This is a genomic window from Mesorhizobium sp. GW821-FHT07A06, from assembly GCF_059419085.1.
Genome location: NZ_JBWKRC010000003.1, coordinates 55068 through 109947 on the forward strand (window position 1 = coordinate 55068; position 54880 = coordinate 109947).

At 64.9% G+C, this 54880-nt stretch carries 59 protein-coding genes and 1 tRNA gene (2 of these 60 only partly in view); 26 read left to right on the top strand and 34 right to left on the bottom strand.

Annotated elements, in window-relative coordinates; all coding sequences use genetic code 11:
* A protein-coding gene (locus AC07SZ_RS10690) for a lytic murein transglycosylase (protein ID WP_056576392.1) crosses the window boundary here: on the bottom strand, positions 1 to 358 show its start. 440 nt of this gene lie to the left of the window's left edge; only the first 358 of its 798 coding nucleotides appear in the window; its start codon is at positions 356 to 358; its stop codon lies off the left edge, out of view.
* Between the two features lie 188 nt (positions 359 to 546).
* Between AC07SZ_RS10690 and AC07SZ_RS10695 the strand changes: the two genes are divergently transcribed.
* The 7 genes from AC07SZ_RS10695 (at position 547) to rpsP (ending at position 6441) form a co-directional block, all read left to right on the top strand.
* Positions 547 to 711 (top strand): hypothetical protein, encoded by a 165-nt coding sequence (locus tag AC07SZ_RS10695; protein WP_155772496.1) that lies wholly within the window; start codon positions 547 to 549, stop codon positions 709 to 711.
* 91 nt (positions 712 to 802) lie between these two features.
* On the top strand, positions 803 to 1900 hold the full coding sequence (locus AC07SZ_RS10700) for a zinc-binding metallopeptidase family protein (RefSeq protein WP_494914210.1): 1098 nt from the start codon (positions 803 to 805) through the stop codon (positions 1898 to 1900).
* A 63-nt stretch (positions 1901 to 1963) separates the two neighbouring features.
* On the top strand, positions 1964 to 2569 hold the full coding sequence (locus tag AC07SZ_RS10705) for a DUF1236 domain-containing protein (RefSeq protein ID WP_494914211.1): 606 nt from the start codon (positions 1964 to 1966) through the stop codon (positions 2567 to 2569).
* Positions 2570 to 2754: 185 nt separating this feature from the next.
* Positions 2755 to 3708, top strand: coding sequence for a CPBP family intramembrane glutamic endopeptidase (locus tag AC07SZ_RS10710; RefSeq protein ID WP_494914212.1), 954 nt, complete (start codon positions 2755 to 2757; stop codon positions 3706 to 3708).
* 283 nt (positions 3709 to 3991) lie between these two features.
* Complete coding sequence (gene ffh, locus AC07SZ_RS10715; protein ID WP_494914213.1) at positions 3992 to 5596, top strand: signal recognition particle protein; 1605 nt, start codon at positions 3992 to 3994, stop codon at positions 5594 to 5596.
* A 7-nt stretch (positions 5597 to 5603) separates the two neighbouring features.
* Positions 5604 to 5930, top strand: a complete 327-nt coding sequence (locus tag AC07SZ_RS10720; RefSeq protein WP_019862096.1) for a chorismate mutase — start codon at positions 5604 to 5606, stop codon at positions 5928 to 5930.
* A gap of 109 nt (positions 5931 to 6039) precedes the next feature.
* Entirely contained in the window at positions 6040 to 6441 is a 402-nt protein-coding gene (rpsP, locus tag AC07SZ_RS10725) for a 30S ribosomal protein S16 (protein WP_010912392.1), read from the top strand.
* A 74-nt stretch (positions 6442 to 6515) separates the two neighbouring features.
* On the opposite strand, the gene AC07SZ_RS10730 is transcribed toward rpsP, so the two are convergent.
* The 4 genes from AC07SZ_RS10730 to AC07SZ_RS10745 all read right to left on the bottom strand — a co-directional run bounded on the left by AC07SZ_RS10730 (position 6516) and on the right by AC07SZ_RS10745 (position 8687).
* Positions 6516 to 6779, bottom strand: a complete 264-nt coding sequence (locus AC07SZ_RS10730; protein WP_183464358.1) for a YMGG-like glycine zipper-containing protein — start codon at positions 6777 to 6779, stop codon at positions 6516 to 6518.
* Between the two features lie 130 nt (positions 6780 to 6909).
* Positions 6910 to 7161, bottom strand: a complete 252-nt coding sequence (locus AC07SZ_RS10735) for an SRPBCC family protein (protein WP_494914214.1) — start codon at positions 7159 to 7161, stop codon at positions 6910 to 6912.
* Positions 7162 to 7238: 77 nt separating this feature from the next.
* On the bottom strand, positions 7239 to 7649 hold the full coding sequence (locus AC07SZ_RS10740; protein ID WP_494914215.1) for a DoxX family protein: 411 nt from the start codon (positions 7647 to 7649) through the stop codon (positions 7239 to 7241).
* Between the two features lie 132 nt (positions 7650 to 7781).
* Positions 7782 to 8687: a bestrophin family protein gene (locus AC07SZ_RS10745; protein WP_056574448.1), complete on the bottom strand. Its 906-nt coding sequence runs from the start codon at positions 8685 to 8687 to the stop codon at positions 7782 to 7784.
* A 189-nt stretch (positions 8688 to 8876) separates the two neighbouring features.
* Between AC07SZ_RS10745 and AC07SZ_RS10750 the strand changes: the two genes are divergently transcribed.
* Positions 8877 to 9290 (top strand): ACT domain-containing protein, encoded by a 414-nt coding sequence (locus AC07SZ_RS10750; protein ID WP_494914217.1) that lies wholly within the window; start codon positions 8877 to 8879, stop codon positions 9288 to 9290.
* Between the two features lie 4 nt (positions 9291 to 9294).
* Here the strand turns inward: AC07SZ_RS10750 and AC07SZ_RS10755 are convergent, their stop codons facing one another.
* Together AC07SZ_RS10755 and AC07SZ_RS10760 are read right to left on the bottom strand one after the other, a co-directional pair.
* Positions 9295 to 9747, bottom strand: a complete 453-nt coding sequence (locus AC07SZ_RS10755; protein WP_494914218.1) for a GNAT family N-acetyltransferase — start codon at positions 9745 to 9747, stop codon at positions 9295 to 9297.
* Positions 9748 to 9922: 175 nt separating this feature from the next.
* On the bottom strand, positions 9923 to 10957 hold the full coding sequence (locus tag AC07SZ_RS10760; RefSeq protein ID WP_056574440.1) for an aspartate-semialdehyde dehydrogenase: 1035 nt from the start codon (positions 10955 to 10957) through the stop codon (positions 9923 to 9925).
* Positions 10958 to 11414: 457 nt separating this feature from the next.
* On the opposite strand from AC07SZ_RS10760, the gene AC07SZ_RS10765 reads away from it, so the two are divergent.
* Positions 11415 to 13280 (top strand): DEAD/DEAH box helicase, encoded by a 1866-nt coding sequence (locus AC07SZ_RS10765; RefSeq protein WP_494914219.1) that lies wholly within the window; start codon positions 11415 to 11417, stop codon positions 13278 to 13280.
* Positions 13281 to 13483: 203 nt separating this feature from the next.
* Entirely contained in the window at positions 13484 to 14194 is a 711-nt protein-coding gene (locus tag AC07SZ_RS10770; protein WP_494914220.1) for a DUF805 domain-containing protein, read from the top strand.
* 130 nt (positions 14195 to 14324) lie between these two features.
* Here the strand turns inward: AC07SZ_RS10770 and AC07SZ_RS10775 are convergent, their stop codons facing one another.
* From AC07SZ_RS10775 to AC07SZ_RS10790, 4 genes are all read right to left on the bottom strand, one after another.
* Positions 14325 to 14813 carry a GNAT family N-acetyltransferase gene (locus tag AC07SZ_RS10775; RefSeq protein WP_494914222.1) on the bottom strand — a complete coding sequence of 163 codons (489 nt, stop codon included), beginning with the start codon at positions 14811 to 14813 and terminating at the stop codon, positions 14325 to 14327.
* A 4-nt stretch (positions 14814 to 14817) separates the two neighbouring features.
* Positions 14818 to 15921, bottom strand: a complete 1104-nt coding sequence (gene leuB, locus AC07SZ_RS10780; protein ID WP_172347848.1) for a 3-isopropylmalate dehydrogenase — start codon at positions 15919 to 15921, stop codon at positions 14818 to 14820.
* Positions 15922 to 16011: 90 nt separating this feature from the next.
* Entirely contained in the window at positions 16012 to 16362 is a 351-nt protein-coding gene (locus AC07SZ_RS10785) for a VOC family protein (RefSeq protein ID WP_494914223.1), read from the bottom strand.
* A gap of 8 nt (positions 16363 to 16370) precedes the next feature.
* Positions 16371 to 16763: a RidA family protein gene (locus AC07SZ_RS10790; protein WP_494914224.1), complete on the bottom strand. Its 393-nt coding sequence runs from the start codon at positions 16761 to 16763 to the stop codon at positions 16371 to 16373.
* 380 nt (positions 16764 to 17143) lie between these two features.
* Here AC07SZ_RS10790 and AC07SZ_RS10795 point away from each other — a divergent pair, with 380 nt between their 5' ends.
* Complete coding sequence (locus AC07SZ_RS10795; protein ID WP_494914226.1) at positions 17144 to 18214, top strand: tetratricopeptide repeat protein; 1071 nt, start codon at positions 17144 to 17146, stop codon at positions 18212 to 18214.
* Positions 18215 to 18307: 93 nt separating this feature from the next.
* On the opposite strand, the gene AC07SZ_RS10800 is transcribed toward AC07SZ_RS10795, so the two are convergent.
* The 3 genes from AC07SZ_RS10800 to leuD all read right to left on the bottom strand — a co-directional run bounded on the left by AC07SZ_RS10800 (position 18308) and on the right by leuD (position 20455).
* Entirely contained in the window at positions 18308 to 18799 is a 492-nt protein-coding gene (locus tag AC07SZ_RS10800) for an ester cyclase (protein WP_494914228.1), read from the bottom strand.
* A 48-nt stretch (positions 18800 to 18847) separates the two neighbouring features.
* Complete coding sequence (locus AC07SZ_RS10805; protein ID WP_494914229.1) at positions 18848 to 19786, bottom strand: Ivy family c-type lysozyme inhibitor; 939 nt, start codon at positions 19784 to 19786, stop codon at positions 18848 to 18850.
* A gap of 63 nt (positions 19787 to 19849) precedes the next feature.
* Positions 19850 to 20455 carry a 3-isopropylmalate dehydratase small subunit gene (leuD, locus tag AC07SZ_RS10810; RefSeq protein WP_056574414.1) on the bottom strand — a complete coding sequence of 202 codons (606 nt, stop codon included), beginning with the start codon at positions 20453 to 20455 and terminating at the stop codon, positions 19850 to 19852.
* Positions 20456 to 20692: 237 nt separating this feature from the next.
* On the opposite strand from leuD, the gene AC07SZ_RS10815 reads away from it, so the two are divergent.
* The 4 genes from AC07SZ_RS10815 to AC07SZ_RS10830 all read left to right on the top strand — a co-directional run bounded on the left by AC07SZ_RS10815 (position 20693) and on the right by AC07SZ_RS10830 (position 22799).
* A complete protein-coding gene (locus AC07SZ_RS10815; RefSeq protein WP_056576380.1) occupies positions 20693 to 21004 on the top strand; it encodes an ArsR/SmtB family transcription factor in 312 nt (103 codons plus the stop codon).
* Positions 21004 to 21450: an SRPBCC family protein gene (locus AC07SZ_RS10820; protein WP_056574411.1), complete on the top strand. Its 447-nt coding sequence runs from the start codon at positions 21004 to 21006 to the stop codon at positions 21448 to 21450. Before AC07SZ_RS10815 ends, AC07SZ_RS10820 begins: the two co-directional genes overlap by 1 nt.
* A gap of 38 nt (positions 21451 to 21488) precedes the next feature.
* Positions 21489 to 21977 (top strand): SRPBCC family protein, encoded by a 489-nt coding sequence (locus AC07SZ_RS10825; RefSeq protein WP_056574408.1) that lies wholly within the window; start codon positions 21489 to 21491, stop codon positions 21975 to 21977.
* A gap of 75 nt (positions 21978 to 22052) precedes the next feature.
* On the top strand, positions 22053 to 22799 hold the full coding sequence (locus AC07SZ_RS10830; RefSeq protein ID WP_494914230.1) for a DUF72 domain-containing protein: 747 nt from the start codon (positions 22053 to 22055) through the stop codon (positions 22797 to 22799).
* Positions 22800 to 23046: 247 nt separating this feature from the next.
* Here the strand turns inward: AC07SZ_RS10830 and AC07SZ_RS10835 are convergent, their stop codons facing one another.
* From AC07SZ_RS10835 to AC07SZ_RS10855, 5 genes are read right to left on the bottom strand one after another with little or no spacing between them, the layout of a single operon-like run.
* Positions 23047 to 24213, bottom strand: a complete 1167-nt coding sequence (locus AC07SZ_RS10835; RefSeq protein WP_494914232.1) for an NAD(P)/FAD-dependent oxidoreductase — start codon at positions 24211 to 24213, stop codon at positions 23047 to 23049.
* Between the two features lie 28 nt (positions 24214 to 24241).
* Entirely contained in the window at positions 24242 to 25843 is a 1602-nt protein-coding gene (locus tag AC07SZ_RS10840) for an ATP-binding protein (protein ID WP_494914233.1), read from the bottom strand.
* The gene (locus AC07SZ_RS10845; RefSeq protein ID WP_494914234.1) at positions 25834 to 26526 is read right to left on the bottom strand and encodes a response regulator transcription factor; all 693 of its coding nucleotides are present in this window, start codon (positions 26524 to 26526) and stop codon (positions 25834 to 25836) included. Before AC07SZ_RS10845 ends, AC07SZ_RS10840 begins: the two co-directional genes overlap by 10 nt.
* Before the next feature lie 3 nt (positions 26527 to 26529).
* Positions 26530 to 28077, bottom strand: coding sequence for a DUF4153 domain-containing protein (locus AC07SZ_RS10850; RefSeq protein WP_494914235.1), 1548 nt, complete (start codon positions 28075 to 28077; stop codon positions 26530 to 26532).
* On the bottom strand, positions 28074 to 28268 hold the full coding sequence (locus AC07SZ_RS10855; RefSeq protein WP_494914236.1) for a hypothetical protein: 195 nt from the start codon (positions 28266 to 28268) through the stop codon (positions 28074 to 28076). The genes AC07SZ_RS10850 and AC07SZ_RS10855 overlap by 4 nt, the downstream gene beginning before the upstream one ends.
* Positions 28269 to 28673: 405 nt before the next feature.
* Between AC07SZ_RS10855 and AC07SZ_RS10860 the strand changes: the two genes are divergently transcribed.
* Together AC07SZ_RS10860 and AC07SZ_RS10865 are read left to right on the top strand one after the other, a co-directional pair.
* Positions 28674 to 29555 carry an HpcH/HpaI aldolase/citrate lyase family protein gene (locus tag AC07SZ_RS10860; protein ID WP_494914237.1) on the top strand — a complete coding sequence of 294 codons (882 nt, stop codon included), beginning with the start codon at positions 28674 to 28676 and terminating at the stop codon, positions 29553 to 29555.
* A gap of 36 nt (positions 29556 to 29591) precedes the next feature.
* A complete protein-coding gene (locus tag AC07SZ_RS10865; protein WP_027047555.1) occupies positions 29592 to 29798 on the top strand; it encodes a DUF1737 domain-containing protein in 207 nt (68 codons plus the stop codon).
* A gap of 18 nt (positions 29799 to 29816) precedes the next feature.
* Here the strand turns inward: AC07SZ_RS10865 and AC07SZ_RS10870 are convergent, their stop codons facing one another.
* Positions 29817 to 30239 carry a metallopeptidase family protein gene (locus tag AC07SZ_RS10870; protein WP_056574387.1) on the bottom strand — a complete coding sequence of 141 codons (423 nt, stop codon included), beginning with the start codon at positions 30237 to 30239 and terminating at the stop codon, positions 29817 to 29819.
* Between the two features lie 172 nt (positions 30240 to 30411).
* Between AC07SZ_RS10870 and AC07SZ_RS10875 the strand changes: the two genes are divergently transcribed.
* The 3 genes from AC07SZ_RS10875 to AC07SZ_RS10885 are packed head-to-tail and all read left to right on the top strand — an operon-like array spanning position 30412 to position 36198.
* A complete protein-coding gene (locus AC07SZ_RS10875; protein ID WP_494914239.1) occupies positions 30412 to 31449 on the top strand; it encodes an ImuA family protein in 1038 nt (345 codons plus the stop codon).
* On the top strand, positions 31391 to 32866 hold the full coding sequence (locus AC07SZ_RS10880) for a DUF6504 family protein (protein WP_056574381.1): 1476 nt from the start codon (positions 31391 to 31393) through the stop codon (positions 32864 to 32866). The genes AC07SZ_RS10875 and AC07SZ_RS10880 overlap by 59 nt, the downstream gene beginning before the upstream one ends.
* Positions 32863 to 36198 carry an error-prone DNA polymerase gene (locus AC07SZ_RS10885; RefSeq protein ID WP_494914240.1) on the top strand — a complete coding sequence of 1112 codons (3336 nt, stop codon included), beginning with the start codon at positions 32863 to 32865 and terminating at the stop codon, positions 36196 to 36198. The genes AC07SZ_RS10880 and AC07SZ_RS10885 overlap by 4 nt, the downstream gene beginning before the upstream one ends.
* Positions 36199 to 36485: 287 nt before the next feature.
* Here AC07SZ_RS10885 and AC07SZ_RS10890 read toward each other — a convergent pair whose 3' ends face one another.
* The 4 genes from AC07SZ_RS10890 to AC07SZ_RS10905 all read right to left on the bottom strand — a co-directional run bounded on the left by AC07SZ_RS10890 (position 36486) and on the right by AC07SZ_RS10905 (position 39221).
* Entirely contained in the window at positions 36486 to 36731 is a 246-nt protein-coding gene (locus tag AC07SZ_RS10890) for a Trm112 family protein (protein WP_056574374.1), read from the bottom strand.
* Positions 36732 to 36824: 93 nt separating this feature from the next.
* On the bottom strand, positions 36825 to 37496 hold the full coding sequence (locus AC07SZ_RS10895) for an LON peptidase substrate-binding domain-containing protein (RefSeq protein WP_056576377.1): 672 nt from the start codon (positions 37494 to 37496) through the stop codon (positions 36825 to 36827).
* Between the two features lie 123 nt (positions 37497 to 37619).
* A complete protein-coding gene (trxA, locus tag AC07SZ_RS10900) occupies positions 37620 to 38639 on the bottom strand; it encodes a thioredoxin (RefSeq protein WP_494914242.1) in 1020 nt (339 codons plus the stop codon).
* A gap of 84 nt (positions 38640 to 38723) precedes the next feature.
* The gene (locus tag AC07SZ_RS10905) at positions 38724 to 39221 is read right to left on the bottom strand and encodes a prolyl-tRNA synthetase associated domain-containing protein (protein ID WP_494914243.1); all 498 of its coding nucleotides are present in this window, start codon (positions 39219 to 39221) and stop codon (positions 38724 to 38726) included.
* A 210-nt stretch (positions 39222 to 39431) separates the two neighbouring features.
* Here AC07SZ_RS10905 and AC07SZ_RS10910 point away from each other — a divergent pair.
* Positions 39432 to 39506 (top strand) — tRNA-Gly (locus AC07SZ_RS10910).
* Positions 39507 to 39599: 93 nt separating this feature from the next.
* Here AC07SZ_RS10910 and AC07SZ_RS10915 read toward each other — a convergent pair.
* The gene (locus AC07SZ_RS10915) at positions 39600 to 39893 is read right to left on the bottom strand and encodes a hypothetical protein (protein WP_056574365.1); all 294 of its coding nucleotides are present in this window, start codon (positions 39891 to 39893) and stop codon (positions 39600 to 39602) included.
* A gap of 278 nt (positions 39894 to 40171) precedes the next feature.
* On the bottom strand, positions 40172 to 40978 hold the full coding sequence (locus AC07SZ_RS10920; RefSeq protein ID WP_056576374.1) for a SapC family protein: 807 nt from the start codon (positions 40976 to 40978) through the stop codon (positions 40172 to 40174).
* 312 nt (positions 40979 to 41290) lie between these two features.
* Between AC07SZ_RS10920 and AC07SZ_RS10925 the strand changes: the two genes are divergently transcribed.
* Positions 41291 to 42532: a M24 family metallopeptidase gene (locus AC07SZ_RS10925; RefSeq protein ID WP_494914245.1), complete on the top strand. Its 1242-nt coding sequence runs from the start codon at positions 41291 to 41293 to the stop codon at positions 42530 to 42532.
* 190 nt (positions 42533 to 42722) lie between these two features.
* Here AC07SZ_RS10925 and AC07SZ_RS10930 read toward each other — a convergent pair whose 3' ends face one another.
* The 5 genes from AC07SZ_RS10930 to AC07SZ_RS10950 form a co-directional block, all read right to left on the bottom strand.
* Entirely contained in the window at positions 42723 to 44159 is a 1437-nt protein-coding gene (locus AC07SZ_RS10930) for an amidase (protein WP_494914246.1), read from the bottom strand.
* 184 nt (positions 44160 to 44343) lie between these two features.
* A complete protein-coding gene (locus AC07SZ_RS10935; protein ID WP_494914248.1) occupies positions 44344 to 45432 on the bottom strand; it encodes a Gfo/Idh/MocA family protein in 1089 nt (362 codons plus the stop codon).
* A gap of 75 nt (positions 45433 to 45507) precedes the next feature.
* On the bottom strand, positions 45508 to 46671 hold the full coding sequence (locus AC07SZ_RS10940) for an ABC transporter substrate-binding protein (RefSeq protein WP_056574356.1): 1164 nt from the start codon (positions 46669 to 46671) through the stop codon (positions 45508 to 45510).
* A 67-nt stretch (positions 46672 to 46738) separates the two neighbouring features.
* Positions 46739 to 47581 (bottom strand): ABC transporter permease, encoded by an 843-nt coding sequence (locus AC07SZ_RS10945; RefSeq protein WP_056574354.1) that lies wholly within the window; start codon positions 47579 to 47581, stop codon positions 46739 to 46741.
* Positions 47578 to 48411 carry an ABC transporter ATP-binding protein gene (locus AC07SZ_RS10950; protein WP_494914249.1) on the bottom strand — a complete coding sequence of 278 codons (834 nt, stop codon included), beginning with the start codon at positions 48409 to 48411 and terminating at the stop codon, positions 47578 to 47580. The genes AC07SZ_RS10945 and AC07SZ_RS10950 overlap by 4 nt, the downstream gene beginning before the upstream one ends.
* Before the next feature lie 310 nt (positions 48412 to 48721).
* On the opposite strand from AC07SZ_RS10950, the gene AC07SZ_RS10955 reads away from it, so the two are divergent.
* The 3 genes from AC07SZ_RS10955 to AC07SZ_RS10965 all read left to right on the top strand — a co-directional run bounded on the left by AC07SZ_RS10955 (position 48722) and on the right by AC07SZ_RS10965 (position 52173).
* Positions 48722 to 49666 (top strand): MurR/RpiR family transcriptional regulator, encoded by a 945-nt coding sequence (locus tag AC07SZ_RS10955; RefSeq protein ID WP_494914250.1) that lies wholly within the window; start codon positions 48722 to 48724, stop codon positions 49664 to 49666.
* Positions 49667 to 49690: 24 nt separating this feature from the next.
* On the top strand, positions 49691 to 51481 hold the full coding sequence (locus AC07SZ_RS10960) for an NAD(P)-binding domain-containing protein (protein WP_494914251.1): 1791 nt from the start codon (positions 49691 to 49693) through the stop codon (positions 51479 to 51481).
* Positions 51482 to 51564: 83 nt separating this feature from the next.
* On the top strand, positions 51565 to 52173 hold the full coding sequence (locus tag AC07SZ_RS10965; RefSeq protein ID WP_155772493.1) for a CatB-related O-acetyltransferase: 609 nt from the start codon (positions 51565 to 51567) through the stop codon (positions 52171 to 52173).
* Positions 52174 to 52188: 15 nt separating this feature from the next.
* Here the strand turns inward: AC07SZ_RS10965 and AC07SZ_RS10970 are convergent, their stop codons facing one another.
* Both AC07SZ_RS10970 and AC07SZ_RS10975 read right to left on the bottom strand, forming a co-directional pair.
* On the bottom strand, positions 52189 to 53424 hold the full coding sequence (locus AC07SZ_RS10970; RefSeq protein ID WP_056574340.1) for an amidohydrolase/deacetylase family metallohydrolase: 1236 nt from the start codon (positions 53422 to 53424) through the stop codon (positions 52189 to 52191).
* A gap of 31 nt (positions 53425 to 53455) precedes the next feature.
* Positions 53456 to 53821 carry a RidA family protein gene (locus AC07SZ_RS10975; RefSeq protein ID WP_056574337.1) on the bottom strand — a complete coding sequence of 122 codons (366 nt, stop codon included), beginning with the start codon at positions 53819 to 53821 and terminating at the stop codon, positions 53456 to 53458.
* A gap of 220 nt (positions 53822 to 54041) precedes the next feature.
* On the opposite strand from AC07SZ_RS10975, the gene AC07SZ_RS10980 reads away from it, so the two are divergent.
* Entirely contained in the window at positions 54042 to 54527 is a 486-nt protein-coding gene (locus AC07SZ_RS10980) for a hypothetical protein (protein WP_056574333.1), read from the top strand.
* Positions 54528 to 54550: 23 nt separating this feature from the next.
* Here the strand turns inward: AC07SZ_RS10980 and AC07SZ_RS10985 are convergent, their stop codons facing one another.
* Positions 54551 to 54880, bottom strand: the end of a protein-coding gene (locus tag AC07SZ_RS10985) for a peptidase C39 family protein (protein WP_494914253.1). It continues 726 nt past the right edge of the window; the window shows 330 of its 1056 coding nt (coding positions 727–1056); the start codon falls outside the window, past its right edge; it ends in the stop codon at positions 54551 to 54553.

Here is a 54880-nt window from a genome sequence, read left to right on the forward strand (position 1 = left end):
CATAATTCCGTTCGATCTGGTTGAACAGCGCCGCGTTCGACTTCTTCAGCGACCGGCCCTTGGAAATGATGGCCGCCCCGCCACGGCGCTTCATGAAGTCGTCCACCGAGCCGCTGAAAGCCTTGTGGATGGCGCGGTCTGCGGCGATCGTCCTTGTTGCGTAGGTCGCGCCGGCCAGGGCGGCCAGGCCCTTGGAGCCCACACCTTCGGCCTTGGCATCCGCGGCGAAATCCTGCTTCCAGGCATCGAAGCCGGCGCCGGTCTTGCCGCAACTCCCCGCCGCCTGCGCGCCCGTCGCCAGCCCCAGCACCGCCACCAGTGCGGCCGCTAAAATCCTACCCTTGGCAAGTATTGCCATGTCATTCTCCTGGTTGCCTGATTCACGTCCCGGCGGGAATTTGCCAGCGAAACGCGCCTTTGTCACCGTCCTGTGGCGCGATGCTGGCGAATGCCGGGGAATTTGCTTACGATCAAGTGATTATTGTGGCGGGGTCGAAATAGCATGGAAGACGTTGATGTCGTGATCATCGGCGCCGGCTCGGCGGATTGTCCGCGACCAGGACCGTGCGGGCGGCGAGCCTCTCCTTCAAGCCGCTCGAGGCATGGACCGCATGGCATGTCGCCGGACCGCTGATACAGACCTGCGGCGGCGCGCGGCGGTCGGGCGAGGCGGTGGCCAGGCAGGTCGTCGCCCAGCTTGCGGCGAAATAGTCTCGATGGAATGCGGAACGCCGGCAGGCGGTTCGCGTTTGGGCACGGGCCGCCATGCACACCGTGCCTACTCTGATGAATCGAGACAGACATGAAACTCTTCGACTGCCCGCATTGCGGCCACCGTCTCTATTTCGAGAATGCGCAGTGCCTGAACTGCGGAAGCCTCGTGCTCTACGATCCCGAGGACGCCCGCTTTGCCCTGTCGGGCACGGACGGCACCTTTCAGTGCACCAATGCCGATGAATGCGCCTGCAACTGGATGGCCGAGCCTGGGCGGTTTTTTTGCCGTGCCTGCCGGCTGAACCAGTTGATCCCCGATCTCTCCGTCGACGGCAACCGCCGCCGCTGGATCCGGGTCGAGGCGGCGAAGAAGCGCGCCATCTATTCGCTGCTCGCCTTCGGCCTGCCGGTGGCGCCCAAGCAGGCACCCACGGACGAGGCTGGCCTCGCCTTCGACTTCCTCGCCGATCCGATCGGCGGTGGACCCGGCGGCGAACGCATCCTCACCGGCCATGACAATGGCCTGATCACGCTCAATGTCGCCGAGGCCGACTCCGCCGAGCGCGAGAAGCGTCGCGTCGAGATGGGTGAGAATTACCGCACGCTGCTCGGCCATTTCCGCCACGAACTCGGCCACTACTACTGGGATCGCCTGATCCGCGACGATGCACGGAGGCTGGATGCTTTCCGCGCCTTGTTCGGTGACGAGCGCGCCGATTACGAACAGGCGTTGAAGGCTTACTACGCCAATGGTGCCGCGCCCGACTGGCAGCAAGACCACATCTCGGCCTACGCCACCTCGCATCCCTGGGAGGACTGGGCCGAAACCTGGGCTCACCACCTGCACATCACCGACACGCTGGAGATGGTCCATGCGCTGAACTTCCCGCTCGGCCGGCTTGAGACGGTGGAGGCCAACGATTTGCCGCGGGGCGACACGGGCGGCGAACTGCAGGCGGCCCCGTCGGAACCCGCCAACACGCCCGAGCCCTTCGAGAAAATCCTTGCCCGCTGGCTGGTGCTGTCGGAGGCCTCCAATTCGATCAACCGCTGCATGGGTCTGCCCGATCTCTATCCCTTCGTCATTTCGGACACGACGGCGCGAAAACTGGCCTTCGTTCACGACCTTCTGACCGGCCTGCCGAAAGACGCGGGAACAAATCGTGAGGTAACGCCAGCGTTTTAGCCGGAACGCATGCGCGACTGCCCCGTTTTCACCGCCGAGGGACCATGAAAACGGAGAGAAACCATGAAATCCGTATTGTTTCCCGCAATCGCCGGGATGATGACCGTGATGTCGGGTGCCGCCTTTGCCGACACCGCCGTCTCGGCCGTCACCGATCTCAACGTGCGCGCCGGCCCCGGCCCGCAATATCCTGTCATCGGCGTGCTCGCCGCCGGCCAGTCGGCGACGCTCAACGGCTGCATCGAAAACAGCAAATGGTGCACCATCGCCGAAGCCGGCGGCCAGGGCTGGGTCTATTCCGACTATGTGACGGCCGATTTCAGCGGCACCCGGGTGGTGCTGACGCAGCGTCCGCATGGATCCAGCGTTGCTGTCGTCTCGCCGCCGAAAGACATCGGCGACTATTCGACCGACTATACCGGGGCCATCGTCGCCGGCGAGCCGGTCGAGGGCGCCTTTCCCACGCCTCCGGCCGAAGTACGCACCTATGTCGATACGCATCGCCTCGACCCCGTCTATCTCGACGGCGAGGTGGTGACCGGCGCCACCTTGCCCGACACGGTCGAGTTGCGCGAAATTCCCGACTACAACTACCGCTATGTCTATGTGAACGGCCAGCCGGCGCTGATCGATCCGCAGACGCGGCGCATCATGTACGTGGTGCGTTGACGCAAACCAGCGGTCGCCCAAGCGGCCGCTGGCGACACCTGGGACCGTCGATCCCGCGGCACCCGAGCAACGCCTGGGTGCCGCGATGTGTCTACTTGCGCATTGATCCCTGACGAATTGCGATTCCGATTTCCGAACCCATCGGCTAGATCAGGAGATGATGGATTCGGGCGAGGGGACCGAGCGTGACGATCGACGACACTGCCTTCGAACGCTACCGGCACTCGCCGAACGCAAGGACGACCTTGTTGCGTCTCTTCCTCGGAACGCTGGTCGTCGTCCTGCTTTGGGCCGTCACCACCGCGGCCGTGCTGTTCGGCGGCACCTATGCCTACTTCGCCTGGCAGACGGCTGCTTCGCCCTCCGGCATGCAGGATTTCCTCGCTTCGCCGATCGGCATCCTCAGCGCCCTCGCCTCCTTCGCCGGCATCTGGATCGGCCTGTGGATCGCCATGCGCTGGGTGCATGGCGAACCGCTGTCGGCGCTGCTTGGCGTCAGCCGGCGCGTCTCGTGGCCGGACTTCCTCAAGGGACTCGTCGCGGTGCTGATCACCTCGGCCCTATCCGAAATCCTGCTCTATTTGCTGCAGCCGGAGATCGCGCGTGGCACGATCAGCCTGTCCTCCTGGCTGCTGTTTGTGATCCCGATCGTCGCGCTCACTTTGCTGCAGACCTCGTCGGAGGAGGTGCTGTTTCGCGGCTACCTGCTGCGTGGCCTGGCCAACCGGTTCAGGAGCCCGCTCATCTGGGCGATGCTGCCGGGCCTGCTGTTCACCTCGCTGCACTGGAGCAGCGCTTCGTCGCTCGCCATCAACGCTTGCGTGCTGGTCTCGATCGCGGCCTTCGCGCTGCTTCTGACGCTCGTGGTCTACGCCACGGGCAACCTCGGTGCGGCGCTGGGCGCCCATCTCGGCAACAATCTGACCGGCTTCCTGCTGATCTCGCATCAGGAGAGCTACAACTCCTTTGCCCTGTTCACCGCGAGGCCGCTCGAAGGCCCCGGCTGGATGACGTCGGATGCCATTCTCATCGCCCTTATCGGCATCGCCTGCAGCCTGCTGACGATCGTGTTGCTGCTGCATTCCCGCTCGCCGCTGAAGGTCACGGCCGAGCTCCCGAGCGGCGCGAAGGCAGGCTGATTGGGGCGCGAGGAACGGCGCGAGCCGGCCCTTGTCTTGACTCCGCGGCCGATTTCCTGTCTACACGCCTCGAATTCCGCGACGAGTATCCCTCCGAGCAAGCCGACCAGGACGCCGAAGCCTCTTTGAGGCCAAGTGCTGTAAACAGATCCTGGAGGCCAACACCCGGCAGCGCTGTGCGCCCCCGGGTGCTTTTTGGTTTTGGGCTTTGCTTTTGCTTGGACAGTTGGCGCGAACGCATTACCTCTCGGATCGAACCCGAACCGAGATTGAAGGACGATCGATGTTTGAATCGCTGCAGGAGCGTCTTGGCTCCATCCTGAACGGCCTGACAGGCCGCGGCGCGCTGTCGGAGGCGGATGTCTCGGCGGCGCTGCGTGAGGTGCGCCGTGCGCTGCTCGAGGCGGACGTGGCGCTGGAAGTGGTGCGGTCCTTCACCGACAAGGTGCGCGAGAAGGCCGTCGGCGCCGCGGTCCTCAAGTCGATCAAACCCGGCCAGATGGTCGTCAAGATCGTCCATGACGAGCTGGTCGACATGCTGGGCGCCGAGGGCGTCGCCATCGACCTCAATGCGCCAGCGCCCGTCGTCATCATGATGGTCGGCCTGCAGGGCTCCGGCAAGACGACCACCTCGGCCAAGATCGCCAAGCGGCTGACCGAGCGGCAGAACAAGAAGGTCCTGATGGCCTCGCTCGACACGCGGCGTCCCGCCGCGCAGGAGCAGCTGCGCCAGCTCGGCGAGCAGGTCAAGGTCGCGACGCTGCCGATCATTGCCGGCCAGAACCCGGTCGATATCGCCAAGCGCGCCGTGCAGGCGGCCAAGCTCGGCGGCCACGACGTCGTTATCCTCGACACCGCCGGCCGCACACATATCGACGAGCCGCTGATGGTCGAGATGGCCGACATCAAGAAGGTGTCGAGCCCGCACGAAATCCTGCTGGTGGCGGATTCGCTGACCGGCCAGGACGCCGTCAATCTGGCGAAGAGCTTCGACGACCGTGTCGGCATCACCGGCCTTGTGCTGACCCGCATGGACGGCGACGGTCGAGGTGGTGCCGCCCTTTCGATGCGCGCCGTCACTGGCAAGCCGATCAAGCTGATCGGCACCGGTGAGAAGATGGACGGGCTGGAGGAATTCCACCCCAAGCGCATCGCCGACCGCATCCTCGGCATGGGCGACATCGTCTCGCTCGTCGAAAAGGCCGCCGAGAACATCGACGCCGAGCAAGCGGCGGCGATGGCCAAGAAGATGCAATCGGGCAAGTTCGACCTGAACGACCTCGCCCAGCAGCTTCAGCAGATGTCGAAGATGGGCGGCATGGGCGGCATCATGGGCATGATGCCCGGCATGGGCAAGATGAAGGACCAGATGGCCGCCGCCGGCCTCGACGACAAGATGTTTGGCCGCCAGCTTGCCATTATCTCCTCGATGACCAAGGCCGAGCGCGCCAATCCGGATATGCTCAAGCACTCGCGCAAGAAGCGCATCGCCGCCGGCTCCGGCACCGACGCGGCCGAGATCAACAAGCTCCTGAAGATGCATCGCGGCATGGCCGACATGATGAAGGCGATGGGCGGCAAGGGCAAAGGCGGCGGCCTCATGCGCGGCATGATGGGCGGCCTCGCCTCCAAGATGGGCCTTGGCGGCATGATGCCCGGCGGCCCAGGGGGTATGATGGGCGGCGGCATGCCCGATCTGTCGAAGATGGATCCCAAGCAGTTGGAAGCCTTGCAGAAGCAGGCGCAGGCCGCGGGCCTCGGCGGCATGAAAGGCTTGCCGGGGGGTCTTCCCGGCGGCGCCCTGCCCGGCCTGCCCGGCGGCATGAAACTTCCGGGGCTTCCCGGCCTCGGCGGTGGCGGACTGCCTGGGCTTGGCAAGAAGAAGTGAGGACGCTGTGAACGAAGAAAAAGACATGGCCGACGCCCGCACCATCCTGGCCGGCTATCGCGCCTCGATCGACAACATCGATGCCGCCCTCATCCACATGCTGGCCGAGCGCTTCCGCTGCACCAAGGCGGTCGGCGTGCTCAAGGCCGAGCATGGCCTGCCGCCGGCCGACCCGGCGCGCGAACAGCAGCAGATCGCCCGCCTTCGCCAGCTGGCGAAGGACGCGCATCTCGACCCCGATTTCGCGGAGAAGTTCCTCAACTTCGTCGTCCGCGAAGTGATCCGCCACCACGAACAGATCGCCGCTGCCAACGGCGTGACGAAAACCGGCTGACCGGTGCATGTCGCCCGAAAGTGCTCAGCGGTTTTGGGACAACGACATGCACAGACAAGAAATTCAGCCACAACCGATCAACGAAATCAGAGCTTTTAGGAGAAAAGAAATGGCACTGAAGATCAGACTGGCCCGTGCGGGCTCGAAGAAGCGTCCTTACTACCACGTCGTCGTTGCCGACGCCCGTTCGCCGCGCGACGGCCGGTTCATCGAGTCGCTCGGCTCGTGGAACCCGCTGCTGCCGAAGGACGGCGAGCGCGTCAAGGTTGACGCCGATCGCGTCAAGCACTGGCTGTCGCACGGCGCCCAGCCGACCGACCGCGTGCTGCGCTTCCTCGACGAGGCGGGCCTTGCCAAGCGCGACGCCCGCTCCAACCCGAAGAAGGCTGAGCCCGGCAAGAAGGCCCAGGAACGCGCAGCCCTTCTGAAGAAGGCGCAGGAAGACGCAGCCGCCGCGGTTGCCGCCGCTGCCGCAGCACCCGCCGAGGCGGAAGCCGCCACGGCCGAATAAATATTGGTTCATCGCATCGACGAAACGGCGGGCCTGTGCCCGCCGTTTTGCCGACTAAAGTCCAGTGCTGCCGGTCAATAGCCGCTCGGGCAGCGGTCTACATAGACACGGCCGTGACGATCGCGATACCGGCATTGGCCGCTTTCGCTGGCATGGCCTATCAGGGCGCCCGCAACGGCGCCAACGGCGCCTCCGACGACAGCGCCTTGGACCGGATCTCCGGCCACGGCCGCGCCGATCGCAGCACCGCCAAGGCCACCGACCGCGGCGCCTTTTTCCGTCTGCGAGCACGCACCGAGCGCCGTCGCCAATACCAGAATAGTCAGGATTTTCTTCATTTTCGTTCCTCTCTCACGCGGGTCGCCGTCTCGCCGCCGACTCCTTAACTCTCAGACGGCTGATTTGATCCCGAGGAGAATGACGATCTCGACCTTTCTCGCTTGAGCGAGCAGTATCGTCCCACGCCGATCATGCCTCGCCGAGGCGCTTCAGATTGGCGAGACCAACCTCGAAATCCCGGCCGATCAGCGTGTCGAAATTCATGAACAGGCCCATCAGCTTGGCGATGAAGGGGCGGCTGCCGCGCATGGCCCAGCTGACGGCGGTGTTGTCGCCCGAAGGCGTCAAGGTGAAGTCGACGCTGTTGTTGGCCCGGAACGGCTTCTCGAAATCGAGCTTGAGCGACACCAGCGAGTACGGCACCGAATTGACAATCTCCATGCCCCTTGCCGGCCTTGCCATTGCCTTCCCAGGCTGTGAAGCGGTTTTGCCTAGGGAATTGGGCCAAAACAATTTGCCTATCGGCTGAACGGGATCAATGCGCGCAGCCTGGGGTCGCGCAGATAGAGGCCGCCCCACAGCATGACACCGAGATAGACGCCGAACAGCGTGTGCGAGAACAGCGGATTGCCGATCCGCGCATTGGTGGCGATGGCGCCGCCCATATAGGCGGTGAGCAGGATGGCGCCGAGCACGGAGGTGCGCGGCAGTGCGTAAAGCGCGGTCGCGATAAGGCCGATGATGCCGAGCAGGCGCGCGACATTGGGCTCGGCCGGCCAGCCGAGCGGCACCATGGTCTGGATGACGACATCGAGCGGCGGCAGCTTGATGGCGCCGTCGAAGACCATGAACAGGACGATGAGGCCGCTGAGCGCGCGGCCGGTCCACAAGGCGCCGGATGAGACAGGCGCGGTTTCGGAAATGCTCATCGACGTTCCCTCCGTTTGGGTTCAGGCCCCTTTCGCTGGGGTCGAACCAAGGACGCGGCGTGAGGCGGCATTCCTACAGGGGACTGGTTTTTTCGGTCCGGCCTTTGACCGGCAGGCAAGCCGGAGCGGATTTTACGAGAAATAGAACTTTTCGGCCGGGAGCATTTTCGGCGGTGTTTCGCCAAGTGCCTCGAACACCGAGATCTCGCAGACGCGGCACAGGCCGTCGAGGGCGAGGTCGTTGGCCTCGGTGCCGAAAGGATCCTCGAGCTCTTCCGAAAGCGCGTCGAGGCCGAAGAAGGTGTAGGCGATCAGCGCGGTGAACAGCGGCGTCGCCCAGCCCGTGGTCGAGATCAGCCCGATCGGCAGGAGAAGGCAGACGATGTAGGCCGTGCGATGCACAAGCAGCGTATAGGCGAAGGGCAAGGGCGTGCCGGCGATCCGCTCGCAGCCGGCCTGGATGGCGGTGATCGACGCCAGCCTTTCATCGAGAATGCGGAAGCCGATCGAATCGACCTCGCCCGCCCGGCGCTGCGCGTTGGCGCGCCGGCCCATGCGCCTGACCATCTCATCCGCCGGATTGGCAAAGGCTGCAACCGTCTCCGCTTCGGCGTCGATAAAGGCACGGGCGTCCTTGATGCTGTCGGTCTTGCGCAACTGGCCGCGCAGGAAATGGCAGAAGGCCAGCGCCTCCATGAGCAAGGCACGCTGTTCGGCCGGATCGGCGATCAGGCTGGTGGTGGCGCGCGCCAGGTTGCGGACTTCGAAGACCAGCGTGCCCCACAGCTTGCGTGCCTCCCACCAGCGGTCATAGGCGGCGTTGTTGCGGAACGACAGATAGATGGACAGCGTCACGCCCACCAATCCGAACGGCGCGATGTTGAAGACGCCGAGATCGAGCTTGAACCACCGCGCCAGGGCAAGGATGACCGCCGAATAGATGGCGAACCCAAAGATCTGCGGCAGGATGCGCGGCACCACGGAGCCGCGCATGATGAAGAACAGCTGCAGGAAGTTGGGGCGCGGGCGAACGATCATGGGCGGCTCTTTCACGGACCGGCATCGGCCCTCAACTCCTGTATTGTGCGATGCGCCAGATCCGCAAGCCCAGCCGTCAACGACATCGCGATGTCGCGCGCCCGGTGTGCGGACTATCGCCATGTACAGGTTACGGATACTGGGAAGCCTGCGGGCCATGGCCCGCCCGAGACAGGCGAGAAGAGAAGAATGGCCGGCGAAACCGATCTGAAGACCCTGTTGGCGTCAATGACACCGGAACTGCTCGACAGCATCTATGTCTTTGTCACGCTGGCGCCTGGAGTTTCCCAGCCGAAGAACCTCGACCCCGTGATGCTGTTCCGCGAGCACGAGGGCACGACACTGATCGTGACGGAGGAGGCAGCAAAGGCAGCCGGACTGACCGCCTCGTTCCGCTGCCGGATGATCACGCTGAACATCCACTCATCGCTGGAAGCCGTCGGCTTCCTCGCCGCCATCACCACACGGCTGGCCAGCGCCGGCATGGGCGTCAATCCGGTTTCGGCATTCTATCACGATCATCTGTTCGTGCCGGCCGAGCGGGTGGAGGAGGCAATAATCTTGTTGCGGGGACTGGCGGCAGGGAACGGACGGGCTCGGTAAGCGGTCAGTGTCCGCGGACATACAGAATATCCGGCAGGCCTTCCTCGTTGGTGGTGCCATCGCCGAACGCTTCCGCACGGAACCCATGGCGCTCATAGAAGCGCCGGGCGCCGGTGTTGGCCTGGAAGCAATGGAGTTTCACGACCGGCAGGGCAGCGGTCGCGTCGATCAGCAACCGGCTGCCTATGCCATGCCCCGTCCAGGCCGGGTCGAGGTAGAGTTGTTCCACCCAATCGCCGCTGACGGCGATGAAGCCGACAATCGCGCCACCGGCTTCCGCGACCGTCACCTGCTGCCGTGGCTGCACGATGTCGCGAATGAAGAAGAGGTCTTCCTCCGGCGTATGCAGCACCGGCATCCAGTCGAAAGCGTTGAGCGACGCGCGCATCATGGTCGCGATGGCGGCGGCATCCGAACCGATAGCCGGGCGCAGAGTGATTTTGGTGCGATCGCTCATAGGCCGGCGCTGCCCCTCATCCGCCCTTCAGGCACCTTCTCCCCGTGGACGGGGAGAAGGAAACACCCCGGCCGCAGGTCGAGCCCGCGACCGCGGGCCGTCGGTCGTCCGGCGCCCCCGCGGAGGGCCACCCGCGCAAGCGGCGGTGCGGCCCGTGAGCGAAAACTAAACGCCGTCAGGCCGCCTTCTTCTTTGGCTGGATCAGGCCGCGCTCGACCAAAAGCTCGGCGATCTGCACCGCGTTGAGCGCCGCGCCCTTGCGCAGATTGTCCGACACAACCCACATCGACAAGCCGTTGTCGACGGTCGAATCCTCGCGGATGCGCGAGATGAAGGTGGCGTCCTCGCCGGCCGATTCGAGCGGCGTGATGTAGCCGCCATCCTCGCGCTTGTCCAAGACCTGGCAGCCGGGAGCGTCACGCAGGATATCGCGCGCCTCGTCGGCGGTGATGGGCTTCTCGAACTCGATATTGACCGCTTCCGAATGGCCGATGAACACCGGCACGCGCACGCAGGTCGCCGTCAGCTTGATCTTGGGGTCGAGCATCTTCTTGGTCTCGGCGACCATCTTCCACTCTTCCTTGGTGAAGCCGTCGTCGAGGAAGACGTCGATATGCGGGATGACGTTGAAGGCGATGCGCTTGGTGAACTTCTTGACGTCGACCTGGTCGGCGACAAACACCGCGCGGGTCTGGGTAAAGAGCTCGTCCATGCCTTCCTTGCCGGCGCCCGACACCGACTGGTAGGTGGCGACGACGACGCGCTTGATGGTGGCGAAATCATGCAGCGGCTTCAGCGCCACGACGAGCTGCGCCGTCGAGCAGTTCGGGTTGGCGATGATGTTCTTGCGCGTGAACAGCGAGATCGCGTCCGGGTTCACTTCCGGCACGATCAGCGGGACGTCCTGGTCGTAGCGGAAGGCCGACGAATTATCGATGACGACGCAGCCCTGCTTGCCGATCTTCGGCGACCATTCCTTGGAGACATTGCCGCCGGCCGACATGATACAGATGTCGGTGTCGGAAAAATCATACTGGTCGAGCGTCCTGACCTTCAGCGTGCGGTCGCCGAACGACACTTCCGTGCCCTGGCTGCGCCGCGAGGCCAGCGCCACCACTTCGCTTACCGGAAAGCCGCGCTCCTCCAGTATGTTGAGCATTTCCCGGCCCACATTGCCCGTGGCGCCGACGACTGCAACCTTGAAACTCATCTGATATCTCCTGTCCCTCTCCGCTTGGTTTTTGGAGAAAACCCGCCGGCCGATGCGGGTTCCGTCCCCCGGGCCGGACCCGGGAGAGGGTGGTTAGGCCAAGGGAATCACACCGTTTTGGTGGTGGTTTTGCCAGTTTTCTCGGCCAAGAATGGGGTTTTGCTGGAACGGACGGACGCGTCCAAGCGCCCGGCCCAATGCTTAACATTGTGGCTGGGGGCGTCGAATGCAAGAAGAGCCATCAAAAGGCCGCGCATCGAAGACAATCCCGTTCGAGGCGGGCTTTTACGCGGTTTGCGGCAGGAGTCAATTGGCGGCGTCGCATGGCCTTCATGGCGCGCCCTGTACAAGAGCGACGCCAAGAAGTACGTACGGCCAAGATTGTTTGGCTGGCGCGGCGCCGGCCCCGGCTCGTGCTCCATGATGAGCGCAGACCCCTGAATTCCGAAAGAGCGAGATGTCCAACTTCGAAGGTATTGTTCCCGCGCTGGCAAAGGCGCTGGAAAAACGTGGCTATGCCGAGCTGACGCCGGTGCAGAAGGCAGTGCTGGAACTCGGCCAGGCCGACGCATTGGTGTCGGCACAGACCGGTTCGGGCAAGACAGTGGCCTTCGGCCTTGCCATGGCCCCGACGCTGCTCGACGGCGCGGAACGTTTTGGCGCGGCCACGGCACCGCTGGCACTGGCGGTGGCGCCGACGCGGGAGCTGGCGCTGCAGGTGACGCGCGAACTGGAATGGCTTTACGAGCCGACCGGCGCCACCGTGGCGTCCTGCGTCGGCGGCATGGACATGCGCACCGAGCGGCGCGCGCTGGAGCGCGGCGCCCACATCGTCGTCGGTACGCCCGGCCGGCTGCGCGACCACATCACACGGCAATCGCTCGACATGTCGGCGCTCAAGGCCGTGGTGCTCGACGAGGCCGACGAGATGCTCGACCTCGGCTTTCGCGAAGACCTTGAATTCATCCTCGACGCCGCCCCGGCCGAGCGCCGCACGCTGATGTTCTCGGCCACCGTGCCGCGCTCGATCGCGACGCTGGCTCAAGGGTACCAGCGCGATGCCGTGCGCATCTCCGCCGCCGGCGAGGAGAAGCAGCATCTCGACATCGAATACCGGGCGCTGAACGTCGCCCAGGCCGATCGCGAGAACGCCATCATCAACGTGCTGCGTTTCTATGAGGCGAAGAACGCGCTGGTGTTCTGCAACACGCGCGCCGCCGTCAATCATCTCACCGCGCGCTTCAACAACCGCAATTTTTCGGTCGTGGCGCTGTCGGGCGAGCTCAGCCAGAATGAGCGCAGCCACGCGCTGCAGGCCATGCGCGACGGCCGCGCCAAGGTCTGCATCGCGACGGACGTCGCCGCGCGCGGCATCGACCTGCCCAATCTCGAACTGGTTATCCACGCCGATCTGCCGACCAACCCGGAAACGCTGCTGCACCGCAGCGGCCGCACCGGGCGCGCCGGGCGCAAGGGCGTCAGCGCGCTGATCGTGCCGGGCAGCGCCCGCAGGCGCACCGAACGGCTGCTGCAGAACGCCGGCCTGAAGGCGACATGGGCAAGCCCGCCCTCGGCCGACGACGTGATCCGCCGCGACGACGAGCGCATCCTCGCCGACCCGGCCTTCGATGAGCCGGTGAAGGATGACGAGCGCACCTTCATCGACGCGCTTCTCTCCCGTCATGGCGCCGAGCAGGTGGCGGCCGCCTTCGTGCGCCAGTGCCGCGCCAGCCGTTCGGCGCCCGAGGATCTGATGGACGTCGCCCCGTTCACGCCTTCGCGTGAACGAACGCCGGGCGAGAAATTCACACCCCGCGACGAGGCGCCCAGCCGCCGCGACGATTTCGGCGCCAGCGTCTGGTTCTCGCTGTCGGTCGGGCGCCGGCAGAATGCCGAGCCGCGCTGGCTGATCCCGATGCTGTGCCGGGCCGGAAGCATCTCCAAGCGCGAGATCGGCGCCATCAAGATGCAGCCGGAGGAGACTTTCGTGCAGATCGCGGCGGACTGGGCCGATCGTTTTCTGGCCGCCATCGGACCCGACCGCAAATTGCAGGGCAACATCGTGGTGAAGCGGCTCGAGGGCACGCCGGATCTGTCGCGCGCCGGCTACCAGCCGCCAAGCCCGGACAAGAAACCGCATCGCGGCAAGGCGCCATTCGATCCGAACGCGCCGAAGCGCAAATTTGAGAAGCGCGCACCGGCCGCAGCCGACCAGCGCCCGGCAACCGCGCATGAGGCAAAGCCCTGGGCAAGGAAGCCGGGCAAGCCGAAATTCGACAATGCCGGCCCGCCAAAGCACAAGAAGCCGAAGCGGCCATCGTAAGACCCTCTGAAGCGGCGAGCCGTCGCGGTCACGGCGCCTGGTGTTCCGCACGCCGCCCGCGCGCACTCTCCTTCAGACCGGCCTTGATAGGCGCGCAGCGGCTCGATCATCCAGCCCCAGCGCCCGGCGCAGATGTCGCACGGCTTGCCCATGGGCTCGGCCCTGTGCCACACCTTGGGGACGCGGCGACAAGGGGGCGGGTGATGCGCGGCGAAGTGCTCCATTATGACGAAGACGAGGGCTTCGGCTTCATCACCGGAGCCGACGGCAACCGCTACACCTTCACCCGCGAGAACCTTCGCCGGGAAACCGCGATGCCCAGGGGAACGGCGGTCGAGTTCCAGGCGTGCGGCGGCCAGGCCCGTGACGTTTTTTTGATCGCCGTCCAGGCCGCAAGCCCGGCCGCCGACGCCGCCGCCAGCGCCGTACCGGCTCAAGCCGATCCCGCGCCGGCTGCCGTCGCATCGCGGGCGCACCCCTTCGGCCGGTCGGCCGAGCCAGCCGGGCCCACGGATCTCTGGTCCTATTTCTGGCGAGCGATGACCGGGAACTATTTCAATTTCGCCGGCCGCGCCCGCCGCAAGGAATATTGGGGCTATTGCCTGTTCTGGACGATCGCGCTGCTGGTGGTGATCGGCGTCGGCGTTCTCATCGATGTCCAGATAGGCAATTTCGACAGCATCGAGATACCGGCGGTGACGATCGGGCTGTTTGGCGCTTTCCTGCTGGCCACTTTCTTCCCCAGCCTTGGTATGATCGTGCGCCGCCTGCACGACCTCGGCCTTTCGGGCTGGCTCTGCCTGCTCATCCTGATCCCGACCTTCGGCAGCCTGATCATCCTGGTCTTCGCACTGATCCCGACACAGGGACGCGAAAACCAGTGGGGACCGGTGCCGGTGGGTGTGAGGATTTAGGGGGCAGTTTCCAAAGACTGAAATCTTTCTGACCTGAAACTGCATAGAAACAGGCGGTCAAGTCGTCCCCCGAGAGCCACCTTCAGCCGGTGATCGCGCGGGAGGCCGACCCGACGTCAGGCGTCAGGCGTCAGGCGTCAGGTTTTAACACCTTCAGCGCGTCGCCCGAAAACCTGAGAAAAATCTTCTGGCCGTGCCGTTCGGCGCCGAGCCGCGCGTAGAAGCGCAGCGCGCCCTCGTTCCAGTCCTCGGTGGTCAGATCAATTCGGCCGATACCGTGGCTGAGGCAATGATCGGCGAGAAAATCGATGAGCGCCCGGCCGACGCCGGCGCCACGGACCTGGTCACGCACGAACAGATCCTTGAGGAACAGCAGCCGCTCGAGATCGACGCCCGGATGCGCGATCGCCACCGACGCCAACCCGCTGACCTCATCTTCAACGAAGGCGAGCGCAAAATGTGGATAGGCCGGGCTTTCCTCGCCAAGCCATTTGCGCGCCGCGGACAAAGCCCGCTCATGGTCGAGCGGTGGCTGCCGGTAATGCGCCGCCATGGCGCACAGCATGACCGCAAGCGCGGAGGCATCCGCGGCCGTCGCCCAACGGACGCCGACCGGCATGGGATCAGCCCAGGAACTTGGCGATGATCGCGTCACCCATCTCGACGGTTCCGACCTCGGTCATGCCGGCGGAGAGAATGTCCTTGGTGCGCAGGCCATCGTCGAGCACGGCGGCGATCGCGGCTTCGAGCTTGTCGGCTTCCGCGACCATGCCGAAGGAATAGCGCAGGCACATGGCGAAGGACGCGATCATGGCGATCGGGTTGGCTATGCCCTTGCCGGCAATGTCGGGCGCCGAGCCGTGCACCGGCTCGTAGAGCGCCTTGCGCTTCTTGGTCTTCACGTCGGGCGCGCCGAGCGAGGCCGACGGCAGCATGCCGATCGAGCCGGTCAGCATGGCGGCGATGTCGGACAGCATGTCGCCGAACAGATTGTCGGTGACGATGACGTCGAACTGCTTTGGCCAGCGCACCAGCTGCATGCCGCCGGCGTCGGCCAGCATGTGGTCGAGCTTGACGTCGGCGTACCTTGCCTTGTGGGTCTGGGTGACGACCTCGTTCCACAGCACGCCGGACTTCATGACGTTGCGCTTTTCCATCGAGGTGACGTGGTTCTTGCGGGTCCGCGCCAGTTCGAAGGCGACGCCCGAAATGCGCTCGATCTCGAACGTGTCGTAGACCTGGGTGTCGATGCCGCGCTTCTGGCCGTTGCCGAGATCGATGATCTGCTTGGGTTCGCCGAAATAGACGCCGCCGGTCAGCTCGCGCACGATCAGGATGTCGAGGCCTTCGACCACCTCCTGCTTGAGCGAGGAGGACGCCGCCAGCGCCGGATAGCAGATGGCGGGGCGCAGATTGGCGAACAGCTCCATGTCCTTGCGCAGCCGCAGCAGGCCGGCTTCGGGGCGCACCTCGTAGGGCACCGCATCCCATTTCGGACCGCCGACGGCACCGAACAGCACCGCGTCCGCCGCCATCGCCTTGGCCATGTCGGCATCGGAGATCGCAGCACCATGCGCATCGTAGGCGCAGCCGCCGACCAGGCCCTCATCGGTGACGAAGCCGCTACCGAGCTTTTCGTTCATGGCCGATATTAGTTTCTTGACCTCGGCCATGGCCTCGGGGCCGATGCCGTCGCCGGGGAGCAGGAAAAGATGCTTCGTTGCCATGGAGAAAACCGTCCCAGAAAAAAGAATTTGAACCGCGGCCTTGCTAAACGCCAAGCGCTTGCGGCGCAAGCCTGCGCTTGAGAAGCGCATTCACCGATGCGAGAGAATGTTGACCAGCCGGCCCAAAGGATCGCGCACATAGAAGCGCCGCACACCCCAGGGCTCGTCGGCCGGGCCGTATTCGATGGCGAAGCCGGCTTCCTTCATGGCGGCAAGCGCCTCGTCGACATCGTCGACCTCGATCGACAGATCCGGCACCGGCGTGCCGGAGCCGCCTTGCTCCATGAAGCTGACCTGCACCTGCATTTGTTCCTTGGAACCGTAGGTGGCGATCCAGCCCCGATCCATCAGCACGTCGAGGCCCAGCACGTCATGGTAGAAGCGTCTCGCCGCCGCCGCATCCCGGGTCTCGATATTCGCAACGATGCGCCGGACCTTCACGGGCTTCCTCAAGATCCCGCAGCCGGGCGCCGCAGCGCTGTGACCTCGATCTCGATCTTCATTTCCGGCTTGTTGAGCTGGCAGACGATCATCGTCGCCGCCGGCCTGATGTCGCCGAACGTCTCGCCCAGGATCGGGAAAACCGCGTCCACAAAGGCCTGGTCGGTGATGTAGTAATGCGCCCGCACCACGTCGGCCATTTCGAACCCACCGTCGGCCAGCGCCTTGCCGATCGTCGCCAGGCAATTGCGCGTCTGCGCCTCGACCGTCTCCGGCATCGTCATCGTCGCATAGTCATAGCCGGTCGTCCCCGACACGAAACACCAGTCGCCCTGCACCACGGCCCGCGAATAGCCGGCGGTCTTTTCGAACGGAGAGCCGGTGGAGATGAGTTTTCGCATGGATGTCCTCAAAAATCGGCGCCGCCACTTTGCAGACAAGACCTGATCCGGCCATGGGCCAACGCAGACCAATCGACGGTGCAATATCTCCAATGCCAGCGGGCCAGTTCTCTGCTCGCCGGGCGTTCGTCGTTCGGAAAGCCAAGCAATGTTGCTTCCCGTCCGAACTCGTCAACCCCTCCAAAGGGAATCTATCGTTTTCAACGAACACTGCAATTTCTGCTTGCGTTTAGGAACAAAAGCGGAACGATAAGTATCCGCGAGAGCAGTCGCAGTAACTCTGGGGGGTCAGAGCCATGTTACGCCGCACCGACGCGCTGGCACGCGCATTTGTTGCCGGGCTATTGCGCGGGCCCCTGGTAGTCCTTGCAGTTGTTATCATGCTTGGTGCTCTGACCGCTCCGTCTTCGGCCGTTACACGGGACTATGCGCTTTGCTTCGGTGATGAAAAAGGCTCGGACGACGACAGCGGGCCCATCTACGGGAACGAAGCGAGCGTCGACGATGGCGCGGCCGACCGGCGCATCGCCGCCTGCTCGGTGATTGCAGAGGACACGACCGAAGCGTTGCTCCTGCGCGCCAAAGCTTACTTCTACCGAGCTTCCGCCCGGAACGACAAGGAAGACTGGGACGGTGCGATCGCCGACTATGGCGATGCGATCGCAATCGATCCCAAGCAGGCTGCGGCCTACTTCAACCGTGGCGCCGACTGGTACAACAAGGGTGACGACGACCGCGCAATAGCGGATTTCAACGTCACCATAAGCCTGGAGCCGTCCGCCAGCGAGGCCTATTCCAGCCGCGGCGCGGCCTTCCTGCGCAAGGGCAATATCGACGCGGCTATGGTGGATTACCAGCAGGCGATCGAGGCCGATGCGCAAAACAGCGCGGCGCATACGGGACTCGGTCAGGCTTGGGACAGGAAAGGTGAGCGCGACAAGGCGAGCGCCGAATATGATGAGGCTATCCGGCTTGACCCGACCGACATGATCGCGCTTCTCAACCGCGCCCTCAACCGCCTCGACCGGGGTGAGTTCGATCAAGCGATGGCCGACTACGACGCCGCCATCAGTATCGACCCCAAGAGTGCCGAAGCCTATGCCAACCGCAGCGCGGCCTGGCTCAGCAAGGATGGCTGGTTGCGCGCGATCGCCGACGCCAGCAAGGCGATCCAACTCGATCCGGCGATCGTCGACGGCTATTATTTTCGAGGCCTCGCCTGGGCGAGCAATGGCAACAACGATCGCGCCATCGCCGATTTCGGCAAGGCGATCGAGCTCGATGCGAACGATGCGCGATCCTGGTTCGTCCGTTCGCTGACGCGGGCGCTGAGCGGCGATGCCACCGGAGCCGCCGCCGACTGCCGAAAAGCCATCGCGCTCGATCCAGAGCGGGCCGGAACCTGCGGCGACGAGCTTGCCGGTGGCGACGGCAAGCCGACCTCGCCATAAGGCTTCAGCCGAATTTCACCGCTGCTTAAAGGCGCGAAGCAAGTTCCGTCCGACCGGCCGGATGGCGGGCCTACAACAGTGAGCCGGTGGAGATCAGGCTCGCAGTTGGGCCAGGACGCCTGCGATATCGCCCATGCCCCAATGTTCTACAATGCGATCGTCTTGCACCCGGAAAATGTCGCATGAGGTGAAGCGAAGTGCCCGACCGGTCGGTGCGACGCCGAAATAGGCGCCCTTGTGCGTGCCGCTGTAGACGAAACTCGCCGCGACATGGTCCTTGTCGGCGACCACGACTTCGATGTCCACCTTGAGATCCGGCATTGCCGCCAGCCGCGCCTTGAAGAAAGCCACAGTCGCCTGTTTCGGGGTGACATTCGCCGGCGGCGGTGCCGCCGCGCTTTGTTGATGATTCACATAGGTGTCGGCGAACAGTTCGGAGAAGCCGTCGATGTCGGCCGCGCTCAATGTCGCCGCGAACCGATCCGCCAGCGATTGCGGCGCGGTCGCCGCCCGGGCGAGAGCCGGCGTGAGCAAGCCGCCGCCAAGAAGCAGCGCGGCTGCCGTTACTTGTCGCCGATTCTGCATCGTGACCTCCGTCGGCAAATGGCAACGGGAAGACGCCCTGGCGACCCGTTAATTCGGCGACCCAAGCGCCTTGTCCAGCGCTTCCTTGACATCTGCCGGCCATGTCGCCGTCGGCGGCCAGGCGGCCGGCTCGGGCTTGTCGCCGCGGCGGGCGAAGTAGAGCTTGTGCTTGGCCGGGTCGACCGCCATGAAGCCGTCATTGCCGCCGCAATCATGCGGCACGCAGCCGCTGGCATAGAAGACGCCGGACGCGGTCTTTTCGGTGCCGCCGCCGACCAGCAGGCTGGTCGCCATGTCGGGCATGTCCTTGCCGAGCAGCTTTTCGGCTTCCTTGTAGACGGCCTCATTGTGGAAGGCGTCGATGATGTTGTCGTATTTCGACGGGTCGATATCCTTCCAGTCGGTGCCGGGTTCGGGCATGTAGGTCAGATTGCCTGATGTGGTCAGCCCCGATGTCGGCGACCATTGCAAGGCCGGCTTCTCATCGCCCGGCAGCAGATAGGGCACGAAATAAATGGCGCTGTCGGAGATTGCCGCCGGTGGCGCGCCGCATTCGTCCTGCTCGACCGTCGTGGTCTGGATCTCGCCACCTTCCGGCTTCCACACGATCACCTTTGCCGGGCCGCATTGATTGCCGCCGTCGCCGACATCGACCAGCGCCACATTGACGTCGCCGATCTTCACGATCTTGTCGAAGAAGACATCGTAGTTGCTGGCCAACTGCTTGCCGTCATAGGCGAGCACCTTCTCGCCATCCTGCTCCGGCTGCGTGATGGTCAGTTGGCCGCCCTCGAACGGTATCGGCGCCTGGCTGTCATCGCCGGCGGGCGCCGCGTCGCTGGTGCTTGACGATCCCGGGTCGGCCGGCTTCTGGGCTGCCGCGGGCGTCTGCTGCGCTGCGGGCGTCTGTGTCTGCGCGAAGCCGCCCATGGTGGGAACCAGCACCAAGGCCAGCCCGCAAACGCTGGCAAGAAGCGAACGTGCCATGACTATCCCTCCCCTCGGTCGATGCGAGCCCGGCCTGAAAGCGGCCGGGATCGGATGGTGCCGCTAGGCCCAGGGGCGCTGCTCGGCGTTGCGCTTCTCGAACGAGGCGATGGCGCCGGCCTTCTCCATGGTCAGGCCGATGTCGTCGAGGCCGTTGAGCATGCAGTGCCGCTTGAAGTCGTCGAGGTCGAAGGTGACGACGCCGCCATCGGGGCCGCGGATCTCCTTGGCCTCAAGGTCGATCGACAGAGTCGCGTTGGAGCCGCGCGAGGCGTCGTCCATCAGCTTCTCGAGATCCTCGGGGCTGACGGTGATCGGCAGCACGCCGTTCTTGAAGCAGTTGTTGTAGAAGATGTCGGCGAACGAGGTCGAGATAACGCAGCGTATGCCGAAATCGAGCAGCGCCCACGGCGCGTGCTCGCGGCTCGAACCGCAGCCGAAATTGTCGCCGGCGACGAGGATCTGCGCCTTGCGGTAGGCCGGCTTGTTGAGCACGAAATCCGGGTTTTCCGAACCGTCATCCTTGTAACGCATCTCGGCGAACAGGCCGGTGCCGAGCCCGGTGCGCTTGATCGTCTTCAGATAATCCTTCGGGATGATCATGTCGGTGTCGACATTGACGATCGGCATCGGAGCGGCGACGCCGGTGAGCTTGGTGAATTTTTCCATGGCTTTGGCCCGTGTTTTCGTTGCGGGGGATTTGCTGAAGCTCCGTTTACACAAAGCCGCTGGCAAATAAAAGCCAACTGTTCGTGCGCGCCGGCACAAGGGGTGATGCATGACGCCCAAAATGGCTGCGGTTTTGCAAAGGCTGATGTTTTCCGCCGTGGCCGCATCCGGTCGCCGACGGCGCGAGATCTTGCCGCTTGACATGCAACCAAATGGTTGCATATTAAAGCCATGAGCATGGATGCAGTCTTTCGCGCGTTGGCCGACCCGACACGCCGGCAATTGCTGGACAGCCTCCACGCCAGGAACGGGCAGACGCTGAACGCGCTTTGCGCGGAGATGGACATGACGCGCCAGGCGGTGACCAAGCATCTGGCGATCCTGGAGGAAGCAAACCTCGTCACCACCATCCGCAAGGGGCGCGAGAAGGAGCATTACCTCAACCCGGTTCCGATCAACGAGATCGCCGAGCGCTGGATCGGCAAATTCGAGCGGGGGCAATTGACCGCCCTCAGCGACTTGAAGAGACGCCTCGAAAGGAAAGACTGATGAGCAACAGCTTCGTTTACGTGACCTACATCCGCACCACGGCCGAAAAGCTCTGGGAGGCCCTGACCGACCCGGAGTTCAACCGGCAGTTCTTCCTCTGCTCCTATCAGGAGAGCGAGTGGAAAGTGGGTGCCAGCTGGAAGCTGATCCTGCCTGACGGACGTGTCGCCGACAGCGGCGAGATTCTTGAGATCGACCCGCCGCGGCGCCTGGTCATCAAATGGCGCAATGAATGGATGCCCGAGGTCAGGGAAGACGGCTACACGCGCTGCACCTTCACCATCGAGCAGGATGGCGAACTGATGAAGCTCGCCGTGACCCATGAAGCGGACGGGCCGCACAAACTGATCGGCAACGTCGCCAGGGGCTGGCCGCTGGTGCTGGCCAGCCTCAAGAGCCTGCTTGAGACCGGCAAGGGCTTTGAGCGCCCGCCATCGAAAGGATGAAAGGATTGTTTCGGTAGCGAAACGAATTGGAGGCATCGATGATGCATGATCCCTGGGTACAGAGCATGACCAATGGCGAGACGATCATGGCATCGGCCGAGATCGAGGCGCCGCCGGAACGCGTCTTCCGGGCACTGGTCGGCAAGGAAGTCGAGCAATGGTGGGGGTCCGCCGACAGCTACCGGATGGTCGATTGGTCGGCCGATCTTCGCGTCGGCGGCCGCTGGACGGCCACTGCGCGTGGCGCCGACGGCAGGGACCTGCCGGCCAGCGGCGAATTCGTCGAGATCGAGGCGCCGCGCCGGATCGTGCAGACGCGAGCTTACGCATGGGACCATCCCACGCTTGGCCGGCGGCAAACCATGCTTGCCTGGCTGCTGCAGCCGACCGCCAGGGGCACGCGCCTGACCATCTGCCATGGCGGTTTCGCCGGGCTGGCCGAAGCGGCGACCGAGCATGCCGAGGATTGGGGCCGGGTGCTGGCTTGGCTGCAGGCGTATCTGGCCGGGAGGCTGGCGGCGGCTTGAGAAGCAGGTCAGTGGCAGCGACGCTTCACGCTCTCTCGTCTTGACCCGCACCGCCTCTGGTCCACATCCCCATGCATGGAAAGACAGGGATGCTTCATAGGCACGGCCGGCTGGGGAATCCCAACCCGGCACAAGGAAGGCTTCCCGCAGCCCGGACCACATCTCGAGCGTTACGCCAAGCGTTTTTCCATCGTCGAGATCGACACGTCCTTCTACAGGCCGCATCGCCGCGAGACCTATGAACGCTGGGCAAGTTCCGTCCCGGAGCACTTCCGCTTCGCCGTGAAGACGCCGAAGGCCATGACCCACGAGCATCGTCTTGTGGATTGCGATGCGCCTGCCGAAGTGTTTCTCCAGCAGGTCGAGGGTCTTGGCGAAAAGCTGGGCGTGCTTCTGGTGCAACTGCCGCCGAGCTTGCCGTTCGAGCCAGACATCGCCGGCGGCTTCTTCGACATGCTGAGCAAGCGGACAAAGGCAAGGCTGGCCTGTGAACCACGCCATCCCAGCTGGTTCGAAGCGGCAGCGGAAACGCTTCTGGCCCGCCGCCAGGTTGCACGTGTGGCCGCCGACCCGGCGCCGGTCCCTGCCGCGGCGGTGCCGGGCGGCTGGTCCGGCCTTGCCTATTTTCGCTGGCATGGCGTGCCGCGTGTCTACTACTCGGACTACGATGCCGAAAGCCTCGACCGGATCGGCCGCCAAGTGCGGGAAACGGCAGCATCGGGCGGCGAGGTCTGGGGCATCTTCGACAACACGGCCCAAGGCCACGCGCTTGGCAACGCTCTCAAGGTTGATGCGATGGTTGCAAAGACTTCGTCATTCTAGGGCGGAGCAAGGAGCGAAGCGACGCGGCGAAGACCCTGGAACCATGCCGCGACGTTGATGTGTCGTGACGGATCGGAACTATTAGGACAACGCACGGGCGTTTCATTCTGCACCGCTGGAGCCCTTCGGCAGCGGTAACGGCACGGATTCCAGGGTCTCCGCGACGGAGCTTCGCTCCTGCTCCGCCCTGGAATGACGAACAAAATGGGACGCCGTGGCAAACACCGAAGATCGTAGCCCAGTCCCCTCAAATCACATTCAGTTCCCGGAATGCCCTTCCTTCGGCCACGCGTTCGTAGCCGAACGCCGAGCAGTCGATCGTCCGATACCCGCCATGCACGACGAGTTCCGCCAGCGCCTTGCCCACCGCCGGCGCCTGCTGCAGGCCGTGGCCGGAAAAGCCATTGGCGAAGAGGAAATTGCCGACCTCGGGATGCGGGCCGATCACGGCGTTCTGATCCAGCGTGTTGTAGTCATAATGCCCGGCCCAGGCGCGGGTCGGCTTGATCGCCTCGAAGGCCGGAATGCGGGTCGCCAGCGCCGGCCAGATCACCTCTTCGAACAGCGGCCAGTTGACCTCGAAATCGGCGGGATCGGCCGGACCGTCGATCTCTTCCGGCTCGGCGCCGCCAGTGAGGTAGACCGAGCCTTCAGGGCGCACATAAATGCCGGAGGGATCGACCAGCAGCGGCATGTCGGCATATTTCTCGCGCGCCTCGAAGACGAAGACGTTGCGCTTGCGCGGCTCCACCGGCAGCGCCAGCCCGGCGAAAGCCGCGACATTGCCGGCGTTCGGCCCGGCGGCATTGACGACGATGCCGGCGGCAAGCGTCTGGCCATTGTCGAGGGAGACGCCGGTGACGCGGTTGCCGTCGCGCGCAATGGCGGTGACCGAGGCGGCGATGAAATCGATCTTCTTGTCGCGCAGAGCCTTACGGAACAGCATCAGCATCGCATGCGCGTCGAACCAGCCTTCGCCGGTCCGGCCATAGGCGCCGGCGGAGATGCCTTCGGTCGACAGCCACGCGAAACGCCGCGCCAACTGCTCGGCGTCCTCGAGCACGATGTCGGCGCCCTCGGCCATCTGCGCCTCGTGATTGGCCTTGAGGATCGGCAGGCCGTCCTCCCCGGCGAGGATGAGGTAGCCGCCCTCGCGAAATCCGATATCGGCGTCCGCGCCGAACTCTTCCTTCAGCCGCCGGAACAGTTTCAGGGTGAACTGCGACAGCCGGATGTTTTCCGGGATGGAGAATTGCTGGCGGATCGAGGCCATGGACAGTGTCGTTGCCGCGTGGGCGAATTGCGGGTCGCGTTCGATGAGCGCTATGGAGCCGGAAAACCCTTCCTCGCGCAGGTAGTAGGCGATGGAGGACCCGACGATGGCCCCGCCGATGATGACGATGTCGTAGCGCATTTTTTCTCCGATCCGGTCGCCAGCCTCTCTACGCCGCCGGCAGAATGATCTCGAAGCGCGTGCCGCGTTCGGAGTCAACCAGCCCGATCGAGCCATCATGCGCTTTCAGGAGGGCCAGCACGATGCCGAGGCCCATGCCGGTGCCGCCGGTAGAACGCCGCGTGGTGAAGAACGGCTCGAAGATGCGCGCCCGGTTGCTCGGCGAAATGCCGGCGCCGTCGTCACCGACCAGCACCGTTGCCTTGCCGCCAGTACTTGCCGCCGTGATCGAAACCAGTGTCGCGCCGTGCCTGGCGGAATTGTCGATGAGATTGGCAAGCAAGATTGCTCCGTTCTCGCCCGATATGCGCAGGGCCAGGTCGCCGCCGGCCTCGACGCGGACCGCCAGCCTGCTGTCGACGGGCAGCAGCGCCAGCGCGGCATCGATCGAGGTGCTTTCGCCGCTGGGTGCGAGGTTTTCGGCTTTCGCCAGGTCGAGGAGCCGGCGCACCAGCAGATTGAGCCGCCCGGCATCGGTGACGATATTGTTCGAGAAGCGCCGCCGCTCGGCATCGTCCATGGCGCTGCCGGAATCGCGAAGCAGTTCCGCCGCGCCCTGGATCGCCGTCAGCGGCGATTTGAGCTCGTGCGAGACATGGGTGGCGAAGGTCTGGATCGAATCCGAGCGCGCCTGCAGCTTTTCGGCCATGTCGAGAAAAGCGGCGGAAAGCTCGGCCATCTCGTGGGTGCCGTGATGGTCGAGCGGCCGGATCGCGTCGCGCTCGCCGGCGGCGATGCGCTGGGTGCGGTCGATCAGCGCATAGATCGGCCGGCTGACGGTCCGCAGGAAGACGAGGCCGATGAGCAGCGTGCCGCCGAGAATGGCGATCGCCGCCAAGGTCACCTTGCCGCGTTCGCCATAGAGATGCTTGACGATGTTGTTGGGCGTCCGCGACACGTAAACCACGCCTGCCACCTTGCCGCCGACGGCCACCGGCATGGCGACGAAGACACGCACCCTGGTGCCGCGGCTGACCGAATAGAGCGGCGGCGCCGGCTGGTCGGGGATGCGCAGTCGCAACGCACTGTCATAGCGGCCGGCAAGCGCCTCGCGCACCTCCTGGACGTCGGCCAGCGACTGCCCGATCTCGTTGCGCCCGGCGATGACGACGCCCGCGGGGTCGAGCAGCCGGAAGCCGGCCAGCGTGGTTTTCTGCGTCGCGTCGAGAATACCTGACAGGCGCGCACCGATCGCGGCGAAGGCGGGATCGGCGGTGGCTGGTATCGCCGCCGGCCGGGTCGGAAGCACGGAGTCGGAGGCGAGATCGAGGCGTGGCTCGATCGGCCGGTAGGGTCCGTCGATATTGGCGGCCCGGCTCGCGCTGCCGTCCGCCTGCGGCATCGGCGCGCCGAGCTTGTCCGGCGCAATGCCCGCGTCACGCACCTCCTGCGCATAGATGGCGGCGATCGCGGCGCCTTGCGCAATCAGCTCCGCCTCGGTCTGGCGGATCAGCTGGTTCTCGTAGAGGCGGAAGAAGAACAGACCGACCAGCGGCAGCGCCATCACCAGGATCAGGATGGCGACGACGACCGTGGCAAGCCGTGGCCGCCATTTGCGGCCGATCCATTTGCGCGAAGTCGTCAGCCGCATCGGCCGAGCCGGAAGCCGACGCCATGCACGGTCTCGATGACCTCCTGGCAACCCACCGCCGCCAGCTTGGCGCGGATGTTGCGGATATGGCTGTCGACGGTGCGGTCGGCGACATGGATTTTTCCCGCATAGGCATTGGCCATCACCGCGTCACGGTCGAGCACATGCGTCGGCCGCGCCAGGAACCCTCTCAGGATCGAGAACTCGATCCCCGTCAGGGCAAGCGGCTCACCATTGAAGGCGGCCGCGTGGCTGGCCGGCGCCAGCGTGAGCTTGCCATGCGAAAACTGCCTGTCGTCGGCCGGTTCGGGCGCCGCCGGGCGCGCGCGCCGCAGGATGACGTTGACACGGGCGACCAGCTCGCGCGGGCTGAACGGCTTCGTCACATAGTCGTCGCCGCCCATTTCGAGACCGAGGATGCGGTCGATCTCTTCGTCTCGCGCGGACAGGAACAGCACCGGCACATCGGATCGCTGCCTGAGCCGCCGGCAGACCTCCAGCCCGTCCATCTCGGGCATGCCGATATCGAGCACGATGAGGTCTGGCGGATGCCGTTCGACCGCCTGCAGGGCGGCGGCGCCATCGGAAACGGCTGAAGTCTTCATGCCGGCCTTTTCCAGCGCGAAGCAGATCACTTCGCGGATATGCGGATCATCGTCGGCGACGAGGATGTGATGCGGCATGGATCAGCGGCCCGTCCCGTACGGTTTGGTGGCATCAGGAACCACGAACGGCCCCCTGGTGTCGAGATATCGAAGCAGGCGCCAGTCGCGAAAGCTCCAGGCGCGCCAGTTTTCCTGGACGGTTCGGAACCAACCTTCATCGACGCCGCGCAGTCTCGCCAGTTCGAGTGTGACGCCGGCTTCAGCCGTCCTGCCTTGATGATCGAAGAAACGATCGAGCGCCGCAAACGCGCCCGGACCGAGCGAGCGCAGATACCAGGCGTCGAGGGGAATGCCCTGGCCGGTCATTTCGAAGGAATGGTCGACATTGTAGTTGGCGATCGTGGCCGCGAAGTTGATGAAGCAGCAGGCATAGAGCATCGTCGATAACGTCAGAAGATTGGCGGACAAGAGCCATTCATTGGATTTTCCAAGCGCGATGCGGGCGATGATCAGCACAAGGCCCGCCGCCACCAGCACCATCCAGACGAAGGCGGCGATGCGCCAGTAGGTCAGCGCGTAGATGCCGACATAGAGGTCGAGCCGCAGGATCGACGAGATGACCAGCATGATGTTCTGCGCCACCCAGGCATAGACCAGCCGGCGGATGACGGGATCCCCTGAGGTCTCGCTGCCGGGCCTGAGCGCCGCAAGGACAAAACCGGCGGCAAGCAGCGCCGTGACGATCAGGGGATAGGCGCCGCGATGCGCATAGGCGGCGTAGCTCAACCCGTCGGGAAGCGCTGCCCCGCCCCACAGATAGGTGGCGTCGAGCCCGGTCTGCAGCGCGAACAGGATGTTGAAGACGACGAGCGCGCGCAGGATGGCTGCCTTGCCGAACACCATGTCCTCGACGACGTGCCTGTCCGGGACGGCTGCCGGTTGGGCATCGGCACGGGGAGGGTTCGGCCGAGGGGTGCGCCGCCGGAATCGCGGCAGGCGTGGCCGCAGGAAAGCCCAGACGCCGGCGAGCACGAACAGCCAGAAGGCAATCCGGGCCAGCTGGATGAGATCGAGCAGCTTCATCAGGTCGATCAGCGACAGCCAGTGGTCGATGACCGGGTTGGCGGCGCCGAACAGCGCCAGGAAGACAGCGCCCAGCGTCAGCGGCATCACCCAGACCGCGATCGCCGCCAGCCGGATGCGGCGCCCGCCGAACCGGCGCGCGGCCTTGCGCCAGCGGATGAAGTCATTGGCGAACCGGAACGGTGCCGCCAGCCAGAACAGTACGATCTGGCCGGCAATGCGGGCGGCGCGGTGTCGCAAGCGGCCGCTCAGCGAAAGCGCGAACACGACCTGGGCCGCCAGCGCGATCGCTACCGACAGGGCGCTGACGTTTTCAGCGAGCGGAAGCAACGCGACAAGCAAGGCGGCGGACTTGAGCCAGACCCTGCCGTCGCTGAAGGCCGCGGGATGCACCGCCACGACCGCGGCGGCGATCAGGAGGGCGAACAAGAAAACCGTGATGCCGGCGGGCTGGCCATAGAAGAGAAAATCCGCCAGCACGACCAGCAGCACGGCAACGCCGAAGCGGCTGCAATAGCTTGGTGCCGCTGTGAAGAACGATGTCATGAGCTGACCTTCCTAATGGCATCTGGCCTGATGGCATCTGGCCTGATCGCATCCGGCCGCATTGGCGGCGGGCTCTTGCGGACAAAGGGAATGAGGATCGCCGCGGGATTGGCGCGCGGCGGATCGGCCATCCACCAGCCGTCGCTGCGCAGCCGGTAGGGCAGGGACCAGGTTTTTGCTCGCTTGTGCATGCCCCCCGTCTCGCAGGCGGGTGGGGAGATCGCAGGGCGGATCCGAGGAGCTTTTCCGCAGGCATGTGCAGTTTTCGTGCAGAGGCTCCTTTCCTCTCCCTCCGGAGGGGGAGAGGTGGCTCGGCGAAGCCGAGTCGGAGTGGGGGAACCACCCGGCAAGCGCAGCGAACAGACATAGGAAGGGCGCTAGGCGCAAGCATCGCATCGCCTAGCATCCGAGGGTCGACCCCCACTCCGTCGAGCTTCGCTCGACACCTCTTCCCCGATCGACGGGGGAGAGGAAAGACCGCTTCCGCAACAGCTGCAGAGAACGGAAGGCAAGGGAGCGCAAGCTTTCGCGGTTGGCTCGTGTCAGGTACCGGTCGGACGCTTGCCTCACCCGCCCACAGACGGCATAGATCGAGCATGACAACCGAACCCTACCGCCCGCGCCGCTCGGTGCTCTATGTCCCGGCCTCCAACGACAAGGCACTGGCCAAGATCGCGCAGCTTGCCTGCGACGCCGTCATCATCGACCTCGAGGATGCCGTCGCCCCGGCCGACAAGATCGCCGCTCGCGACAAGCTGGCCGGAATTTTCGCCAATCGCCCCGCTAGACGTTGCGAGATGGTGGTGCGCGTCAACGCGCTGGCCAGCGAATGGGGCGCCGACGACCTGCTGGCCGCGGCAAGATTCGAGCCCGACGGCATCCTGTTGTCCAAGGTCGCCACACCGCGCGATATCCTTGAGGTCGGCGACGTGCTCGATGACAATTTTGCCCCCGACTGCGTGAAGCTGTGGGCGATGATCGAGACGCCCAAGGCCATGCTCAACATCGGCGCGATCGCCGAGCTTGGCCGCGATCCGGCCTCACGGCTCAATTGTTTCGTTGCCGGAACGAATGACCTGGCCAAGGACACCGGCGTGCTGGCGACGCCGGACCGGCGTTACCTCGTGCCGTGGCTGATGCAGATGGTGCTGGCCGCGCGCGCCGGCGGTCTCGACATGCTCGACGGCGTGGCCAACGATTTTCGCGACCTCGACGCCTTTGCCCGTGAGTGCGCGGAAGCGGCGGCCATGGGCTTCGATGGCAAGACCCTCATCCATCCGGCCCAGATCGACGCGGCCAACCGCGCCTTCGCGCCGTCGCCGGCGGCGCTGACCGAGGCGCGCCTGGTTAAGGACGCGTTTGCCCTTGCCGAAAACAGCGGCAAGGGCGTGATCGCGCTGAATGGCAGAATGGTCGAGCGGCTGCACCTGGCGCAGGCCGAAAAACTGCTGGCGAAGGCAGCCGCCATCGGCGCATGATCGCGGCCAAGTTCATTCACGACAGGACTTGAGAAAATGAAACTCTACCGCTTTCTGACCGGCCCGGACGACGCCAGCTTCTGCCACAAGGTGACGGCGGCGCTTAACAAGGGCTGGCACCTGTTCGGCTCGCCGACCTATGCCTATGACAAGAAAGCCAAGACCATGCGCTGCGGCCAGGCCGTGGTGAAGGATGTCGACGGCCAGGAATACGGGCCGGACACCAAGCTCAGCGACTGGTAGAGCTTCCTCTCTTCGAGCCTATTCAGCCGCTTCCTCGATCCGCTCCATATCATCGTCCGACAGGCCGAAATGGTGGCCGATCTCGTGGATCAGCACATGGGTGACGATGTCGCCCAGCGTTTCCTCGTTTTCGGCCCAGTAGTCGAGCATGGCGCGGCGATAGAGCGTGATGCGGTTCGGGCCTTCGCCGGTCTGCGGGTTCCAGCGCTCGGCGATGCCGCGTCCCTCGAACAGGCCGAGCAGGTCGAACGGCGTTTCCAGCGACAGGTCGTCCATGATTTCGTCGGTCGGGAACTCGGCGATCTGGATGACGATCTCGCCGGTCAGCTTGCGAAACTCCTCCGGCAAATGGGCATAGGCCTCCAGCGCGAGGAACTCCAGCTCCTCCATCGAGGGCGCAAGTTCGCCGTGCCAGGTGCGGGTCTTGTAGATGCGGGCCATGCTTTGTCCTTTGATCCCGGCATATAGGCTTTCGCACCGGTCGAGGCAAATTACAGGGATGAGGCGCGCGGGGATGAGGAATAAATTCCTTGTGACTCTGCTTGACTCTTCAATCGCCCTCTGGAATCTATAGGAACATAACAGGAACAATTGTGAGTGGAAGCTGACCGTCATGGCGATGAGCGCCGTGGCGCGGGAGACTGTTTTTGCCCTGCGCCGCCAGATCGCGAAAATCGAGGGAACGCTGCCCGAGCGCCTGCAGGCGCCGGCCGCCGCGACGCTTGATGCCGACGCCAGCGCCGATGTCACGTCCAGTGCCGACCTCACGATCGTCCGGCGCGGCCTTGCCGCGGCCTTGCCGGATGCCTTCCTGCCAACCGGCGTCGAGCGCCTCGATGCCGCCCTGAGCGGCGGCTTGCCGAAAGCCGCCTTGAGCGAAATCCATGGCGGGCAAACCCGTGATGCCGGAGCCGTTGCGGGCTTCGCTCTGTCGCTCACCAGCCTGATCCTGAAGCAGGCACACGGGCTGCCGGTGCTGTGGATCGGTACATCGGAGATCTTTGGCGAGGCCGGCTTTCCCTATGCCAGGGGGCTGCATGCCGCGTTCGGCATCGAACCCGGGCAATTGCTGTTTTCCGAGGCGCCCAGGCTCGTCGATGCGCTGTGGGTCGCCGAGGAGGCCGCCAGGATGACGGCACTCGCCGCCGTCATCCTGGAAATCCGCGGCAACCCGCAGCGGCTGGACCTGACCGCGACGCGCCGGCTGCATGCAAGGGCGGCAAGCGCCGGCCGGCCGGTGTTCCTGCTGCGGCAGGCGGCCGAGCCAGAACCGACGGCGGCGCCCGTCCGCCTCATCGTCGCGTCGGCGCCGGCCGTGCCGCGCGCCACGGTCGCCGGGCCGCTCGCCGGTTCGATCGGCCGCCCTGCCTTCACCATTACCATCGGCAAGAGCCGCACGGCCTTGCCAGGACAATTCACACTGGAGTGGAACCCCGATGAACGCGCATTCGACGAAAGAAGAGGCGAGGAAAAACGGGAACGGGCAAAGGATCCTGTCGCTGTGGTTTCCCTACTTGGCAGCCGAAAGGATCCTGCGGCAGCGTCTGGGGCGGTCCTGGCGTTCCCGGCCGTCGTCGGATCATCCGCCACTGGTGGTCAGCCACCGCCAGGGCAACGCGCAACGCATTTCGGCCCTCGACGAGCGGGCTGAGGCGCTGCACCTGAAGCGCGACATGGGCATTGCCGATGCGCGCGCCATGCATCCGTCGATCGACATCGTCGAGGCCGATCCGGAAGCCGACCGCCGCCTGCTCGAAGGCCTTGCCGACTGGTGCGACCGCTACACCCCGCTGGTGGCGCTGGACGGGACGGACGGCCTGTTCCTCGACGTCACCGGCTGCACCCATCTGTTCGGCGGCGAACGCGCCATGCTCGACGACATCCTGTCGCGCTTCTTCCATCAGGGGTTCGATGTCCGCGCCGGCCTTGCCCCGACGCCGGGAGCGGCCTGGGCGGCGGCACGCTTTTGCGGCGACCGCATCGTCGCCGGGGGCGAGGAGGAAGCACTGCTGGCACCCTTGCCGCTCGCCGCATTGCGCATAGCGCCGGAAACCCGCGCCAGCCTGGAGAGCGTCGGCCTGCGCACGGCGGGCGCCGTCATGGCGGCACCGCGCGCGCCGCTCGCCCGCCGCTTCGGCGCCGCCCTGCTGCTGCGCCTCGACCAGGCGCTTGGCCGTCTCGACGAGGCGGTCTCGCCGCGTCTTCCCGTCGCGCCGCTTTCGGTCGAGCGCCATCTCGCCGAGCCCGTCACGCTGATCGAGGACATCGAACGCCTGGTCGGCCTGCTGGCGACGACCTTGAAGACCGATCTCGAGCGCCGTGGCGAGGGCGCCCGGACGCTGGCGCTGCTGCTCTTCCGCGTCGACGGCGCGGTCAGCCGCATTGCTCTGGGTACCTCGCGGCCGATGCGCGATCCCCGGCTGATCCAGAAGCTGTTCCATGAAAGGCTGGCGGCACTCGAGCAAGGTATCGATGCTGGCTATGGCTTCGACCTGGTGCGGCTCTCCGTGCTGGCCGCCGCCGCCTTCGACATGGCGCAGGCCGACCTGACGGGCGACGTGACCGACGACGGCGCCGACATCGCGCTGTTCGCCGACCGCATCCGCGCCCGGCTCGGCGAAGGCGCGGTCCTGCAGCCGGTCGCCGTGGAAAGCCATCTGCCGGAACGCGCCGTCGCCATCATTCCTTTCACCGAGGCCCCGCGCCGGACCACGCCGCCTAGGAAGCCGGACAGGATGCAGGCGCCCAAAACCATCTTCCCGCCGGAACGGCCGATCCGGCTGTTCCGCGCGCCCGAGCCCATCGAGGTGCCCGCTACCGAAATGCCGGAGGGGCCGCCGCTGCACTTCCGCTGGCGGCGCGCGCTCTACCGCGTCACCCGGGTCGAGGGTCCGGAACGCATCGCCGCCGAATGGTGGCGGGAGGCGTCAAGCGATCCGGCGACATCCACCCGTGACTATTTCCGTATCGAGGATGCCGACGGCCGCCGCTTCTGGCTCTACCGGCAAGGCCTTTATGGCAACCCCCGGGTGCCGCCGCGCTGGTTCATGCACGGGGTCTTCGCATGAACGCGCTGACCGCCATCCCCTATGCCGAGTTCGGCATCCAGTCGAATTTCTCCTTCCTGCGCGGCGCCTCCAAGCCGGAGGAACTGGTGGTCGCGGCCAAGCTGCTGGGCTTCTCCGCGATCGGCCTTGCCGACCGCAACACCGTTGCCGGCGTGGTGCGCGCCTGGCAGCAGGCCAAGGTCGAAAAACTCTCCTATCACCCCGGCTGCCGGCTGGTTTTCGGCGACGGCACGCCGGACATTCTCGCCTACCCCCGGAACCGTGCGGGCTGGGGGCATCTGTGCCGCATGCTCACCCAGGCCAATCTGCGTGACGAAACCGAAAAGGGCGCCACGCTTCTCCAGCACAGCGACCTCCTGGAATGGGGGGATTTGATGTCGCTGGCGGTCCTGCCCGATCTGGTGGCGGACGCGCAAGGCGGTCTTGCCCTGCTTCGCCAGCTCAAGGATCGTTTCGGCAAAGCCCTGCGGCTTGGCGTCTCGCCCGATTATGCGGGCAATGATCGTTTCCGGATCGAGCAGGCGGCGGCGTTGGCCGAGAGTGCCGGCATCCCGCTGATGGCGACCAACGATGTCCTCTACCACACGGCCGAACGGCGCCCATTGCAGGATGTGCTGACCGCGATCCGCCTCAACACGCCCGTCGCCGAGGTCGGCCTTGAGCTCACCGCCAACGCCGAGCGTCACCTGAAGCCACCGCTGGAGATGGCACGGCTTTTTCGCCGGTATCCGCAAGCTCTGGCCGAGACGCTGCGTTTTGCGGAAGAGCTGACCTTCTCGCTCAGCGACCTCCAGTACAACTACCCCGACGAGCCGACGGAATCGGGCCTCGGGCCGCAGGCCGAACTGGAGAGGCTGGCGCGAGAAGGCGCGGCCAAGCGCTTCCCGGGCGGTGTCCCCACCAGCGTCATAAAACGCATCCAGGAAGAGCTCGCTCTGATCGAGCGGCTGAATTACGCCCGCTATTTCCTGACCGTCTACGACATCATCAAATTCGCCCGCAGCCAGAATATCCTCTGCCAGGGCCGTGGATCTGCCGCCAATTCCATCATCTGTTTCTGCATCGGCATCACCGAGGTTGGTCCGGACAAGATCGATACGCTGTTCGAGCGCTTCATTTCCGAGGAGAGGAACGAACCGCCCGACATCGACGTCGACTTCGAGCATGAACGACGCGAAGAGGTGATGCAGTACATCTACGAGAAATACAGCGGCAAGCGTACCGCGCTGGCCGCCGCTGTCATCAGCTATCGCGGCCGCTCTGCACTGCGCGAGGTTTCCAAGGCGATGGGGCTGTCGGAGGATGTCAGGGCGTCGTTATCGGGTTCGATCTGGGGCTGGTCGACCTCGGAACTCGGCGAAAAGGAAGCCCGCGCCGGCGGCCTTGACCAGAGCGACCCCACATCACGGCATATGATGGAACGCGCCAACGAGATCATGGGCTTTCCCCGTCACCTCTCCCAGCATGTCGGCGGCTTCGTCATCACCAGGGACCGCCTCGACGAGATCGTGCCCATCGTCAAGACGGCGATGGACCAGCGCAAGATGGTCGAATGGGACAAGGACGATCTCGACTCGGTGAAGATCCTCAAGGTGGACGTCCTGGCGCTCGGCATGCTGACCTGTCTCCAGCGGGCCTTCACCTTGCTTACGGAGCACTATCCGAAGGCGCGGGATGACTACGGCCAACCCTATGTGCTGGCCACCTTGCCACCGGAAGACAAGCGCGTTTACGACATGATCGGCCGGGCTGACACGCTCGGTGTCTTCCAGATCGAATCGCGCGCCCAGATGTCGATGCTGCCAAGGCTCAAACCAAAGGATTTCTATGACCTTGTCATCGAGGTCGCGATCGTGCGGCCAGGCCCGATCCAGGGCGATATGGTGCATCCCTATCTGCGCCGACGGCAAGGTAAGGAAAAACCCGAATATCAGAAGGCGGAATTGAAAGACATCCTCGGCAGGACGCTGGGCGTGCCGCTATTCCAGGAACAGGCGATGAAGATCGCCATCGTCGCCGGCGGCTTCAAGCCGGGCGAGGCCGACGAACTGCGACGTGCCATGGCCACCTTCAAGCGCACCGGCACCATCGGCAATTACCGCGATCGAATGATCAAGGGCATGGTCGGCAAGGGCTACACCAAGGACTTCGCCGAGCGTTGCTTCAAGCAGATCGAGGGCTTTGGCGAATACGGCTTTCCCGAAAGCCATGCCGCCTCCTTCGCTCTGCTCGTCTATGCCTCGTGCTGGTTCAAGACCTTCTATCCCGACGTGTTCTGCGCCGCGATCCTGAATTCGCAACCGATGGGGTTCTACCAGCCGGCGCAACTGGTACGCGACGCGCGCGACCATGGCGTCGACATCCGCGAGGTCGACGTCAATTATTCCGTCTGGGACTGCACCCTGGAAAAGGCGGCTTTCGATCCGGCCCGCATCCTGCCGCGCCATGCCGAGATGCGCGGCGTCATCGAGACGTCCCATGCGCTGCGGCTCGGCTTCCGGCAGATCAAGGGGCTTTCCAAGGAACGCATGGAGCAATTCGTGGCGCGACGCGGCTCAGGCTACGAAACCGTCCGGGACGTCTGGCTGCGCTCCGGCCTCGATGTCGACGAGATCGAGCGGCTGGCGCAGGCCGATGCCTTCCGTTCGATCGGCCTCGACCGCCGTGCCGCACTGTGGGAGGTGCGCGCGCTGGGCGCCAGGAGCGCGGCCGAAAAACTGCCGCTGTTCGACCAGCCGGCGCTGCGCCTGCGCGAACTCGAGCCCGAGACGAAGCTGCCGAAAATGCCGCTCGGCGAACACGTCATCCACGACTACCGTTCGCTCGGCCTGTCGCTGAAGGCGCATCCGGTCGCCTTCCTGCGCGAACGGCTCGACCGCGCCGGTGTCACGCCCAATGCCAACCTGCCTTCCGTGCGCGACGGCAGGCGCGTCTCCGTTGCCGGGTTGGTGCTGGTGCGCCAGCGCCCCGGCAAGGGCAACGCGATCTTCCTGACGCTGGAGGACGACAAGGCAGTCGCCAACGTCATCTTCTGGGAGCGGACCTTTACCCGCTTCCGGCCCATCGTCATGGGCGCGCGGTTCGTGAAGGTGTCAGGGAAATTACAGTCGGAATCGGGTGTGATCCATATCGTTGCGGAAAAGATCGAGGATCTGACGCCCTGGCTGACCGTGCTTCTGGAGAAGGTGAGCGGGGCCGGGCAGCCGGGCGCGCGACACGCCTCCAGCGAGGGTCTGGATCGCTCCAGCCAAACGGGGCCGGCGAGGCAAGATCTCGCAACACTGTCGGAAGAAGCAGAAAGTGTCATGCCAAAGGGACGGAATTTTCAGTAGCGTACGGCGCCGCTTCGCCCTCACCCACCTTTCGTCATCCACGGGCGGAGCAGGAGCGAAGCTCCGTCGCGGAGACCCGAGGATCCATGCCGCGACTTCGAACGAAGAGTGCCACGGTCCAGAATAGCGTCTTTACATCGTGGGACGAAAGGCACCCGGCTCCGGCCCGCTTTCGCACGTCACATACGTCGCGGCATGGATCCCAGGGTCTCCGCGACGCCGCTACGCGGCTGCTCCGCCCTGGGATGACGACGCGATGAATGGCACCGCCTCCTGCGACGGCCCGCTCAACCCGGTCCGCTCAGGCGGGGCGGCGGCGCCAGCACATCCTCGGCCGACAACGTCCGCGCCTCCGAAGGCAGCATGATCGGAATACCGTCGCGCACCGGATAAGCCAGTTTGGCGACCCGCGAGACCAACTCGCCCCGCTCCGGATCCCAGGCCAGCGGCCCCTTGGTCAACGGGCAGGCCAGAAGCTCCAGCAACTTGGGGTCGACATTGAAATTCTTTCCGTCACGCCCATCCGCCGCCACCGTGTCGCCTCCTGACCAACTATCGGAAGATGCGTTGAGATTCAGGTCAGGCCGAGTCGAAAATGGCCGGCATCACCTGAATATCGGCACATCTTACTGCAGACTCGAACCAAAATCCTCATTCTCGCGCGCCAGCGCCATTTCGGTGATGGCAATCAGCGTTTCGGCCCTTGTCTTCAGGTCGGCGGCCTCGAGCAGCGCCTGCTTCTCGGCCGGACCGTAGGGCGCCATCATCGACAGCGCGTTGACCAGCATGGCATTTTCGGCACGGCTGACGCTTTCCCAGTCGGCTTCGAGATCATTGGCCTGCAGATAGGCGCGAAACGCCCTTAGCAGCGCCGGCCGGTCGATCTCGTTCGCCGCCGGATCGTCATCGAGATCGGCCAGGAAGGGCGCCGGTTTCGCCTGGCGAAACGGCGTCTTGACCGTCAGTTCATGGCCGATGCGGAACCGGCACACGCCCTGCAGCGAAATCAGGTAGCGGCCGTCGCCGGTCTCGGAAAAGGCGATGATGCGCCCGGCGCAGCCGACATTGCAGAGCTCCGGCTCGCCGTCGTCGCGCAACGCGCCGTCAAGACGTGGCTGGATGATACCGATGAGCCGAGAGCCGGCCACCGCCTCGTCCACCATTTGCAGGTAGCGCGGCTCGAAGATGTTGAGCGGCATGCGGCCGCCCGGCAGCAGAAGCGCCCCCTCGAGCGGAAAAATCGGGATCGTCGACGGCAGATCCTTGGCGAGCCGGTAATGCGCGTTTCCCGCTTGCACCATAGTCCTCCCATCGACTTCTTCCGCTTCCCGCCGCCGGGATCGTTGGCGAACCGGCGCCAGCTTCCTAATCTGGCGCTGCCGCCGCCGACGCCAAGCCCATGCGACGAAACAGCCGCCGGCTCAGGAAAACAGCAGCGCCGACAATTTGCGCCGCGCCGCCAGCGTCGCCTCGTCGGTCATGCCCCAGGCCTCGAAGAATTGCAGCAATTGCGTCCTGGCGCCATCCTCGTTCCAGGCGCGGTCGGCCTTGATGATGGCCAGCAGATTGTCGGCCGCCGCCGTGCGTTCGCCCCTGGCGTTCTGGATCATGGCCAGATCGAAACGGGCCTGATGATCCCTGGGATTTTCCGCCAGGCGCCGCTCGAACTCGGCCGGATTGCCGAGCGTCGCCGCTTGCGCGGCAAGCGCCATCTTGGCACGCAGCGCGGCAAGCGCCGGCGCATCCTTCTTGGCCTCAGGCGCTGTCTCCAGCAACGCCTCGGCGCCTTCCGTGTCGCCGGCCTCGAACAGCAGGTCACCCAGCCCGGCGATTGCCTCGACCGTCTCCGGCGCCTGCGCCAGGATGGCGTCAAAAATGTCGGCGGCGGTCTGCATGTCGCCGGCGTCGCGGGCTTCCGCCGCCGCCGCCAGCGCCTCGGCCACGGCCGGCGCGCCATTGCCCTTGCCGCCGACCTTGGTGATGAATTCTGCGACCTGGCTCTCCGGGATCGCGCCCATGAAGCCGTCGACCGGCTGGCCGTCCTTGAAGGCGATGACCGCCGGAATGGACTGGATGCCGAGCTGGCCGGCGATCGAGGGGTGGTCGTCGATGTTCATCTTGACGAGCTTGACCTTGCCGCCGGCGGCCTTGACCGCCTTTTCGAGCTGCGGCGTCAGCTGCTTGCAAGGCCCGCACCACGGCGCCCAGAAATCGACCAGAACCGGCTGGCGGCGCGATTCCTGGATGACGTCGGCGGCGAAGGCAGCGGTCGTCGTGTCCTTGATGACATCGCCGGTGGCTGGGGGAGCGGAAGGGGCGCCCGGCGCGTCGCCAAGCGCGACCTTTGCCGGCGCGGGTGCGGTTCCGCCATACTGCACGGTGGTGGCATACTGGCCGCCATTGCTGCCGAATGATCCGCCAAACGGATTGTTGTCGCTCATCTCGTCACCCTTTCGGTCGCGCCGCCGGCCCGCGGGTCGGCGCAATGTCTTTATTGGAAGTCGGTTTCGCCATCCATGTGGCGATCATGCCGAGACTTTCAAGATAGCAGCATCATGCCCGGTTGCCTCGACGAATCTGATGAGATCGGCCGCCGCGATCGATGTCGTCGCCTCATTGGTCAGCGGATGCGCATTGATGACGGCATGATCCATCAAATCCTTGTCGAGCACCAGCTTCACCTTGTTTGCCGTGTCGTTGATGACGCCAAAGACGGTGACCGCGCCCGGCGAAACGCCCAGAAGCTCCATCAGCATCTCCGGTTTGCCGAAGGAAACACGGCTGGCGGCGCCGATCAGCTGGTGGATCTGCTTCAGGTTGACGACCGCGTCCTCGCCGACGGTGACCAGGAAGAAATTGTCCTTCTTGTCCTTCAGGAACAGGTTCTTGGTGTGCCCGCCGTCGATTTCGCCGCGCAGCGCCTGCGAATCGGCCACCGTATAGAGCGGCGGATGGCGTTTCGTCGAAACGGCGATGCCCAGTTCGGCAAGAAAGGCAAAAAGCTCGGCTTCGGTCTTCGGCATTGGTTTCTTCTTTGTCCGTTTCCTGCCTCGCCGTTTACGGCCAATGAGGCGTCAGACACAAGACCATCGCGCGATGGCACAATGAAATCCGCGCATCGCGGCGGTTTGCCGGCATCACTCGAAAGGTTGTAAAAAGGCTGCGATTTCCCTGTTGCAATCGCCGCGCTCTTAAGCCATATAGGCCCGGCTTGCGGCCAAGACGCCGTGTGAGCGGGTGTAGCTCAGGGGTAGAGCACAACCTTGCCAAGGTTGGGGTCGAGCGTTCGAATCGCTTCACCCGCTCCAGTTTCCTCTCGGGAAATCAAGCATCGAAAAGCCGCGGTCCGCCGCGGCTTTTTCGTTTTTGGGCGGCCGGAACGCCGGCGCCAAGGGCGGTTGTCACTTTTGGGACTGCTGGAAGCCCGCAACATCGTATTGAGATACGCTCTTCGGATTCTTGGAGTTCTGCGGCTGGGTCCCTGCGTAATGTGTTCCGGCGTTCCCGTCCGGGTTGAAGGCCGAACCCGGCGCGGTGCTGGCATTGCCAGGGGTGGCAGTCCCTGTCTGAGGGGTGCCGATTGTCTGATTGGGCTGCCCCTTGGTCCCCGTTACCGAGTGGACATTGGCGGCCAAGGCCAGGCCGGCGGAGGTTGCAAGCAAGCCCAGCACCATGGGAATGAGGCGATGTTTCATCGTTGTTCTCCCAAAAACGGTTGATTTAAGGGCGCTCGGAGTCTCAGGAGCACCCGGCGAACTAATGATTAAACGCTCTTCGGACCGCGGTTCATCCCGAACATTTCGAATCTGTGATGTAGGGCGACACTGACGCGGCTCATTGCATAGGGTAACCCGCGCCGGTCGGATGGATGCGCGAGACATCCGAAGATCCTGCGGCGACCTGAAATTTGAGCACGCAAGCCAATTTCCAGGCGGCGTTGTGCGGTCTGTCGGCGATCCGGCCCTTTCGTCTTTCAGGAGGGCGACCGTCCTTGTCCCGCCTTGCGCAGCGACGCCTGGTGCACCAGGGAGGTCCAGCTGTTGGTCGAGGCGAGGTGGCAATAGAGCAGGGTGAGCGCGCCGGATTTCCTCAGGTCGAGGAAGGCCTCGTCGCTCAATTTGTTGAAGGCGTCCTCGTCGATCACCTGGAAATCGGTGAGGTTGAGGGTTTCGCCGCCTTCCAGCGTCACCGTGCTCTGGCGCGGCGCGAACAGGCGATGCGCGTCGATCCTCTCGACCATCTCGCGGGTGGCCCTGAAGTCGATCTGGAACTGATTGCAGAAGGCCAGCGCCTGCCTCGTCGCTTCCGTGGGCTCGGCGCCGTTGAAGAAGGGGGCTATCTTGTCGTCACCGAGGGACGAGAGCACCTTGTCGACGACCCGCTCGCTTGCCCTGTCCACGCACAGCGTCAGCCGGCCCGCCGTGGTCGGGTCCTCGGCCAGGATGAAGGGGTAGCGGCGGACATAGGCGGGGACGTAATGCGGCGCGGCCCACCGGCCGTCTTTGTCGACGAACAGGTTCTCGCCCTGGCGCACGCCGGTGATGATCACCGGCGCCTTGGCCGGACCGATGAAGACGATCGGATAGGAGCGCATCGCCGCCGGCATCTCCGACGCCACCACCGGAATGGCATGCACTGCACGCGCGAAGGAAAGGTCGCCGCGCGTGGTCAGGCCCAGCGAGCCGTGCCGCGCCGGGTTGAGCGCCTCGGGCCTGGAATAGAACAGCGGCATGGCACCGCTTTCCGGCACCGCTTCCGTCTTCGCCGCCTTGTCCGCCATGGTCCATCCCTTTCTCACGCCAGCCGATCGAGCAGGCTTCTGCAGCATCGACCCGAAGGCCGGCATCCGCACTTGTTGCGCTGATATTGCCCGGGCAAGAATCCGGCGCGGCAGCAAGCTACTACAGTGTCCATTGGCATGGAATCGGTCGCCCGGTCACCATCCGGTGTCGTTGATCGGCTTCACCGCGGCCATTCAAGCTGGAGCCGATCAAGCAAACGATTTCGCCGGCATTGGCGCCCGGTCGGCATTTGCCCCTTGATCGACGCTGCCCGCAATGCTCCGTTGCCCTCTCGGACATCGGGAAAACACATGACCGGCTTTGTCGACCGCCAGCGCGCCGCGCATTTGATGGAAAGCGCCGGCATCGGGGCGCTGGTGCTCTCGGCGCCCGAGGCCTTCCACCATGCGACCGGGGCGTGGATCGGCCCGGCGGGACTGTTCCGGCGCGCCGGCGGCGGCTTCGTCGTCATCCCGGCCCGGCAGGATCTGCCGATCGGCATCGTCGTCGCGGACTTCAACGTCGCCCAGCTGCGGCTCGCCGCGCCTGAAGCGACTGTGCGTTCGCACCCGATCTGGATCGAAACCGCGCCACTGGAGACAGGCGCTCACGGTCTTCTGGCGGAGCGCATCGAGGCCGGTCTCGCCTCGCTTGGCCGCGCGCCGGATTTCTCGCGCCCCGCCACCTTCGATCTCGCCGGCTCGGTGAACCAGCTGCGGGCCCTGCTGGACGACTTCGGGCTGGCGCGCGCGACGCTCGGCGTCGACCTCGACTTTATTCCGGCCGCCGATTTCTCGGCCATCCAGGCGCTGCTTCCGCACTGCCTGTTCGCCGACGGTTCACCGGTCCTGGACCGGCTCAGGGCCATCAAGACGCAGCGCGAGATCGATCTGCTGCAGCAAGGCATCATCCTGTCGGAAGCCGGGCTGGAGCGCCTGCAGGTGGACGCGATGGCCGGCATGCGCCAGGCCGATCTCGTCGCGCTCTACCGGAAAGGCGTCGCCGAGGCGGCGGCAGGGCTGTCGCATCCGGTCGCCACCGCCGAATATGTGACGTTGGGTGCCCGGGCCAAGGGCGCCGATGCCAGGGCCGTGGCGGGCGACCCGCTGAAATGCGACATGGTCTGCACGGTCGGCGGCTACGCCTCCGACATGTCGCGCAATTTCATCTTCGGGCCGCCTTCCGCCGACCAGGCCGAACTGCATGCGCTCGCCGAGCGGGCTTTCGAGGACGGACTGGCGGCGCTTGTGCCGGGCAACTCCCTCGCCCATGTCCACCGCGTCACCACCGAAAGCCTGGCGCGGCAAGGTCTGCGCTCCTACCGCCGCGGCCATTTCGGCCACAGCGTCGGCCAGTCGGTGTTTTCCGAGCAATGGCCGTTCATCGCGGCCGACAGCGATGTCGTGATCGAGGCCGGCATGGTGCTGGCCTTCGAGATCCCGCTCTACATAGACGGCCTCGCCAGCTTCAATCTCGAGGACCAGTTCCTGATCACGGCGGATGGGCCTGTTGCGATGAATCGGCTGCCGAGGCGGCTGGAGACGATTGGGTAAATGGCATCTCGGCACCGAAGCCGCGGCGCGCTGTTGGACTGCACGCCGTAGGATGTGTTGAGATTCAGGTCAGGCCGCGCCGAAAGCGGTGGTTCCCGAGAACCGGAGCGGAGCGTACTTAAAGTATGTGAGCACCGGAAGCGCAGGAACCGCCGCTTGCAGGCCGGCATCACCTGAATATCGGCACATCCTAACCACTCACCGCCGGCCGCCGATCCATCCACGGCATCTCCTGCTCCAGCTGTGCCGACGCCGCCAGCACCGTCGCCTCGTCGCCATAGCGGCCGACCAGCTGCACGCCGATCGGCACCCCGCCTTTCGACCATCCGAGCGGCAGCGAGATCGCCGGCTGGCCGGAAATGTTGAAGGGGAAGGCAAACACGGAATCAGACCATTTGGCATTGTAGCGGTCGATGTCGGTTTCCGACATGTCGTAATAGCCGAGCGGACGCGGCAACTGGGTCAGTGTCGGCGTGATGAAAAGGTCGTAGGCGTTGAGATCGCCGACAATGTCGCGGCCGACCTGCCTGAGCTGCTCGACATCGGAAATGTGCCTGACACCACTCGTCGCGCGGCCGCGCTCGATGATCGCCCAGGTCACCGCTTCGACGTCGCCTGGGGTGACCGGCCTGCCGATCACCGTTTCGAGATAGTCGAAGGTCGCCGCCGTCTGCACGCAGGTCATGTTGGTGTAGGTCGCCCAGACGGCATTGGCGTCGAGCGGCATGTCATGCGCCTCGACATCGTGTCCCAGCCGCTCGAGCGTCGCCACGGTTGCCAGCACCGCCGCCTTCACCTCCGGATCGATGGCGGTGCCGTTGGGCGGCGTGACGGAGAAGCCGATGCGCAATCTCTTCGGCGCCCGCGCCGACAGGCTGAGCCAGGAGCCATCCGGCACCGGTGGCGTATAGGGATCGCCCGGCAGCGCGCCGGCCACCGCGTCGAGATAGGCCGCCGTGTCGCGCACACTGCGCGAGCAGCAGAGGAAATAGGCGCCGCCATACCAATAGTCGCCGAACGGCGCGAGACCGACGCGGCCGCGCGACGGTTTCAGGCCGACAATGCCGCAGCAGGAGGCCGGAATGCGGATTGAGCCGGCGCCGTCACTGGCTTCGGCGATCGGCACCATGCGCGACGCAATCGCCGCCGCCGCGCCGCCGCTCGAGCCGCCGGGCGTGATGCCTTCCTTCCACGGGTTCTTCGTCACCCCGTAGAGTTTCGGTTCCGTCGTGATCGACCAGCCGTTTTCAGGTGCGTTCGACTTGCCGACCAGCACCAGCCCAGCCGCCTTCATGCGGCGGACCACTTCGGTGTCGAAATCGGCGACGACATCTTTCAAATAGAAGGAAGAATTGGTGTTGGGCGCACCTGTCCAGGACGAGGCCAGCTCCTTGAGCAGGAATGGTACGCCGGCGAACGGAGCCGATTTGTCGACCGTCTGCGCCTGCGCGCGCGCCATGTCGTACAAGCGGTGGATGACCGCGTTCAGCGCCGGGTTGAGCCGCTCGACCAGTGTGATCGCCGCCTCGACCAGTTCGGCCGGCGAAACCTCGCCGCCGCGCACCAACCTGGCCAGGTCGAGCGCGTCGGACTCGGCGTAGGTTTTCAACAGACTGTCGGTGACCATGTCTCTCCTCCCAATTTCCATGCCTCGGCACCGCGCCGGAAATGCGCGCTGTCCCTGCCAGTCAATTGCAAATGCAAGCGCCGCCCCTCATCCGCCCGCCGGCACCTTCTCCCGTATAGGGACGGGAGAAGGATGAAACTCCTGCGGCGCCGGCGCCTCCTCCAGCACCAGCGGCCGGATTGCGTCAGGCCAGCTCGACGGTCCGGCCGAGCTCGATGCTCTGTTCGGCGGCGAGCACGATACGCAGGCTGTTGACCGCCGCGTCCATCTGCTCGGTCAGATCGAGATCCTCGCGAATGGCGCGCAGGAAGAAGGCCTGCTCGCGGTCGCACAGCTCCTGGTGGCCGGGCTCGTCCTCCATGCTGACGATCTCGTCGAGTTTCTTGAAATTCTTGTCGCCGTCGACGGCGGCATAATGGATCTTCAGCGCATCGGTCTTGGTGTGCCGGTCGATGTCGGCCGAATTGGACACCTCGGCATCCGAGGCCGTGCTCGCCGCCTGGCCGGCGACGATCGACACCGCGCCCTTGGGGCCGACAACATCCTTCACGAAATAGGCCGTCTCGCTCATCATCGGGCCCCAGCCGGCCTCGTACCAGCCGACCGAGCCGTCATCGAAGGTGACGTGCAGATGGCCGTAATTCTGCTTGTCGGCCTCCGCCCAGAGCTTGGCGCCGATGCCGTGCACACGTACGGGCTTGGCGCCGGTCAGCTGGCACATGACGTCGACATAGTGCACGCCGCAATCGACGATCGGGATCAGCGAATCGATCAGGTTCTTGTGCCAGTGCCAGGCACTGCCGCTGCTCTGCTGGTTGAGGTTGAGACGCATCACCAGCGGCTTGCCGAGCGTCTTGCCGACCTCGATGAACTTGATCCAAGAGGGGTGGACGCGCAGGATGTAGCCGAGCACCAGCTTGCGGTTCTTGGCCCGTGCCGCCGCCACGACCTTTTCGGCATCCTCGATATTGGTGGCGAGCGGCTTTTCCATGAACACATGGCAATTGGCCGCGATCGCCTTCAGCGCATATTCGGCATGGGTGTTCGGCCAGCTGTTGATCGAGACGGCGTCCGGCTTTGTCTCCTTCAGCGCCAGGTCGAAATCCTCGTAGAGCGGATAGCCGGCTAATTCCGCCGGGATCTTCGTGTTGCTCTTGATCGAGCGGCTCATGATGCCGACGATCTGAAAACCCTCGGAGCGGTGATAGGCGCTGGCATGCGACGCACCCATATTGCCCAGGCCCACCACCAGCACTTTTACCTTGTCGGCCACATCAGCCTCCCATGCTTTCTTCAATGAAGTGCGGGCGGCAACCCTGTCGCCGCCCGGTTCTGCTGCCGCCAGTCCCTACTTGACCGCCGAATCGAACAGATGCGCCTTGATCTTCTCGACATCGAGCGCGGCAAAGCCTTCCGACAGCTTGACGCCGTCGGCATCGGCCTTGACCTTGGCCTTGTCGAAGTCGTTGGCCGCCGGGATCAGGTCGTTGGTGCAGACATCCTCGGCCTTCACCGGATTGGTGATCTGGCCGATCTTGTGGATCTCGTCGAAGAAGCCCTGCCAGCTCGCCATGTCGTGCGAGCCCCAGCCGCCGCGCTTGTCCATGTCGCCACGGAAGACGTTGATCTGCTGCAGGATCGACGTGGTGCCAAGCTCCGGCCCTAGATTCTTGGCCAGCGTCGGGAACTGCTCGAACACCGCCTCGACCGCAGCGCGCGGGTTCTGGTAGCCGAATTCGAGGCCCATCGCCCAGCCGCGCAGGTACTTTTCCAGGAACGCCTTCTTGTCGGCATCCTCGAGATCGGCGCTCCGCACGACGAAGGTGTTGGCCGGCAGCTTGGAATGCTCGACGCCGAGCCAGTATTCGAAGTCGAGGCCCTTGGCGATCCATTCGGCGCGCAGTCCTTCCCATGAAAGGGCCGCGTCACCCTGGCCGCCGGCAAGGGCAGTGCCCCAGGTCGGCCAGCCGGCCTCGACATATTTGACCTTCTTGATGTCCACGCCTTGCGCGGCCAGCAGCGGATCGGTGATCGACTGCCAGGCGGCGGAGCCGAGCAGTATGGTCTTGCCTTCCAGCTTCTTGAGGTCGTTCGATCCCTCGCCCTTGCGGAAGGCGATGCTGAACGTGTCGCGCGCGCCCATATGGAACACCGACTTCAGCTTCATACCGTTCTGGATGGCGAAGGAGAACACGCCGGGCGAGGGGAAGCCCATATCCGCCTGGCCGACATCGACGAACTTCACCGTCGCCGTACCGTCCGAAGGTCCCGGCTGCATGTCGGTGTCGAGCCCGTCGAAATAGCCGGCCTTCTTCGCCGCCCAGTAGGGATAGTCGTCGAGCACCTCGAGCGTGCCGCGCGGCGAGATCCAGGTGAACTTGCCGTAGGCCTCGGCCCTGGCCTTGAGGCCGGTGGCGCCAAGCGCCGTTGCCGTCACCAGGCCGGCGCCGGTGACCTGCAGGAAATAGCGGCGGGAGATCCCCGCCTGGCGGATCGAATTGTCTTTGGTCATCGCTTTCCCCTTTTGTTTGACGTCAGTTTCTTGCCGCCCGCCTCCCGGGCGCCGTCGATACCCTCTGCTATGCCTCCCAGCTCGCCCATTTCTTGCCGATGAGGAAGAACAGCACGTAGATCAGGATGCCGAGCGTCGACAGGATCAGCACCACGGCGAAGAACTGCGGCATCTGGATCATCGACGAATAGGTGGTGAGCCGGTTGCCGAGACCGAAGCCGCCGCCGACCATCTCGGCGCCGACGGCGGTGAGCAGGCCGAAGATGGCGCCGATCATCAGCCCGACCAGGATCATCGGCAGCGCCATCGGCGCGCGGATCTTCCAGAATATCTGCAAGGTGCTGGCGCCGTAGGAGCGGGCGAGCGCGATCTTGGCACTGTCGACGCGGCGAAAGCCGGTGGCGGCGTTGATCATCACCATCGGCCCGGCCGCCAGCGCCACCGCGATGATGCGCGGCGTGTAGCCGAAGCCGAAGCGCAGGATGAGCAGCGGCACCAGCGCCAGCATCGGCGTGGTGACCAGCAGCAGGATGTATGGCGCGACGATCTTTTCCGCGAAGGGGAACTGGGTGATGACGGCGGCCAGCACCAGGCCGACGACGGCGCCGATGGCAAAGCCGGACAAGAGCTCGACCAGCGTATAGCCGAGATGCGGCGCGATCAGCGGGAACTCGTCGAACAGCGCGTAGGCGATCGAGCTTGGCGGCGGCATGATGTAGAGCGGCACGTGGAACAGCCGCAGCGCCAGCTCGATGCCGCCGATGATGATCACCGCAACGGCGATGATGGCCGCCACTTCCTTGCCCGACTTGATGCCGGGTCCGCTGGCGAAGGCCGACAGATTGGTCAGGCTGACATCCTTGCCGTCGCCCGGCTTGGATTTGGAGAATTCGGGGATCGCGTCGCTCACGGCCTGATCCTCACGATCTCGGCGCTGGTGCGCTCATGTTCCGGTGCCTTCGGCCTGGCGCGCTCGCCGACAATGTCCATCTTGATCCGGTTGGTGAGGTCGAAGACTTCCTTGGTCGCCATGATCTCCAGCGAGCGCGGCCGCGCGAACGGCACGCGATATTCCTTCGCGACCCGGCCCGGCCGGGCGCTGAGCACCACCACACGGTCGGAGAGAAAGATCGCTTCCTCGATGCTGTGGGTTATGAAGACGATGGTGGTCTTGGTGTCGAGCCAGATCTCCTCGACCAGCCGGTTCATCTCCTCGCGGGTAAAGCTGTCGAGGGCGCCGAACGGCTCGTCCATCAACAGCACCGAGGGCTTCAGCGCCAGCGCCCGCACGATCGCCGCGCGCTGCTGCATGCCGCCCGAAAGCTCGCGCGGGAACTTGCCGCCAAAGCCGTCCAGGCCGACCCGGTTCAGGAGATGCGCGATCCAGGCACGGTCCGGCTTCTCGCCCTTGATCTCGAAGGGGAAGCGGATGTTGGCGTCGAGATTGCGCCAGGGCAAAAGGTTGGCTTCCTGGAAGACGATGCCGATATCGGGATGCGGGCCGGTGATCGCCTTGCCGTCGAGCCGGATTTCGCCGCTGGTCAGGCCGTGCAGGCCCGACATCGACCACAAAAGCGTGGTCTTGCCGCAACCGGACGGGCCGACGATCGAGACGATTTCATTGGCTCGGATGTCCAGGCTGCAGCGGTCCAGCGCCAGCAGGTCGCCGGATGCCGTGTGATAGATCTTGGTCGCTGCCTGCACGCCAAGTTTCGGCGTTGTTGTCTCGCCCGCGTTCATCCGCCCCTCGGAGATTGCGCGATGATCCAATGGTCATCGGACTGCCAAAAATCAGTTTGTAACTATCCTACTTTGCTGTCAAGCGCTCGCGGTGATACCTGTATCGCCAAAACTCCTGCCTATCTGCAGTACTTTGTTTTTGAACGGTTTTCTTCGTCTTGAAATGCGTGTTGCTTTCCTACATACTCGGCGGAATGGATGCAAACATGCCTTGCGGCACGCAACGGTTGCAGCGTGGCCGGGCGCATGGAACGACAGCGTGCAAACATGTTAAGAGGTCAGGTCGAAAAGGGCAGGGAAGACCGACTTCATGACCGAAGCTGACAACAGGGAAGACAGCGCCTTGAGCACCGATCCGGAGGAGCGCGAGCCTGTCCGGCGTATTCCCGACATCATCTCGCTGGTCAAGGATTCCTACGCAGAATTGCGCCCGGCCGAACGCCGCGTCGCCGATGTCGTGCTCGACGATGTCAAATACGCCGTCGACGCTTCCAATGCGGCGATTGCCGAACGCGCCGGGGTGAGCGAACCGACGGTGACCCGCTTCTGCCGCGCCATCGGCTGCGACGGCGTGCGCGATTTCAAGCTGAAGCTGGCGCAGAGCCTCGTCGTCGGCGCGCTGTACCTGGCCAAGTCGCCGACCGTCAGCAACGACAATGGCATGCCGTTCTGGAACGCCGTCTTCGGCGAGGCGCGCCGGGCGCTGCAGGAGGCCGAACGGCAGCTCGACCCGGGTGAGCTGCAGAAGGCCGCCGAGCTGATCGCCAAGGCGCGGCAGGTCACTGTCTTCGGCCTTGGCGGCAGTTCCTCGGCGCTGGCGCAGGAGACCCAGTATCGGCTGTTTCGCTACGGCATCACGGTCAGCGCCCAGTGCGACCCCTATCTGATGCGGATGACCGCCTCGACGCTGAAGCCCGGCGACCTGGTGATCGCCATTTCGGCGACCGGGCGCACGCGCGAGGTGATCGAGGCCGTCGAACTCGCCAAGCATTACCGCGCCAACACGATCGCCGTGACCGCGCCCGACACTGATCTGGCCCGCGCCTGCGACGTCAGGCTCACGGTGGCGGTGCCCGAATATCCCGACACGCTGAAGCCGACGGCCTCGCGCTTCGCCTTCCTGGCGGCGATCGACCTGCTGGCGGTGGCCTCGGCCTACAAGCTCGACGGGTCCGCACGCGAGACGGTGCGCCGCATCAAGTACAACGCCCAGATCCACCGCACCGGCAAGGAGATGGAGCCGCTCGGGGATTAGTTCATTGCAGGAAGAGGGGAAGACATGCTCGAAACAGCACCGACGAAACAGGCAGCCGCGTGGCTCGAATCCCTTGCGCAGGCGCTCGCGTCCGGCGACGTGGCAGCGGCGGCCAACCTGTTCGTCGACGATTGCTACTGGCGCGATCTTCTGACCTTCACCTGGAACGTCACGACCATGGAAGGCCGTGAGGCCATTGCCGACATGCTCGCGGCAACGCTGGCGACGACAAGACCCACCGCGTGGCGGGTCACCGGCGAAGCGACTTCGGACGAAGGCACGATCGAAGCCTGGTTCACATTCGAGACCGCGGTGGCTTCCGGCCAAGGCATCATGCGCCTGCGCAACGGCCGCTGCCGTACGCTGTTCACGGCGATGACCGACCTCAAGGGATTCGAGGAACGCAAGGGCGCAGAGCGGCCGCTCGGCGTGCGCCACAAGGCCGACCCCGAACGCGAGACCTGGTCGGAGGCGAGGGCGCGCGAGACGCGCGAGCTCGGCGCCTCCGAGCAACCCTACTGCCTGGTCATCGGCGGCGGCCAGGGCGGCATCATGCTGGGCGCACGGCTGAGGCAGCTCGGCGTGCCCACCATCGTCATCGAGAAGAACGCCAGGCCCGGCGATTCGTGGCGCAACCGCTACCGCACGCTCGTGCTGCACGATCCCGTCTGGTACGACCATCTGCCCTATATTCCGTTCCCGGAAAACTGGCCCGTCTTCACACCCAAGGACAAGATGGGCGACTGGCTGGAAATGTACACGCGCGTCATGGAGCTCAACTACTGGGTCGCCACGAAATGCCTCGGCGCTTCCTATGACGAGGCAAAGAAGGAGTGGACCGTGGTCGTCGACCGCGTCGGCCGGCAGATCACGCTGAAGCCGAAACACATCGTCTTCGCCACCGGCGCCTATGGCCCGCCACGAAAGATCGACCTGGCCGGCGCCGATGAGTTCAAGGGCGAGCTGCTGCATTCCAGCCAGTATGCCAGCGGCGACAAGTTCCGCGGCAGACGTGTTGCGGTCATCGGCGCGGCAAGTTCGGGACATGATGTCTGCGTCGACCTCTGGGAAAGCGGCGCCGACGTCACCATGATCCAGCGCTCGCCGACCACCGTGGTCAAGTCGGATACGCTGATGGAGGTCGGCTTCGAGATCTTTTCGGAGAACGCGCTGGCGCGCGGCATCACCACCGAAAAGGCCGACATGATCGTCGCCTCGACGCCATTTGCCCTGGTGCCGAAGGGCCAGCGCGCGCTCTACGATGTCATCCGGGCGCGCGACGCCGCCTTCTATGACCGCTTGCGCGCCTCGGGCTTCGCCATCGATTTCGGCGACGACGAGACCGGCCTGCTGATGAAGGCCTACCGCACCGGCTCGGGCTATTACATCGATGTCGGCGCCTCGGACCTGATCATCGACGGCAAGATCGGCATCCGCAGCGGTATCGCCATCAAGTCGCTGACCAAACACGGCATTCTGTTCGAGGACGGCAGCGAACTCGAGGCCGACGCCATCATCGCCTGCACCGGCTACCAGTCGATGAACGAGAATGTGGCCGCGCTCGTCTCGCGCGAGGTCGCCGACAAGGTCGGGCCCTGCTGGGGTCTCGGCTCCGGCGTCAAGGGCGACCCCGGCCCCTGGCAGGGCGAGCTGCGCAACATGTGGAAGCCGACGGCGCAGGAAGCGCTGTGGTTCCACGGCGGCAACCTGGCGCTGTCGCGTTTCTACTCCAAATATGTGGCGCTGCAGATCAAGGCGCGTATGGAGGGGATCGCGACGCCGGTTTACGGGAAGCCGAGCAATTCCGGGCAGTGAGGCTGCCCGATCTCCTCCTCGTTGGGAGGAGCGATCGCCGAGCGGATGGGAGCGGCCTCTCAGAAGGGAGGATTTCCGCTATAGTGCCCGGCAACCCGGGGGAGGAACCGATGGGGCTGCTGAGAGGACTTCGCATAAAACTGGGATTGAAGAAGGACCCGTTGCCTCCGCTGCCTGGCGTCGAGATCGGTCGCCATACCTACGGTCTCAGCAAGAAATCGTTCTTCGTTCCGCGAGAAGACGTGCCGGTGCGCATAGGATCGTTCTGTTCGATTGGCCCGGATGTTCTCTTTATCTGCGCGGCCGAGCACCGCGTCGACACCGCGACCACCTTTCCGATCCAGTCTGTGAACGGCAAGATCCGCAACGGCGATGGAACCGTGGGCAAGGGGCCGATCACGGTCGGCCATGACGTGTGGATCGGCGCTCGCTGTATCGTCCTGAGCGGCGTCACGATCGGCAATGGAGCGGTTCTCGGTGCCGGCAGCATCGTCACCCGGGACATTCCGCCCTATGCAATCGCGGTCGGAAATCCGGCTCGCACCATGCGGTACCGGTTTGCACCCGATATCATCCTACGCCTGCAGTCGCTGGAGTGGTGGAACTGGAGCGACGACCTCATCCGTGAGCGGATCGAGCTTTTGACCGCGACAGGCATCGAGCGTTTCCTGAGCGTGGTGGGGGCGGCGTAACCACGCCGCGCGATCTCATTCGTGCCGATGCCCGAAATGCCGGGCGGCGACCTCGACATGCGTGTGGTTGGCATGCGGCTCGAAACGCTCGGTTTCGCTGGCATCGTTCGCTGCCTCGTTCGGCCACCAGGTGCCGCCGATGACGATGCCTTCCGAGACCAGCCGCTGATCGGCGACCAGCGAAGCGCCGACCGCGTCGACGAAGGTGAAGCGGCCTGGCCGCTGGCGGAGGACAGCGACGTCGCCGACGGTGCCGACCGCCAGCGTGCCGAGATCCGGCCGTGCGATCGCCCGCGCCGGCCCTTGCGTCGCGGCCCGCAGGACCTCGACCAGCGGCATGCCGAGCGCCAGGAGTTTCGACATGCAGACCAGTATGTCGAAGGCCGGCCCGTCGACGCAGTAAAGGTGCACGTCGCTCGAGATGACATCGGGCGCCAGCCCCTCGGCGAGCATGGCGCGGGCAACCTCGAAGTCGAACGAACCCATGCCGTGGCCGAGATCGAAGATCACGCCGCGCTCACGCGCCAGCCGCATGTCGGGCCGCACCGCGCCGGAGGCGAAGACCGGCGCGTTGGGGAACGGCCGGAAGCAATGGGTGAGGATATCGCCCCGCCGCAGGCGCGGCAGCACTTCCGAGCGGCCGGGCGGCGGCTCGTCTATATGCGCCATCAGCGGCAGGCCCGCCTTGTCGGCGGCCTCCAGGGCGAGATCGACAGGCGCGATGCCGCTGGTGCCGCCGGCATGCTTGCCGGAGCGGACTTTCACGCCGACGACCACGTCGGCGTGCTCGCGCGCGGCGGCAACCACCTCGCGCGGTTCGCATAGCCTGAGATCGCTGCACTCGCCGACCGACACCGTCTGCGAGAAACCGAAGATGCCGGCGAAGGAAATGTTGACATAGGCCAGGATGCGCACCCTGGAGCGCTCCATGACATGGCGGCGGAAGCCGAGAAAGTTGCCGGCGCCCGCACTGCCGGCATCGATGAAGGTGGTGGTGCCGCTCTTGGCCGCCAGCCGGTCGGCATCGACGCCAAGCGAGGTGCCGCCCCAATAGACGTGGCTGTGCAGGTCGACGAGGCCGGGCGTGACGATGCAGCCGGTCGCGTCGACGACCTGCGCGGCGCGATCCGCCGGGATGTCGGGGTCGATCGCCGCGACCCGGCCATTGGCGATGGCGACATCGCGCGGCGCGTCGAGCCCGGATGCCGGATCGATCAGCCGGCCACCCCTGAGCAGGAGGTCGAATTGCATGGGAAGACCCTCCGCTACGTGGCGTCCTTTATCAGGCCGGCCGGTAGGCGACCGCCTCGACTTCGATCTTGATGTCGATCATCAGCCGCGATTCCACCGTGGTGCGCGCTGGCGGATTCTTCGGGAAGTGCCTGGCATAGACCGCGTTGAAGGCGCCGAAATCGCGCGCGTCTTCCAGCCACACGGTGGTCTTCACCACGTCGTCCAGGGTGCAGCCGGCCAATGCCAGCGCTGCCTTCACATTGGCAAGCACCTGCTCGGTCTGCTCGGTGATGCCGCCCTTGACCACGATGCCGTCACCGCCGACCGGGACCTGGCCGGAGACATAGACGAAATCGCCGGCCCGCACGGCGGGCGACAGCGGCACATGGGATGTTCCAAAAGTCTGCTTGGGCAAGGGACGGCCTCCTCTGATCACGCGGCAGGGCACAAGGGCGGCACCCGCTTCGGCGCAGATTTACCGCGATCGGGCCGGTCCCGATAGGGTCCTTGTTGGAAAGCAACATTCTTCGAAATCCGTGTTGCTTTATTACAAGAGCGCTTGCATCGTGCGCGCTTGCCGGACGGCCTCGCGGCCGGTACGGACAGGTGCCTATGCGAGACCGGAGAAACCGCGGATGACTTTCGACAAGAACCCGTTCCCACCAGGCGACGCCGACCGCCACGCGCTGTGGGAAATGCTGGTGCGGCGCGACATCGACGCCTTCATCGGCCAGGACTGGTCCATGGTCGAGAATGACTTCGTCGCCGAAAGCTTCTTCGGCATGCATGCGCATTTCCTCGCCAACGCCGATGCCTGGCGGCTGCAGTTCCCGAGGCTGGAAATCTATCGCGACGAGTGGCTGCGCCAGGCCCGGGAGACGGCCGCGACCAAATTCGCCGAGCCGCTGCGCGAGGCGCTGTTTCGCGTCACCAATCTGCGCGACATCGATGTCGACGGCGACCGCGCCGTGCTGCACAAGAAATTCGATGGCTCCGTTGCCAAGGCGGATGGCAGCGTCGACCGGCTGAAATGGCAGACGCTGTACTTCTGCAGGAAGGTCGACGGAACCTGGAAGATCGCCGGCTTCGTCGGCTACATGCCTTATCCGCTGGGAGCCTAGACCCGGGGCGGATGAGCCGAACGCTATCGCCCAACCAGCACAGCGGCGCGGTAGGCCGGATTGCCGTACCAGACCATCCGGTCAAGCTCCGCCGCGATGACCGGAAGGTCGACAACGTCCATCTTCCGTTCGAGCCGGTCAGGCTCGATCCAGGGATCGTTGAGGAAGTAGATGCCGTCGCCATGGCCATGGACGAGCACCCAGTGCGGGCAGGTGTAGCCCATCATCGGCGCCTGATCGATCAGCACCAGCGCCAACATGCCGCGATCGAGCGCCTGCCCGATTTCCTCGATGACAAAGGCGCGCGTCTCGATCGGCAATGACGCGGCTTCGGCGTCGCGTTTGAAACCGGC

Coding starts and splice junctions, on each gene's coding strand:
- AC07SZ_RS10700 (WP_494914210.1), top strand. CDS start 803: ATGAAACTCTTCGACTGCCCGCATTGCGGCCACCGTCTCTATTTCGAG.
- AC07SZ_RS10705 (WP_494914211.1), top strand. CDS start 1,964: ATGAAATCCGTATTGTTTCCCGCAATCGCCGGGATGATGACCGTGATG.
- ffh (WP_494914213.1), top strand. CDS start 3,992: ATGTTTGAATCGCTGCAGGAGCGTCTTGGCTCCATCCTGAACGGCCTG.
- rpsP (WP_010912392.1), top strand. CDS start 6,040: ATGGCACTGAAGATCAGACTGGCCCGTGCGGGCTCGAAGAAGCGTCCT.
- AC07SZ_RS10730 (WP_183464358.1), bottom strand. CDS start 6,779: ATGAAGAAAATCCTGACTATTCTGGTATTGGCGACGGCGCTCGGTGCG.
- AC07SZ_RS10735 (WP_494914214.1), bottom strand. CDS start 7,161: ATGGAGATTGTCAATTCGGTGCCGTACTCGCTGGTGTCGCTCAAGCTC.
- AC07SZ_RS10740 (WP_494914215.1), bottom strand. CDS start 7,649: ATGAGCATTTCCGAAACCGCGCCTGTCTCATCCGGCGCCTTGTGGACC.
- AC07SZ_RS10745 (WP_056574448.1), bottom strand. CDS start 8,687: ATGATCGTTCGCCCGCGCCCCAACTTCCTGCAGCTGTTCTTCATCATG.
- AC07SZ_RS10750 (WP_494914217.1), top strand. CDS start 8,877: ATGGCCGGCGAAACCGATCTGAAGACCCTGTTGGCGTCAATGACACCG.
- AC07SZ_RS10755 (WP_494914218.1), bottom strand. CDS start 9,747: ATGAGCGATCGCACCAAAATCACTCTGCGCCCGGCTATCGGTTCGGAT.
- AC07SZ_RS10760 (WP_056574440.1), bottom strand. CDS start 10,957: ATGAGTTTCAAGGTTGCAGTCGTCGGCGCCACGGGCAATGTGGGCCGG.
- AC07SZ_RS10765 (WP_494914219.1), top strand. CDS start 11,415: ATGTCCAACTTCGAAGGTATTGTTCCCGCGCTGGCAAAGGCGCTGGAA.
- AC07SZ_RS10770 (WP_494914220.1), top strand. CDS start 13,484: ATGCGCGGCGAAGTGCTCCATTATGACGAAGACGAGGGCTTCGGCTTC.
- AC07SZ_RS10775 (WP_494914222.1), bottom strand. CDS start 14,813: ATGCCGGTCGGCGTCCGTTGGGCGACGGCCGCGGATGCCTCCGCGCTT.
- leuB (WP_172347848.1), bottom strand. CDS start 15,921: ATGGCAACGAAGCATCTTTTCCTGCTCCCCGGCGACGGCATCGGCCCC.
- AC07SZ_RS10790 (WP_494914224.1), bottom strand. CDS start 16,763: ATGCGAAAACTCATCTCCACCGGCTCTCCGTTCGAAAAGACCGCCGGC.
- AC07SZ_RS10795 (WP_494914226.1), top strand. CDS start 17,144: ATGCTTGGTGCTCTGACCGCTCCGTCTTCGGCCGTTACACGGGACTAT.
- AC07SZ_RS10800 (WP_494914228.1), bottom strand. CDS start 18,799: ATGCAGAATCGGCGACAAGTAACGGCAGCCGCGCTGCTTCTTGGCGGC.
- AC07SZ_RS10805 (WP_494914229.1), bottom strand. CDS start 19,786: ATGGCACGTTCGCTTCTTGCCAGCGTTTGCGGGCTGGCCTTGGTGCTG.
- leuD (WP_056574414.1), bottom strand. CDS start 20,455: ATGGAAAAATTCACCAAGCTCACCGGCGTCGCCGCTCCGATGCCGATC.
- AC07SZ_RS10815 (WP_056576380.1), top strand. CDS start 20,693: ATGGATGCAGTCTTTCGCGCGTTGGCCGACCCGACACGCCGGCAATTG.
- AC07SZ_RS10820 (WP_056574411.1), top strand. CDS start 21,004: ATGAGCAACAGCTTCGTTTACGTGACCTACATCCGCACCACGGCCGAA.
- AC07SZ_RS10825 (WP_056574408.1), top strand. CDS start 21,489: ATGATGCATGATCCCTGGGTACAGAGCATGACCAATGGCGAGACGATC.
- AC07SZ_RS10830 (WP_494914230.1), top strand. CDS start 22,053: ATGGAAAGACAGGGATGCTTCATAGGCACGGCCGGCTGGGGAATCCCA.
- AC07SZ_RS10835 (WP_494914232.1), bottom strand. CDS start 24,213: ATGCGCTACGACATCGTCATCATCGGCGGGGCCATCGTCGGGTCCTCC.
- AC07SZ_RS10840 (WP_494914233.1), bottom strand. CDS start 25,843: ATGCGGCTGACGACTTCGCGCAAATGGATCGGCCGCAAATGGCGGCCA.
- AC07SZ_RS10845 (WP_494914234.1), bottom strand. CDS start 26,526: ATGCCGCATCACATCCTCGTCGCCGACGATGATCCGCATATCCGCGAA.
- AC07SZ_RS10850 (WP_494914235.1), bottom strand. CDS start 28,077: ATGACATCGTTCTTCACAGCGGCACCAAGCTATTGCAGCCGCTTCGGC.
- AC07SZ_RS10855 (WP_494914236.1), bottom strand. CDS start 28,268: ATGCACAAGCGAGCAAAAACCTGGTCCCTGCCCTACCGGCTGCGCAGC.
- AC07SZ_RS10860 (WP_494914237.1), top strand. CDS start 28,674: ATGACAACCGAACCCTACCGCCCGCGCCGCTCGGTGCTCTATGTCCCG.
- AC07SZ_RS10865 (WP_027047555.1), top strand. CDS start 29,592: ATGAAACTCTACCGCTTTCTGACCGGCCCGGACGACGCCAGCTTCTGC.
- AC07SZ_RS10870 (WP_056574387.1), bottom strand. CDS start 30,239: ATGGCCCGCATCTACAAGACCCGCACCTGGCACGGCGAACTTGCGCCC.
- AC07SZ_RS10875 (WP_494914239.1), top strand. CDS start 30,412: ATGGCGATGAGCGCCGTGGCGCGGGAGACTGTTTTTGCCCTGCGCCGC.
- AC07SZ_RS10885 (WP_494914240.1), top strand. CDS start 32,863: ATGAACGCGCTGACCGCCATCCCCTATGCCGAGTTCGGCATCCAGTCG.
- trxA (WP_494914242.1), bottom strand. CDS start 38,639: ATGAGCGACAACAATCCGTTTGGCGGATCATTCGGCAGCAATGGCGGC.
- AC07SZ_RS10905 (WP_494914243.1), bottom strand. CDS start 39,221: ATGCCGAAGACCGAAGCCGAGCTTTTTGCCTTTCTTGCCGAACTGGGC.
- AC07SZ_RS10915 (WP_056574365.1), bottom strand. CDS start 39,893: ATGAAACATCGCCTCATTCCCATGGTGCTGGGCTTGCTTGCAACCTCC.
- AC07SZ_RS10920 (WP_056576374.1), bottom strand. CDS start 40,978: ATGGCGGACAAGGCGGCGAAGACGGAAGCGGTGCCGGAAAGCGGTGCC.
- AC07SZ_RS10925 (WP_494914245.1), top strand. CDS start 41,291: ATGACCGGCTTTGTCGACCGCCAGCGCGCCGCGCATTTGATGGAAAGC.
- AC07SZ_RS10930 (WP_494914246.1), bottom strand. CDS start 44,159: ATGGTCACCGACAGTCTGTTGAAAACCTACGCCGAGTCCGACGCGCTC.
- AC07SZ_RS10940 (WP_056574356.1), bottom strand. CDS start 46,671: ATGACCAAAGACAATTCGATCCGCCAGGCGGGGATCTCCCGCCGCTAT.
- AC07SZ_RS10950 (WP_494914249.1), bottom strand. CDS start 48,411: ATGAACGCGGGCGAGACAACAACGCCGAAACTTGGCGTGCAGGCAGCG.
- AC07SZ_RS10955 (WP_494914250.1), top strand. CDS start 48,722: ATGACCGAAGCTGACAACAGGGAAGACAGCGCCTTGAGCACCGATCCG.
- AC07SZ_RS10960 (WP_494914251.1), top strand. CDS start 49,691: ATGCTCGAAACAGCACCGACGAAACAGGCAGCCGCGTGGCTCGAATCC.
- AC07SZ_RS10970 (WP_056574340.1), bottom strand. CDS start 53,424: ATGCAATTCGACCTCCTGCTCAGGGGTGGCCGGCTGATCGATCCGGCA.
- AC07SZ_RS10980 (WP_056574333.1), top strand. CDS start 54,042: ATGACTTTCGACAAGAACCCGTTCCCACCAGGCGACGCCGACCGCCAC.